Here is a 57671-nt window from a genome sequence, read left to right as displayed (position 1 = left end):
ACAACCGCAAACCCACGACCTTGTTCGCCTGCGCGAGCAGCTTCAATTGCTGCGTTTAACGCTAAAAGGTTCGTCTGTTCGGCGATGGATCTAATTACACTCAGAACTTTAGTGATATCCTGAGCCTGTTCTGCGAGCTCTTCTACCTGAGTTGAAGAAACTTCGACCATGCCTGTCAAACCCCGCATCGCAGTTAATGTCTCGTTCACTCTTTGGCTGCCGAGTCCAGCCGCTGAGCTTGACTGCATCGCTGCCTCTGATGTGGAGTTAGCATTTCTGGCGACTTCCTCTACAGCAGCACTCATCTCAGTCACCGCGGTAGCTGCTTGTTCAATTTCACTATTTTGCTGCTGCAAGGTGCGGTCTGCACTTTCTGTAATGGAGGTCATTTCAACTGCTGCAGTACTCAGTTGAGCAGATGCTCCAGAAATTTCTAAAATTGTACTTCGTAGATTTTTTTGCATAAGATTCAGTGCTCTCATCAAGCGTGAAGCCTCATCTGATCCTGTTACTTCTAGATCTTGAGTTAGGTCGCCCAACGAGATATCCTCGGCTAACTTAAGCGAGGAGCTTATGGGGTCGACAATGCTTTTCGTGAACATGACTGCCAAAGCGATGGTTAAGATGAATGCCATCACCAGCACTGCGATTAGCACATTAACACTATGGGAGTAAATATTTGTCGCCTCTTTGCCCGAGACTACAGCCTGAGCTGCATTCTGGTCTCGTAGAATCGTGAGCTGCTCTTGATAATCAGTTGCAAGTCTCGCCTGTTCAGTATTCGCGAAAACAATAGCTTGGTCATGATCGGTTATATCTAAGGAAAGTACTTTTTTGAGCCCGTTAATGTAGGCGGTCATGGCCTGAGTGGTTTTCGAAAGCTGAAGTTCATCCTGTTCGCCAGACATCAAATGGTCATGGTAATATGCTGTTTTAGATTGTAGTATTTGTATTGATTCTTCCACGACGGAAAACGACTTATCGTGTACATCTTTAGTTGTACTTGAGAGCATTCGAATGCTCTCAAGGCGAGCGTGAAGAAGGGCGATTTGAATGTCATCGACGATCTGTACGCTTGGTAATGAATTTTTCTCTATGTCCTGCTCTGCGTTGTGTAAGTGATTTATCTGTAGATATGAGAACCCTGCCGAGATGATTAGCAGAATTGTTATTAGTCCGAAGCAGACGAAAGCTCTGCGCGCGATATTCAAGGAGCGTAATTTCATAGAGGCCTCCAGGGGCCGAGGTTTGATAACGGTGCATCTCCGCGTGCGAACGGAGGCGGCCTGTTATGCCCCATTCCTCCGCTTTGCGCCTTCATTGCCAGCTTAGGGAGGAATTGAGTATTGATGAATACAAAATAATGAATCGAGATAATAGGCGCGCTAAATAATTGCGCATCAACTAGTTTAACTTGTTGTTTTCAAAGGGTATCTTAGATTTTTTAGATTGAGAAATCGTCGGATACCTCCTGCTACCGTATCCGTCCTGCTGCTTTCACTTCGGCAGGGGTCATTTATACGCGACCTACGGCCTCCCATTCTGCCGGCCCTTGGATGGGGGGCTGGATGTGATTTTCGTATGTGGTGCGTCTCCAATAGATAGGCTGCCCAGGTTTCTCCTACGTCGCGCGCGTGCGCTTGATAATTTTCAAATAGAAAATTCAGGAAATCTCCTACATACCAGCTTATTAATTGGTGATACAAATCATGGTCAATACAACTGGATTTGGATTTTTTGATGGGACTGCGATGGATTGCGGGTACGGTATTGCTGGTGATTTTCTGGATGCTTTTTATTGTAATGATTATGGAGAGAGTTTGGTCGATAAGGTGATCCTGATGCGGTCAGCTAAATCGGCTTGATTAGCTGGGCATCCTTTTTCCGAACGTTGCCCACGTCTTGACCGACTTTGAGCCATTCGAACACCTCAGACGGTTCCCCCTGATGCAACACTATCTGCTCGGCGCGCTCCTTGGGTGTGGCCGGGTCCAACCATTCCCGGGCCAGGTCCGGTGTCAGCACTACGGGGCGCCGGTCGTGAATGTCCACCATGCCTCCGGCGCTGTCGGCGGTGATGATGACGAAGCCATCGTGCTCGCCCGGGTCTTCGTCTGCGTTGGGCAGTTGGCCAATGGCTGCACACAGCACCGGGGCGCGGTCCCGCCGTCGGATCAGGTAGGGCTGTTTCTTAGGGCCTCCTTCATCGACCCACTCAAACCAGATGTCTATGGGCGTGATTGCCCGGTGCGGCCAGATCGCACGGAAGAAGGGGCCGTGGGCCACCTTCTCGACGCGGGCGTTGATCGGCGCGGCCCGGTCTTTTGCCCAATGGGGCCGCCATCCCCAAGGCACTGAGTCGGCGTGTAGCAGGTCACCCTGAACGTGCAACAGCGCAACCTGGTCTGTCCGGGCGATGTTATAGCTCTCAAGCGGGAGATCCCCCACAGAATTGGCCAGTGCGTTGGGCATGCTCAGAGCCGCGACGAAGTCATGAATGCCGCTGTACTGCGAAAGGCGTCCGCACATTGTCTTCTCCACTCGTCGGTACCGATGAACAGCCGGAGCCCGGCCAATCTCTACACTGTAGACATCGGCCCTGGATATTCGTCATGACGATCAACATTGAGCGGGCTAACGCAGTGCAAGCATGGTTCGCGCTGCGCGGCGACCCCGCCTTCATATCAACGACGCCGGAGGATCGCTATGAAATCCGCCTCGCCCTGGCCGATGATCTGAAAGTACGTGGCGCAATTGACAGCGAGCAGTGGCGCGAACTGGTCGAAGAGGCGGCCGCTGGCTATACAGATGAGGTGGGATGACTCGCCCGCTTGTCAGATATCTCTTACATCAAATTGACCCAAAGTCGCCTGCGATATTAACTGTACATTCGTACAGTATTTGTAAAAGGCTGCGCCGTGAGCTTTTCAATTTTAGGTCCTATCGCCGAGGGCGGCACGAAGCTGCCTTTCTGCTCGTTTCGAGTACCTGCGGGATTTCCGTCGCCCGCAGCTGATCATATCGAGCAGCACATCTCATTGGATGAGGTCTTAAATATCAGGGCGCCGCACGTCTATCTGATCGCCATTACCGGTGAAAGCATGCAGGGGGCGGGTATTTTCGAGGGAGACCTGGCCGTTGTGGATCGGTCTATTGAGCCGGCCCACGGGCATGTGGTGGTGGCTCTGCTGAACAATGACCCCATCTGCAAACGCCTGTGCAAGCGCGGTAAAGAGGTCATCTTGTTGTCGGAAAACCCGAAATACCCGGCACGCTACATCCTGGAGGGCGACGAGCTGTCGATCTGGGGCGTTATCACCAGTACCGTGCGCAGCCATGTCTAAGCCGGCACCAGTATTTGCCCTGATCGACTGCAACAGTTTCTATGCCAGCTGCGAACGTGTGTTCCGTCCGGACCTGGCCAAGACGCCTATCGTAGTTCTCAGCAACAACGACGGTTGTGTTATCGCCCGCAGCTACGATGCCAAGCCCTTTGTCAAAATGGGTGAGCCGTACTTCCAGATCAAGCACAAGCTCAAGCAGCACGGCATTGTTCCGTTCTCGTCCAACTACGCGCTCTATGGCGACATGAGCGAGCGAGTCATGACGCTGATTGAGTCAATGGTGCCGGCCGTTGAGATTTACAGCATTGATGAGGCCTTCGCCGAACTGACTGGTATCGATGGCCTGGATGCCCTTGGGCGCCAAATACGCGCCCGGGTATTCCAGTGCACCGGAATCCCGGTGGGCGTCGGAATTGCCAACACCAAGACCCTGGCCAAGTTGGCCAACCACACGGCGAAACGCCTACAAGCCCAGACCGGCGGCGTGGTGAACATCACCGACCCGGTCAAACGTGACTGGGTATTGCGCAACACTGACGTTTCAGAGGTGTGGGGCGTTGGCCGGAAGATGAAACTGCACTTGGACGCGATGGGGATCAAGAGCGCGATGGACTTGGCCAGGGCCGATCCGTGGACGTTGCGCAAGAAATTCAGCGTGGTGATCGAGAAGACGGCGCGGGAACTGGCCGGCACATCCTGCCTGGAGTTGGATGAGCCAGATCCTCCAAAGCAGGAAATCTGCTGCAGCCGGATGTTCGGCATGCGGCTGACGGAACTGGCACCGATCAAGGAGGCCGTGGCCACCTACATGATGCGGGCTTCGGAAAAGCTGCGCGCGCAGAGCTCGCTGTGCAAAAAGGTTCGTGTCTGCATCCGCACCGGGATGTTCAACCCGGAGGAGGCGAAGTATGCCAATGGCGTGGTGGTGGATATGCCGTATCCCACGGACGACGTGCGATTACTGACCAAGGCAGCGGTGGACGCCCTGGATCGAATCTTTCGGCCAGGCTTCAAGTACAGCAAGGCTGAGGTCATGTTGCTCAACCTGTGCCAGCCAGGCGAATACACGGATGATCTGTTCGCCGTATCACAGCCGGCCGAGGCGACCAGAGTGATGTCAGTACTCGACCAGATCAACGAACGGTGGGGAAGGGGAACGTTGCGCGCGGCCAGTGTGCCAACAAACCCTGACTGGGGAATGCGGCGTGACATGATGAGCCAGAGCTACACCACGAAGCTCGATCAGCTCTGGTCAGTGGCCTGCAAGTAGTTGAGCCCTCAGCGTCTGGACAATTTCATTCGGGCGACATCAGCATTGCGAGAGTCATTTTTATAAATTCTTCGTTGTGGTCAATGGTGCTAAGTGCGCCGCGAATGTTTTCAGCGACGTCGGTGGAGCCACGCTGCTCGACCCAATTCGACAGTTCCATGATGGAGGCCTCTAAGGCGAGCTGGTTTTCGTAGAGCTTGGACAGTAGGGAGGGGAGTAGGTCTGAGTTGGGCATCGGCTTTCCTCTGGTTGAGCGAAAAGCTTAGCAGTCGGTGTGTTGTTGGGATTTGATTTAGGTCGGCAGGACGCCGCGAGAGGTGTTATGCAGTTTCGGCATGAGCTGAAATTTGCCCGTTGGGACCAGTCTTGGAACCAACGGGTGCATTTTGGTGCGTTATTGGTGATTACTCATGATGACTTGGCCCAGCAAACACTGATCAGCAGTAATCATCGAAATGCATTTGATACTGCATGGTGATGTTAGCTGTGGAGATCAATTACTTTACCTATCAATGAGTTGCAAGCATTGCGGCAGGAGCCTTCAGGCATGCATCAACAGCGACATCAAGGCGCGAAACCCGGTCGCTGAGCAGAAAATGGGGGATGTGTGTTGGAATTTGGCGCGCATTGTCGCATATGTCAGGCGACAGTTGTATGGCACTCGAAAGATGGTTTTGCCAGGGTCTCCGGCATCGCGAGCCAGAGCAGCACCAGTGCAGCTGCGGCGACAAACGCCAGGGTCAGGAACGCAGCATTGTAGCCGGCCTGCTGGACCACGAAGCCGGCAAGGCTGCTGCTTAACGCCGCGCCCAGGCCGAATACTGTGGACAGTGCGCCCAGGCTGACGTTGAAGCGCCCGGTGCCTTGGGTCAGGTCTTTGACGATCACCGGGAACAGCGCACCGAAAATACCTGCGCCGATGCCGTCGAGCATTTGTACCGCCACCAGCCAATAGGGATCGTTGGACAGTGTGTACAGCACACCGCGCAACGGCAGGATCAGGAACCCCGCCAGCAGTAACGGCTTGCGGCCCCACACATCGGCTTTCAGGCCCACCAGCCAGGCCATTGGCACCATCACCAACTGTGCGGCGACGATACAGGCCGAGGTCAGGGGCGTCGCCATTTGCAGGTTGATCTGGGCCAGCTTCTGGCTGACGAGTGGCAGCATGGCGGCATTGGCCAAGTGAAACAGCGCGCAGCAAACGGCGAACAGCAACAGCGGACGGTTGGCCAGTAATACTTTCCAGCCGGATGGCGCTTCGTGGTCCTGCGCGTGGGCTGGGTCGAAACCCCGGGCCACTTCGTGATCGATCGCCGTGGGTGATACGCAACTCACGGCTACCAGGCTGGCTATCGCCATAAAAGCCATCAGGTAGAACACCACGACAGGGCCGAACAGGTAGGCCAGGCCGCCCGCCAGCATGGCCGCCACGGCATTGCCGGCATGGTTGAACGTTTCGTTGCGCCCGGTGCGACGGGTAAAGGCGCGTGGCCCGGTGATCCCCAGGGAAATCGCGGAAATCGCCGGGGCGAATACGGAGGCCGCCACCGCGCTGGCCGCCTGGGTCAGCGCCACCCAGCCGAACGAGCTGACAAAAGGCAATATCAGGCAACTCGCGGTCACGAGGATGGCGGCGATCGCAATCACCGCGCGTTTGCTATGCGTGCGGTCAACCAGCGCACCCGCCGGGCCTTGGGTGATCAGAGCGGCGATACCCGCCAGGGTCATGACGATACCGATACTGGCCGGGTCCCATTTATGCACCGCTAACAGATAGATCGCCAGATACGGCCCAAGCCCATCACGCACGTCTGCCAGGAAGAAGTTCAGGCTGTCCAGAGAGAGGGTGGTACGCAGGTCGGTGTGATGAGCCACGATGAATTCTTCAGCGGCAGTGCGCAGGGGTTGAGCACTCATTGGGCTAATGACCTGTAGCCATCGAGATTAGTTCGGCATGTCCAGGGGTTTTATCTGACATGAAACTGGCTTACTTTCCGAACCTCGCCGCACTGACTTCTGGAGACGCAATGGATATGCCATCGGCCGAGCAGGCTATCAAGAGCAATAGGCAAGCCTGGGATGAATCCGCCCGGCTGCATAAAGACACCGCCACCTGGAAGGCGACGCTGGCAGCGGTTGCTCGCGCCGACTTTTCCTGCCTTGACCCAACGATTACCCAGCTGCTGCAAGAGGTCGGCGTTGCCGGCAAGGACGTGGTGCAGCTTTGCTGTAATAATGGCCGCGAGTGCCTGTCGTTATTTGGCCTGGGGGCTCGTTCGGTGGTGGGGGTCGATCAATCCCGCGAGTTTCTCCAGCAGGCCCGGGAACTGGCCGATGTTTCGCCCCACTGTCCGCAGTTCATTGAGAGCGACATCCACCATTTGCCTGAAGCGCTGATGGGGCAGTTCGATGTAGCGCTGGTGACCATCGGTGTATTGGGCTGGATGCCGGATGTGGCGCTGTTCATGCGCCATGCTGCGAGTGTACTCAAGCCAGGCGGTGTTCTGGTGATGTATGAAACCCATCCGTTCCTTGAAGTATTCGATCCCGCGGCCGCCAACCCAATGTTGCCGGCCAGTTCGTATTTCCAGCGCGATCCCTTTGTATTGCAGGAATCCATCGTTTATGAGGGGCGAGGCGCCCTTGAGGGTCCGACGTCGTACTGGTTTGTGCACACATTGGGAAGCGTGGTGAGCGGCGCGATTGCTGCGCGCCTGCAGATAGGCCATTTGCAGGAGTACCCGCACTCCAATCGTGAAGAGCTGTACGATCAATACGAGAATCAACGTGCGCAATTGCCGCTGTGCTTCACCCTGACCGCGACCCGGCGTCCCGCCTGAGCCGGCTTGCCGAAGGCAAAAAAAAGCCCGCGCGAGGCGGGCCAAGGGATTCACTGGAGTAGGTAAGCGTCAACGTATCGCTTGGGAAGTGAAGGCTATGTGAAAAAGCTGTCGAGCATTCGGATGTACGCTCATTCAACCGCGCCGCACAAACGTTCGCATGGTTTGCCCCGGGCCGGTGCTGAACACCGTCGGCCTGGGCATGCCTTCATCAGCCGCGATAAAGACGAAATGATCGCCGTCGAGCCGGTAGCTGGCGGGTAGCTGCTTGCCCGCATCCTCGCCGATGGAGTCCACCCAGGTAATGCTTTTGGGGTGGGTGCTGGCGTCCAGGGAAAACCGGCCGGCCAGTAGGACATCGCCATCGACCGTCGTCACTTGGAAGCTGTCCCCTGTAATAGTGGTAATGGCACCTGGCGCACTGTGGGCGTCGGCGGGGTTGAGCACGCCGCTGTCTTCAAGGGCGGTCTGTTCCCAGGCACCTTGGAGGGCCTGATAGTCGGAGTGGGGATGGGAGGGCATGCAAATTCCTTTTCTGCGCGTGGAAGAGCCAGTTATATCGGATAAAAAACGATAATCCAGACGACGTGTGGGAATTTTTCTTTAGAAGACAGCGATTTGACAGCTTTTTCATGTTGTATTGGCTACGCTTCCAAGTGCATTGACCCTACATGAATGTTGTAGTTGATGTTTGCTTATATAAGACAGAAATAAACGCCAGCTTCGTAGGATCTTTCATCAGACTCAGTGGTCACATTGCCATCAGTCTGTAGTGCCAGGGCGTTGTCCCTGATTTTTAAAGTCATAGGGCTTTGAAGAGTGATGGCATTTTAGTGTCAATTTTGAGGTGTTCTTATTTTGAATCGTACTTCCCAGCTTCCGCCCGCTGTCGCTTCCGATGAAATCGATCTATTTGAATTGTTCCAGGGTATTTGGCGGCAAAAAAAGCTGATCGTGGGTTGTACGCTTCTGGTGGGTGTCTTGGGAGCGGGTTATGCCTTCCTGGCGCCGAAGACTTATGAAGTCAGCAGTGTGCTCAGGCCTGCGGCCATCAACGAATTGGACGCCTTGAACCGCTCTGAGGTCTACAAACTCCCGCCCGCCGATGCTCTATTGAAAGTCGGGTCTCAGTTGGATTCGTACGAAGCCCGCCTGGGTTTTTTCAAGGAGCATGAAGAGCTGTTCAAGGCTTTCAAGAAGCCTGGGCAAACCCTGGAACAGAGCTTTGAGGATTTCAACCGCAACTCTGTCAACCTGATCCTGCCGGACCCAAAGAAAGCAGACTCGCTGAGCAACTATATTCGCCTGGAGTTGCAGTACCCGACGGATGTTGACGGTGTGAGCATTCTCAACGGCTTCGTCGATTACGCCATCGCAGCCGAACGTGAGCAAGTCGGCGCAGACCTCAAGGTCATTGTTAATAACCGTTTGACTGAACTCAAGGGCAAGATCGACGCAGCCCGCGCCAACTACGATACCGAAAAGGAATCCAAGATCGCCAAGCTGCTTGAGGCTGATCGACTCAAGCGTGCGCAATTGCAGGATGAGCTAGGTGCCTTGCGTCTGCAGTTGAAGATGGAGCGCACCAATCGCCTGGCCGAACTGGCCGAGGCCATCTCCATTGCCAAGTCCATGGGGATCAAGACACCGACCACGCCATCCTCCATGGCCGATGACTCGCGTGGCGGTTCGAGTCAGGTCATGCGTACAGAGGTCAACAATCAGAAGATCCCGCTGTATTTCATGGGTACCGAAGCCCTGGAAGCAGAGCGCTCCGCATTGCAGCAGCGAACCAGTGATGATTTCACCAACCCTCGTATTGCGGAAATCGGCAAGGAACTTCAGATGCTCGAGTCCAACCGGGAAGTCGAGATCCTGAAAAAGCGTGGGAATGAAGATATTTTCCTGAAGGACGTCGAGCCGCTACGCGCTGAAGTTGCGCGTTTGCGAGGTCTTAACATCGATATGAGCAACCTCAAGTTGGTCACGGTCGACCGCCGCGCCCAGGAGCCATTGGCACCGGTCAAGCCCAAAAAAGCCTTGGTCATTGCGTTTAGCCTGGTGGGTGGCCTGTTGCTAGGGTTGGTGATTGCGCTGATCCGCTACCTCATGCTCAGCCGTCAAGGCGCCATAGCCTACGCAGCATTGGAAGACAGCAGTTTTTCCCGCCGCGAACGCAAAGACGATCAACCCTTGACGTAAAAGACCTGCGCCCGTGGGCGGGCGCGAGCGCCTGCCCACAAATTCTCCAGCACATTCAGTCGACAGCTTTTCACAATTCTTAGTTAACCTTTGGTTACAAACTGTGGCTAAATACCGGCCAATGGTCACACGTCGCAGGAGCTTGCGTGCCGTGTGCCACTTGTACGTGAATTGTGATTTCAGGTGCTGCCTTTTCATCCTTGGCTGATATGGGCCACAGGAGCAGCCTGTTCTCTCCCTGACTTGTGACGAATCCCTTGAAACTCATCATTGTTCTTCTCTACGTTGCCTCTATTGCGTATGTCCACCTGCGTGGCCGGGTGCGGCACAAGCTGGGCCGCCAACTCAGCGATCACTCGACGTTCCTGGCGCCGATCAACTGCTTTCTTTATCTGTTCTCCAAGCAGCCAAGCCGTCCTTTTCTGTCAGCCAGTGACTTTCCGGACCTGAGCCCTTTGCAGGAGCATTGGGAGGAGATCCGCAAGGAAGGTCAGAACCTGATGCAGGCAGGGGCGATCAAACGCTCGGATCAATACAACGACGTGGGTTTCAATTCGTTCTTCAAGTCGGGTTGGAAGCGCTTCTACCTCAAGTGGTACGGCGACAGCCATCCATCGGCGATGAAGCTGTGCCCGCGTACCACGGAGTTGGTGCAGAGCATCGGCTCGATCAAGGCCGCCATGTTCGCCGAGCTGCCACCGGGGTCCAAGCTGGTGCGTCACCGCGACCCCTACGCGGGTTCCTACCGCTACCACTTGGGCCTGGATACACCCAACGATCCGGCGTGCTACATCAATGTGGACGGTGAAAGCTATTACTGGCGCGATGGCGAGCCAGTCATGTTTGACGAGACTTACATTCACTACGCGGAAAACGCTACGCAGCAGAACCGCATCATTCTGTTCTGTGATATCGAGCGCCCGATGAAGTATCGCTGGGCGGCCGCGTTCAACCGTTGGTTCAGCCGCAATGTGATGGCCGCTGCAGGTTCGCCCAATGACGACGGCGACAAGACCGGTGGCTTGAACCGTGCCTTTACCCGCCTGTACAAGATTCGCCTGCGCGGCAAAGAGCTTAAAAAGCGCAATCGTGCGCGTTACTACCTGGAAAAGTGGGCAATTTTTGCAGGTTTGGCGCTGATCTTCATTCTCATCTGAAACCTGGCGGCGGCGCGAATCACTGCGGTGGTTGCGCGCCCAGCCTGTCCCACATCTTTTTGCTGATCCGCTGCCGGTTGGCATAACCGGCCCATGGGTCGTTCTTCAAACCTTGCAGGCGTTCCTGCAGGTTCGCCACCGTCCACTGCTGGGCGCCTTCCAATCCCTTCAATTCATCCCGACTGATCGGCACCGACACGGGCAGGCCAGGTCGTGCGCGGGCTGAATAGGCGGCAACGGTACTGGCGCCACGCGCGTTGCGCAGGTAATCGACAAAGATCTTGCCGACCCGGTTTTTCGGGCCGCTGGTGGCCGTGAAGCGTTCAGGCAGTGACCGGGTCATGAACTGTGCGATGGCCTTGGCGAACGCTTTGACGGTGTCCCAGCCGTCCCTACGTGCCAATGGCACGATCAGGTGCAAACCTTTGCCGCCGCTGGTCTTGACGAATGCGTCGAGCCCCAGCTCATCGAGTACCGACAGCGTCAGTTGCGCCGCCTCCAGCATGTTTTTCCAAGGCAGCGCCGGGTCCGGGTCAAGGTCGAGTACGAATTGGTCCGGTGTTTCGATCTTGTCCGTGGTGGCGCCCCAGCTGTGCAGTTCGATCGTGCCCATCTGCACGGCGCCGATCAGCGCGTCGGTGGTGCGGATCTCCATCAGGCGCGCATGGCCTGGGTCCAGCGCAGGTTCCAGGTGCTTGATATGTGGAATGGCCAGGCGCTCTGAGTGCTTCTGGAAGAACTGTTCGCCCTCAATGCCTTCTGGCGCCCTGAGCAGCGACACCGGCCGGTGCCACAGGAACGGCAGAATCCAATCACTGATCTGTGCATAGAACTGCGCCAATTGCTGCTTTTGCGTGCCGCTCTGCGGGTCTATGACGCGGTCGGCATGGGTGATGTTCAGCTGACTACGCGGGGCGCGCTTTTGCGCGGAGCGTTGTGCCGGGACGGCGACAGGCGCGTGAGAAGGCTGGGTTCGCGCTGTGTGTTTACCCACCGAAGCGTTGCTGATAACGCTGTTCGGTTCGGCCTCGACGATATCGTAGTCGGTGGCCGGGCGTGCCTGCGGGTCCTTTTCCTTGATCAGCAGCCATTGTTCCTTGGTGGCACTGCCCTGGAGGCGGGTACGCACCAAGGCCCAGTCGCCGGAGAGCTTTTCACCGATCAGGGTGAATTTCAGCCTGCCGGCGCGATAGGCTTTGTGCGGGTCATCGTGGGGCTGCCAGATGCCCCGGTCCCAGACGATCACATCGCCGGCACCGTATTGACCGGCCGGGATACTGCCTTCGAAGGTCCCGTAGCTCAGCGGATGGTCTTCGACATGCACCGCCAGGCGTTTCTGGCTCGGGTCCAGGCTGGGGCCTTTGGGCACAGCCCAGCTTATGAGTACGCCGTCCAACTCCAGGCGAAAGTCATAGTGCAGGTTGCGTGCGGCGTGCTTCTGGATGACAAACGACAGGGCGCCTGCCTCTCGCGTGTTGCCTGGCGCACTGCCGGAGGGTTCTGCGGTGATCTCGAAGTCGCGTTTACGGTTGTATTCGCTCAGGGGCTTGGGCATGGCAAGGGCTCCTTTGGTCGGTTCAGGAAGCTTTGCGCGGTTTTTTGGGGGCGGCTTTTTTCGCCGGTTTACCGGCCAGGCTGCGTTTGAGCAATTCCGTGAGGTCAATCACGTCGGCGGTCTTACGTTCCTCGCTGCCTTCGCTGGATTCCACGTCTTCGATCTTGCCGGCCTTGGCCTTCTTCGCGACCAGCGCCATGATCTTGTCCTGGAAGCTGTCGCGATAATCATCCGGTTGCCAGTCGGCGGTCATGTCCTCCACCAAGCGCTTGGCCATCTCCAGCTCGCCCTTGGCCAGGCTGGGCTTGGTGACGTCGCTGGGCAATTCCAGTTCGTCCAGGCTGCGCACTTCGGCGGGCCAACGCAGCATGACCAGCACCAGGGCCGATTCCAGTGGCATCAGCGCCGCCAGGTGCTGCTTGGTGTGCAGCACGACATTGGCCAGGGCGACCTTGCCGGTTTTCTTCAGGGTTTCGCGCAGCAGCGCATAGACTTTGCCGCCGCGTTTGTCGGGGGCCAGGAAGTAGGGCGTGTCAATGTTTTGCAGGGGGATCTGGTCGCTGGCGACAAAGGCGATGATTTCGATGGTCTGGGTCGACTTGGGGTGAGCTGAGCGGATTTCTTCTTCGCTGAGCACCACGTAGCGACCCTTTTCATAGGCCACTCCCTTGACGATGTTCTCTTTGGTGACCTCCTTGCCGGTGGTCTTGTTGATGCGTTTGTAACCCACCGGATCCATGCTGCGTTTGTCCAGCCAATCAAAATCGACGCCTTGTGAAGACGTCGCCGAGACCAGGGAGACAGGGATGTGGACCAGTCCGAAACTGATGGCGCCTTTCCAGATTGCTCGTGGCATAAGTGCGATTCCTTGAGAAGTGCCGGTCTTCTGGTGACTGGCCGGCTCGGGAAAAAGTTTCGACGGAGGGATGCACGGACAGATCGTGTTACACCTGATCAGAAAGTATTTAGTTACGAATGCCGAACCCTAGGCGTAGCGTGTTATCGAAAGCACGTGTTGTCCGCTTCAGAGAGGCATAGTCATGAACCGTTGTGTACGTCATTTCGCTGCATTGGCGTTGGGCCTGGCGCTGGTGCCCTTGGCCCAGGCGCAAAATCTGCCCGGCCACTTTGATACCAACAACAGCCCTATTCATCGGGCCAACCCCAACAGCATGCAGGGTACGGTGCCCAATGCGCCGCCCACTCGGGGTATCCCGGCCGTTCCCAGCGGCCCCGCGCCGACCCTGGAAAACGGCGGTATCGGCAATCGCTATCCCCAGCGCGACAGCGCCCCCAGCCGGCCCGCGACCGAAACCAAAGCACCCACCTATGATGCCAACGGCAATCGCCGGTAAGGACGACGTCTTATGTTTCTACGCAAAACCCTGCTAGCCGCGATGTGTGCAACCACGCTACTTCCATTGACGGCCGTGTTTGCGGCGCAGGCTCGACAGTTTCCCAGCGAGCAGGGCAGCATCAGCGTCACGCCCGTCGCCAAGGGGCTGGAGCATCCATGGGCCGTGGCATTCCTGCCGGATAAACAAGGTTTCCTGGTGACTGAGCGTCCTGGCCACCTGCGGTTCGTCAGCCCGGACGGCAAACTGTCGGCACCGCTGACCGGCGTACCTCAGGTGTGGGCCAAAGGGCAGGGCGGCTTGCTTGACGTCGTGCTGTCACCGGACTTCAAGCAGGACCGCCTGGTGTATCTGTCCTACGCCGAAGGCGGTGGCGAGGGGGGCAAGGCCGGTACCGCCGTCGGGCGTGGGCGCCTGGCCGATGACTTGAGCGGCTTGAAGGACTTCAAGGTCATCCTGCGCCAGGAACCCAAGTTGTCGACCGGTAACCACTTCGGCTCGCGCCTGGCTTTCGACCGTGATGGCTACCTGTTTGTGACCTTGGGTGAAAACAACGATCGCCCGACGGCCCAGGACCTGGACAAGCTGCAAGGCAAGGTGGTGCGCATCTTCCCGGATGGCCGGGTGCCGGAAGACAACCCCTTTGTCGGCCAGCAGGGCGTACGCCCCGAAATCTGGTCGTATGGCCAGCGTAACCCGCAGGGTCTGGCAATGAACCCGTGGAGCGGCACGATCTGGGAAAACGAACATGGGCCTCGCGGTGGTGATGAAATCAACATCATCGAGCGTGGCAAGAATTACGGTTGGCCGCTGGCGACTCACGGCATCGACTATTCGTTGACGCCGATCCCGGAGGCCAAGGGCAAGGAAGTGGAAGGCACCGTGGCGCCCCATCACGTCTGGGAGAAATCACCGGGCATCAGTGGCATGGCGTTTTACGATGCTGATCGTTTCAAACCCTGGCAGCACAACGTGTTCATCGGTGCCTTGGCCAGCCAGGAACTGATACGCCTGCAGTTCGATGGCGACAAGGTGATCCATGAGGAGCGTTTGCTCGGCGGCTTGAAAGCCCGCATCCGCGATGTACGGCAGGGCCCGGATGGCTATCTGTATGTGCTCACGGATGAGGATGACGGCGTGTTGTATCGGGTTGGCCTGAACTCGGACTGAGTGGGTTGCGGTGCAATGCCAGTCAGTCAGGGCTTGCTGCTGTCACTGTGGCGAGGGAGCTTGCTCCCGTTGGGCCGCGAAGCGGTCCCAGCTTTTGGTTTGAAAAGACTGGGCCTGCTACGCAGTCCAACGGGAGCAAGCTCCCTCGCCACAGGTTAACCGTCGTCCGCTCTAAATGTTTAGAGCCCCAGTTCGGACAGCCCCGGATGATCATCCGGGCGTCGGCCCAGCGGCCAGTGGAATTTGCGCTCGCTTTCCTGGATCGGCAGGTCATTGATGCAGGCAAAGCGGTTCGCCATCAGGCCGTTTTCGTCGAACTCCCAGTTCTCGTTACCGTAGGAACGGAACCAGTTGCCGGAGTCATCGTGCCATTCATAGGCATACCGCACCGCAATCCGGTTATCGGTAAACGCCCATAATTCCTTGATCAGCCGATAGTCCAGCTCCTTGGCCCATTTACGGGTGAGGAAGCCCTTGGCTTCTTCGCGGTTGTGGGCAAATTCGGCGCGGTTACGCCATTGCGTATCCAGGGTGTAGGCCAGCGACACTCGCTGTGGGTCGCGGGAGTTCCAGCCGTCTTCGGCCAGGCGAACTTTTTCGATCGCCGACTCGCGGGTAAAGGGCGGCAAAGGCGGGCGTGTTTCCGGGAGAGATGACATTGGGCAGTTCCTTGACACAATAAGGGTTATCGAGAGTTGCCGGATTTACGCGTTCTCAAGTCCTAATAACGTTCGCGCCATGCATTGCGCATTATCAGCGGCTGTTGAATCGCCCATCACCAAGGCAACGGTTATCGCACCATCGATCAATATCAGCAGTTGCGCGGCCTGCTGTTGCGGGTCGGGGGTGCCATGTGCTTCACACAGTTCAAGTGCGTACTCGAACAGTTTCTGTTTATGGGCTTTGGCCAACAGCCGCACCGGGTCTTGCGCGTCACCGGTTTCGCCGCTGGTGTTGATGAAGGCGCAGCCACGAAAGTCCGCCGACGCAAACCAGGTTTTCAGCGCACTGAACAGCGCCAGCAGGCGCTCGCCGCTGCTTTCGCTGCGTTCCACTTCTGCGCGCAGCCACTGCATCCAGCGCTCATCGCGGCGTTGCAGGGCGGCGATCACCAACTCGTCCTTGTTGGCGAAGTAGCGATAAATACTTTTTCTCGACACACCGGCGGTTTTCACCAAGAAATCCATGCCGGTGGCGGCGATGCCGTGGCGATAGATCAACTTCTCGGTGACGTCGAGGATAATGTCGCGGGTTTCACTGGGAGTCATGTCGTTCATGTGGCTAACAGTAGAACGATCGTTCTTCTTGGTCAATCAACTTTTTCAATGCGTGACTGCGAGACCTGAGCGCACCCATGGTGTAAGCTCGTGGCCTCTTCGGATTCGACCCATTGCGAGCCTTATGCCGTCGTTCTTCAAACGCTCCCTGTTGCCCAAACTTCGCGGTTTTCCAATCACCCCCGAGGCCATTGACGTGCTGTCCGACGCCGAGGCGTTCCGGCGTTGCCTGCTGGAAAAGATTCCCCAGGCCACTCGGCGCATCTACATCGTTGCGCTGTATTTGCAGCACGACGAAGCGGGGCAGGAGATTTACGACGCGTTACATGCCGCCAAGGCCGCACGGCCGGAGCTGGACATTGTGGTCGTGGTCGACTCGCTGCGTGCACAACGGGGCCTGATCGGCGCCGGCAAGCAACCCGGCAACAGCGCCTGGTACCAGGCCATGACCCAAAGCCATGCCAGCGAAGTGCCGGTGTACGGCGTGCCGGTGCAAACCCGCGAACTGTTCGGCGTGCTGCATCTCAAGGGCTTCGTGATCGACGACAGCGTGTTGTATAGCGGCGCGAGCCTGAACAACGTGTACCTGCACAAGTTCGACAAGTACCGTTATGACCGCTACCACTTGATCCACAGCCAGCCGCTGGCCGACTCCATGCAGCATCTGGTGGAGCATGGCCTGGTCGCTTCCAAGGCGGTGCATCGCCTGGACCTGCCTAACCCGCCCACCACCCGCAGCCTGCGCAACGACATCGGCGACCTGCGCAGCCGCCTGAAACATGCGGCCTACGACACCACCGCCGGGCAGTTGCCCAACAACCACCTGGCCGTCAGCCCGTTGCTGGGTGTGGGCAAGAACAACCCGCTGAACCGGGTCGTCCTAGAACTGATCGCCAGCGCCCAGCATCAGCTGACCATCTGCACCCCCTATTTCAACCTGCCACTGCCTGTGACTCGGGAGCTCAACCGTGCCCTGGCGCGAGGCGTGAAGGTCGACATCATCGTCGGTGACAAAACCGCCAATGATTTCTATATCCCGCCCAGCGAGCCGTTCAAGGTGATCGCAGCGTTGCCGTACCTCTACGAAATCAGCCTGCGCCGCTTCGCCAAGCGGCATCAGCCGGTGATCGACAGTGGCCAGTTGAACCTGCACCTGTGGCGCGACGGCGACAACACCTACCACCTCAAGGGCATGTGGGTCGACCAACGCTACACCTTGCTCACGGGCAATAACCTCAACCCGCGAGCGTTCCGCCTCGACCTGGAAAACGGCTTGCTGATCGATGACCCCCAAGGCCAATGGTTGGCGCCGCGACGTGCGGAGCTGGCGCAAATTTTCCAGCACACCACGCGTATTGCCGGCTATCAACAGTTGCAGTCGCTGGTGGACTACCCCCCGGCCGTAGGCAAGTTTTTACGGCGGGTCAGTCGGGTGCGGATTGAGCGGTTGTTGTACCGGATTCTGTAAGCGCTGAGCGTCACAAGATAATTCCCGGTTTCTGCCTGCATCTCTTTGGGACTTGGCTTACGAAAGAGCCCAATTGCGACTTGTAGATTTCCTCTCGACAGTTCTTACGGACGAGAACTCTCACCATTCTGACTGGTAGAGAGGAAATAGAAATGTCGCTTATCCAGGTAAACCCTTACAACCGGTTCTCCCACCTGCCTCCTGTATCGGATGGGGCGGTGTCGAACCCGTCAACGCGAGACAAGCGTGGCGCCACGGCTGCCGTAGCTGAAGCGCCACGTCGATTCCCCTCCGAAGAAAACGCGCCCAAAGGCGATGCAACCCTGCAGACCAAGGTGGGGCGCTGGCTGAGTTCAGGGGTTGCCCCTGAGCCGCTTATCCCGCGAAATGCCTCGATTGGGCCGTTTATCAGTCAATACCAACAGGCACTCAGCGAGCCGCCAGTGCAGGACTGGTTTCGCGCCAAGGGCTTGAAGATCTCTACGGTGCGCGTGTTCAGCGACAGTGTGGTGGGCGTGGTCAGTCGCGATGGAAAAGACACCTTCGTACGGTTTACCACCACCGATGGTTCCGGCTGGTGGGAGGCCAGCGGCAAGCTTCGCAAGGTGCAAAAAATACTCTCGCCGAGTGACTTGGGGATTCCCGCCAACATGCCCTCCGAGCCGATCCCGCGGGATATCATCCTGGATTTTTATGGGGTGCAACCTGCGAAGAACGAGCAGGCGGCACCCGCGCTGGGGGCACAGCTCAAGCGTAATGGCTGGCCGCCCATCAGCGTTGAGAAGCGCCAGCAGTGGCGCGACGCTTTTACCCGCACAGTGACGGCGAACAGCGATGCAACCGCTCGCAGCGGTTTGGCCGAACAACTTCGCCAGCGCTTGCGAGGCCTGAAGGAGGGCGAGGCTCTGCGGTTGGATGAGCAAGCCTATGTGGCGCCACCGGGCTCTTCTCTGGAGCGCAACAGCCAATTGCCACGCCAAGCCTTTGTCGAGCTGCTCGCCTCACCGGCGTTTCGGGACTTTCTTGAGAAAATCGGCCTGGACAGCGTCGGTGACCGTTTCAGAATCAGTCAGGGCGAGCTTCAACAGTGTGATGCCAAGGGCACGTGGCGGTCCCTGCAAGCCTACTTCGATGACGAAGTTGGCAAGAATCCCGACCCTGGCGTGCAGGCAATGAAGAGCCGGTTACAAGCCTTGGTCGAGCAAAGTCAGAAAACCGGCAACGCCCTGTATTCCACCGATACTTGGGATATGCGCCAGGCACTGGATTTCTTTGGCCTGAGTTCGCCCACGACGCTCGAGCAAGGCCGCGACGTGCAGGCTTGGCTCGACACGCGATGGCCTGAGCCGCCGCTGACCGCTGACTACGCAGCTTTGACCCCCTACACCTGGACACCGGGCGCATTGACGGCGGCTGACTGTGAAGTGCTAAAGACTGGCGCGGCGAGCGTCGCCGGTTTGTTCGATAGCTTCCTGACCACCCCGGACCCCTGGCAGGCGTTGTCTGCAGACCCTGACCGGCGGTTGACCGCCTTTTTCGATTCGCCCGCTGCCGTGACCCAGGCCGAAGCCTTGGCCAAGGAACTCAAGCTTTTCGACGTGGCTGATGGTCAGCCGTTACCCAGGGCGCAGCGTCATGCGTTGCTCGCTACGGCGCTCAAGCTCAACCTTCAGGGCAGCCTGCCGGGCAAACCAGGAGAAGTAGCCGGCTACGCGATTTATCAGCCTGCCAATTTCGGACGCACGCAAAAAGAAGTGCGTGCCGACATCGAGCGGCACCTGCGGGAAAAAGGCGTCAGCGCTGAAAGTGCGCCATTTCTGGCGCATATGTTCCTGGCACAGGCTGCGCCGGAAATGTTGCTCAAGCCCGACCCACAACTGCCTGCCTCAATACCCCAAGTACTCAAGCAAAGCCCCGATGACGTGCGGATGGGTTCCCCGGCATGGCTCGCCATGCGTCTGGGCTGTGGGATCGCCGAAGCGCTCGCCGGGCCAGGCAGTTCGCGGGCGATGAACGCAACGCAAGTCAATGCCCTGGCACGCTTGCAACCGCAAAACCCGGAGCAGGAGGCGTTGATCAAAGGTGTGGGCACCCTGCCTTTGTTGGAGTGGGCCGTGATGGCCGGCGTGTTTCCCAAGCCGTTGGACGGCAAATACACCGCGCAAAACTACCAGGCGGCTGCACAAGCCTTCACCGAGCAGCAAAACAGCCTCCGCGACGCCTTCCAGACGCTGACGGCCGAGCCGCCCTCGATGACCCGCCTGCTTGTCGAGCAATTGACGCTGCTGTTTCCCGAGATGAGCGAAGATGAAATCCGTGGCTTCACTTTGCGCCGGGTGGCGGATCCCAGGCAGCACGGCCAACCCCATGAGGTTTTGTTGACTGAGTTTCTTCTGGCGGAACAAGACTCGCCGGGTGCGCTGGTCGCGTTCAACACGTGGCTGAACGAATACCGCGCCGGTAAAGCGAAGTACAAGTTCGAACATCCACGCATTTCCCAGGCGGATTTTGATGAGCGGATCAAAAAACTGCCGAAAATCGCACCGCTGGTAGCGCCCGCCATCGAGCGCTACGTGGCTGATTGTCGTGCGGCGCAGGCCACGGTACTCAAACTCATGTTTGCGCAGTTGCCGCTGGAAGACCGTAAGGCCCTTGAAGTGGGGCAAATCGAATTCTTCAGTTTGCGCGAGGCGACCGGCGACGCCATTGAGGACGACGAAGGCGCCGATTCCAAGGTGGCCGAACACAAGGGCACGCATGGCACGTTGATCCGTTACGAGACCGGCGCCGTCGAGCCTCGCTTCGGGTATTTCGAGGTGTTCCCCGGCGCCATGCGTATCGTCAAGCGCGACGACTTGAGCTACACGCTGCCGCTGGGCGGGCAGGTCGAAGTGGGGCAGAAACCCCATGGCCCCTTTGCGTATGTGCGGCGCGAGTTCCGGCACACAAAACCTGCCAGCTTTGATTTCGCGGCGTATAAAACTGGCAGCGAGCCGAAAGCCGGCGTGCAGTCATCGGTCATCATCGAAAAGGCCGCGACCGACCTGCCTGCCACGTTGATGCCCGGCCATCCAAAGCACGCACAGCTGCCGGTGCCCACGACGTTCAGCAGCGAAAAAACCGGCCGCATTGTCGAGGGCGTACTGAGTAACAGCTTTACCATGCCACGTGAGCCTTTGCTCCGCTATGCCAACCAGCCCACCGACTATCAACGTCGCCGGGCATTCCCGTTTGGCTCCGAGGACGTTTTCGGCCCTGAAAACCTGCGGATGGTCTTGGGCCTGCTGCCCTTTGTCGGCGCCTTCGCCGATGTCGCGGAGGGCAAGACGGCGCAAGGGGTACGCGGCATATTGATCGATTTCGCCTCGTTCGCAGTGACCGGTGGGTTAGCGGGTGTGAAGAGCTTTTACAGAGGGCTGAAAGTGGTATTGCCATTTAATGGCAGGGCATTTTCCATGCAGGGGTTCGCGGGGGTATCACCGTTTTTTCGCAGCGTGCTCAATCCGTTGGATGGCGCCATTGGGGTATTGAAAACGGGGCAGAAGGTGGCGGCTTTCGGTAAAAACTTCATGCGCGGAGAGTTGCGCGCCCTGGGGGCGGATATCTACCTGCCTGCAACTGTGTTTGAAAAGTGTCGCTGGGGGGCCGGCGTGTATTCCAGCGTCAACGCAGAATCCGGCCAGCCTGCCGGCAGTCGCGCCGGCACCTGTGCCGGACGCCCGTTGTACGCCGTGCAGAAAAACAACCTGTGGTATGCGATCAACCCGCACACCTTCAAGCCTGAAGGGGCGCCCCTGCAGGGCTTTCAGCCGTCGGCCGCCTGACCTCACAGACGCCTTCGCCGCGACGGTGGCGAAGGCGCGCGCAAAGATCAGTTCAAGCCCAATTTGCCGCGCAGGGTCGACAGGTCTTCGGCCAAGGTATTGACCGGGCCGACCAGGGCCTTGCGGTCGTTTTCCTTGACCTTGTCGTAGGTCTCAAAACCGCCATCCTTGGTTTTGTACTTGGCCAGGATCTTGTCCACGGTGGCGAAGTTCTTGTCGACTTTGGCCAGGAACGCCTTGTCCTGCTTCTCGATCTGGCCACGGAACAGATCGACGATTTTCTTCGCGCCGTCGACGTTGCCCTGGAAGTCATACAGGTCCGTGTGGCTGTAGCGGTCCTCTTCACCGGAGATCTTGGTGGCCGCGACCTCTTCGAGCAGCGCAGCGGCACCGCCGACGACTTTCTCGGGCGGGAAGGTCAGGCCTTCGACGCGGGTCTGCAGGTCCTTGACATCGCCGTTCAGCTTATCGGCCAGGGCGCCCAGGCCCTCGGTGGTGTTCTTGGAGAACAGCGCGTATTCGATCCGGTGGAAGCCGGTGAAGTCGTCGGCTTCAACGCCTTTCTCGTGATCGTCGACACGCGAGTCGATAGACGCGTCGAGGTCGCTGAACAATTCGGCGATCGGCTCAATCGACTCGTAGTGCACGCGGGTCGGCGCATAGAGCTTCTTGGCGGTGGCCAGGTCGCCTTTCTTCACGGCGTCGGTGAACGCCTGGGTCTGGGTGACCAGTTCACCGATTTCTTCGGTGACGTAGATCTTGTAGTCCGACACCGGGCCTACCAGGTCCAGCGGCGCAGTGGCGGCGAAAGCGGCCAACGGCGAAAGACTCATTAACAACGACAACGCGATAGACGACTTCTTCATGGGACGTATCCGCTCTGGGTTTGTTTTAGGTATTGGCAGTGGTTTGAGGGTGCGAGGCCGCGAGCAGCGTACGCCCGAGGAAGTCCTTGGGCCCCGTGACGCCCGGCAAGGTGAAGAAGTACCCGCCGCCGACCGGCTTGAGGTATTCCTCCAGGGGCTCGCCGTTGAGCCGGGTTTGCACGCTGATAAAGCCTTTCTCCAGGTCAGCCTGGTAGCAGATGAACAACAGCCCCATGTCCAGCTGACCGTTTTTATTGACGCCGTTGGAGTAGTTGAACGGCCGACGCAGGATCAGGTTGGCCTGGGTCTGCGGCGTACGCGGGTTGGCCAGGCGGATGTGGGCATCGAGCTTGGTCAACTTGCCTTCCGGGTCTTTGCTGTAGTCCGGCACCTGGCTTTCGTGCTGGCCATCCATGGGCGCGCCCGTGGGTTTGACCCGACCGATGATGCTTTCCTGTTCCTGCAGTGGGGTACGGTCCCAGCGCTCGACGAAATTGCGGATGATCCGCACCGCCTGATAGCTGCCGTTGGCGGCCCAGGCCGGTTCATCGCTGCTCGGTTGCACCCAGACGATCTGGTCCATGGCTTTGTCGTCGTTGGAATTCGGGTTGGCCGAACCATCGCGAAAACCGAGGAAGTTGCGCGCGCTCTGGGCCGGTTCGCCGGGCTTGGCCGGGGCCTGGGGCGGAACGCTGCCTTCCTGTTTCCAGCGTACCAGCAGCAGGTCCGGCAGGTTTTTCACGATGTCGCGCAGGGCGTGGATATTGGTGTCGGTGGTGTTGGAGGAAAATTGCAGGCTCAAGTCGCCATGGCACTGCGCCGGTTCCAATGCATCATTGGGGAAGCCGACCATGCGGATCAGGCGCTTGGGCTTGACCGCCGACAGGCCGAAGCGCTCATCGAACAGCGATTCACCCACTGATACGGTGATGGTCAGGTTGTCCGGCGTCACCACCGGGCCGAGAATGCCGGAGTCGGTCGGCGGCAGTTTCGGGTCGACTTGCGGCACGGGGCCGCCGGTCATCAGGAAGTGGATGCGTTCGTTCAGCGTACGGAACAGACGCTCCAGGTCTTCGCGGTCGCTGGCCAGTACGTCGAACGCCACCACCATGCCGCAGGCCGGGCGCGGGGTGACGATGCCGGTCTGGTGTTTGCCGAAGAAATCCTGGTGGTCCTGGGTCTTGTCGCTGCGCGGTGCGGTGGTGACTTGCTCGGCTGCGGCGGCCATGGCCGGGCAGGTCAGGGCACTGCCGGCAATCGCCGCGCCGGTGGCCGCCATGCCCAACAGGACACGGCGACGTTGGAGGTTGGTGTGTTCAGAATCACTCATGTGTGCGGTCGTCTTCACTGCAGGCCGGAAAGGCCAAGGGCGGGGTCGATTCCATCGAGTGCAACGGCCAGAGCCTTGGCCTTGTCGGCGATCTGCTTGCGCTGATCGGCCGTAACGCTGTCGTAGCGGCTGAATTGACCGTCGACTTTGAAACCATTGAGTTCGGCATCGAACGCGTCGAGCGCGCTGTCGACCTTGGGCACCAGGTCGGCGGCGGATTGGGTCAACAGTGGGCGCATCAGGTCGACCACCTTGCGCGCCACCGCAAGGTTGGCGGCAAAGCCATTCAAGTCGACGTGGCTGTAGCGTTCTTCTTCACCGCTGATCGCACGCGTGTCCGCCAGGCTGTTGAGGTTGCGTACCACGATGCCGACCAGTTGTTCCGGTGGCAGCGACTGCGTCAGCAATTGTTGCTTGAGCTGGGTGACATCGCTGACCAGGCGTCGGGCAACCGGTGCCAGGCCGTCCAGGTTGTGCTGCTGGAACAGGCTGTATTCCAGGCGGTGGAAGCCACTGAACGCGGGGTCTTGCTCACGCTTTTCAAAGTAGTCGGCACGCGCGTTGATGGCGTTGTCCAGTTCGGCCAGGCGCTGGGAAGCGGGCGCCAGCCGTTGGTAGGCTTCGCGGGCCGGCACATACAGCGCCTGCGCCTGGGCCAGGTCACCGGCATCAATGGCTTGCTGCAGGGCCGTCACGGCCTTGACCAGCGCGCTGCCCTGGCTGCTCAGGTACACCCGGAACTCCGACAGTGGGCCGATAAACGCCACCATCGACGGCTTGGCCTTGGCCTGTGCGTCGGACTCGGCAGTCGGCGTCACATGCAGGGTGCCGCGTGGGTTGCTCAACAGGCCGCAGGTGATGGCGTAGTCGCCGGGCAACAGGTTGGCGTTGATCACCTGGCTCAAGCCGGGCGCGATGTTTTCGCGCTCTTCGACCACCAGCACACCGTCGAGGATTTCCCATTCCACCGCACGGTCGGAGCGGTTGATGATACGGAAACTGGCACGCCCGGCGGGCACGGTCAGCGCGTTGGGTTCGCAGGCGTGGCTGTGGATGGTCACGGCGATTTCATTGTGGTTGCTCTGGCGTTTGGCGGCGGCCAACTGCGAGGCGTAGTAGAACAGGCCACCGGCGGCGATCATCACGACCACCGAGCCGGCCACGGCCCAGCGCAGGGCGCGGGACGGTGGGGCCGGTTGAGGGGTTGGGTTGGACAAGAGGCGGTCCTTACTGGCTGGAAACGGAAGAAGATTTGGCAATCGGCTTGGCGGGCGCCGAAGGCAGGAAGAACATCACCAGGGCCACCACCAGATAAATCAGATAAGCGCCCAGGGTGCTGACGGTGGGCGCTTCCTGGTAACCGAACATACCGGCCAGCACCGAGCCCAGCGGGCTGTCCATGGGCAGCCCGGCGCTGAAGTCAAACAGCACGGTTTGCAGGTGATTCCACACGCCGGCTTCATGCAAGGCCTGCACTGAGTTGGCGAGGATGCCGGCGGCGACCACCAGAATGAACAGGCCGGTCCAGCGGAAGAACGCGCCGAGGTTCAAGCGCATGCTGCCGGAATAGATCAGCAAGCCGACCACAATAGCCAGGATCAGGCCGAGCAGGGCACCGATCGGCGCGCCGGGGCCTTCGCTTTGTTGGAACACGGCCAGCAGGAAGAACACCGTCTCCAACCCCTCACGGGCCACGGCGAAAAACACCATGGCGATCAGCGCGAACACTTGGTGTTTTGAACCAGCCAGGGCGTGGTCGAGGGATTCATGCAGGCTGTGCTTGATGGAGCGTGCGACCTTGCGCATCCAGAACACCATGGAACTGAGGATGCCCACGGCGATCAACCCTACGACACCTTCGAAGAGCTCCTGTTGTTTCTGCGGGAACTCAGCGCTGACCAGCTCCAGGCCACCGCCTACCAGCAGGGCCAGGGCGGCGGCGAGAAATACGCCGATCCACACGGCGGGCATCCATTGGCCACGGCCGGTCTGTTGCAGGTAACTGGCGATGATGCCAACGATCAATGCGGCTTCAATGCCTTCGCGCAGCATGATTAAAAAAGGAACAAGCATTCGGCACCGCAATCATGACTGGATGGGATGGCAATTTGTAACATAATGATACTCATTGCTAAACAAGAAATATTGACTTTCGCTGAACCGAGGCTGAACGGTGGTGGCGAATCGCAAGCGCCTTTATGATGCAGGCCTTGCTTATGCGCCGTTGAAAAGCCCATTCCCCATGGCGGAAAAAGACACCATCTCCATCCATCTTGTGCGTGAGGCGCTGCTGCAGAGCTGTGCGTGCGACATGGCGATTGCCGAAGTACTGAGTAAGGCCGGTATCGACCCGGCGGCGTTGGAGCAGGGCGACGCCCGTGTGCCGGCGACGGCGTATGCGCGGTTGTGGCGTTTGTTGGCGCGGCGCATGGACGATGAATTTTTCGGAATGGACCCGCGCAAGCTCAAATCCGGCAGCCTGGCGTTTCTCTGCCGCGCCGCCATCGCGCAACCGACCCTGGCCGACGGCCTGGAAACCGCGCTGGGGTTTCTGTCGCTGATGCTCGAGCGGTTGCCCGCGCAACTGGTCCGCCAGCAGAGTCTGGCGGAAATCGTGTTGGTGGAACCCGAGGCGCAACCCAATCGGGCATTCACCTATTTTACGTATTGGATGATTGTCCACGGCGTGACGTGTTGGCTGGCGGGGCGACGAATTCCGATCCTGGCCATCGAGCTGCGTTGCGCGCAGCCGGACTTTTGCGACGATTACCAAGTGATGTTTTCCGACAACCTGCGTTTTGATCGGCCACGCACGCGCATGATCTTTTCCGCAGACTGCCTCGACCTGCCGATCAAACGCAGTAACGAGGAACTCAAGCGCTTCCTGGCCCACGCACCGGCCAACATCCTGGTCAAATACCGCGACCCTGATAGCCTCGCCAATCGCCTCAAACACGACCTGCGCCAAATGCCCCCCGAGACCTGGCCGGAAACCGAGGGTCTGGCGACCCGCCTATGCATTTCCGCCTCCACCCTGCGCCGCCGTCTGGCGGAAGAAGGGCAGACCTACCAGGGCCTCAAGGACAGCGTGCGCAAGGAACTGGCAATCGTCTGGCTGGCCGAACCGCAGATCAGCTTCGCTGAAATTGCGGCGCGGCTGGGGTTTGCCGATGCAAGTTCATTTTATAAGGCATTTCGTAAGTGGTCGGGGTCCAATCCTGGGCATTATCGAAGTCTGATTCTGAATGAACACAGCCGGTTTTAGTTGCCGCCCTGCGGGACTAGGAAATAGCTGACCAAGACTTTCTCCTGGGTATGACAGAGTTGGCTTATTTGATGATAGGACGCGTCTGGCATATTCAGGGTTATAAAACGTGCATTGTAGGTGGGTGATTCCTACCTGTAGTTCTGTCTGAGGGGTTGGGGGATAGGTAGGTCACTTGATCAACCTGTCGTTCAACTGTGAGGATGGAAATCATGAAAAGGTTTATCACCTTTGTCGTTTTGATGTCGGCTTTTGTGTCCTTTCAAGCGTTTGCTGGGTGTTGGTCTATTACGGACACCTATACGGGAATACTGGAAGGAGAAAGCGAAAAAGTGGCCTACGGACCCTTTACCATAACCTCCGCGAATGGGTGCCTGAATGCGAACATTGATGCAACCATTACTGCGGTAGACCGCGGAAGGCCACCTCAGCTATCGATACATAAGGAAATAGGTTCGTCGTGGGCTCAGGTGGCAGGAAATACGGGTAGTAATGTTTTGTATAGCAGTTCATTTGGTACTTATCGGGTGATGATAAAAAATCCTGATGCTGCACCTAAAGTCTACTTGGGAACTGTCAAGTACGGTCGCTGAAGAGAGTGTCAACAGTGAGCCCAAGCTGTTGATGGGCTCACTGCTGGCTAAGCGTCGCAATCATGCCTGATCATCCACAGAAAGCTTAGGGTTGGATGAGTTGGCGAAGTGCATGAGGGCACCGATAGCATGATTGGCTGCGACCATCGCCTGTTTCCATCTCAGATTATCCTGTGTAGCGTGAACGGGGTATTCCTCGAGAAATTTAGCATACTCTTCTAACTTCTCATTGAATAACGCGATAGCGTTAAATTTAACGTGCGTATTTGCCTGATTGCCCTTGGCATCGAACTCTCCATTTCCGCTTATGAACATTCCAAATGTCATTACGTCAATCGCTCCGCTATCGTAAAGTTCTCTGCCTACTTTCTTTAGTTCGCGTGTACTGATCGATGCCATATCGTAAGTTTTCAAAAAATCCTTTAACTCGGCAACCTTCTTGTTGTCGCTGGTTTTCAGTATCTCGGCTGCCTTGGCATCGTCCGTTATAGAAAATGCGTTTTTGACTTCTTTAGGGTTTTTGATGAGATAAGCGCTGGTGGCCTTTGACCGTTGTGCGAGTTCAATCGTGGGTACAATTGCCATGGTGATGACCTCCGCTGTTGCTCAGAAATATTTGCGGTGCAGCGTAATGCTAGAACCAATCACTTTAATATTTACAGGTTTACCAGGCTGTGAAGAATATTTGGAAGTTGCTTACAAAATCCTACAATCGGTTCTGACGGCTTGATCCGTCACCGGCTTTCTGGGGTCGGACGCAGCCAGTTGAGTGGAGCTTCAGAGAGTTTGAATAATCAATTTTTGTAGTTCTATGTGTCGTCGCACTCGAGCCATAAAAATAATGCTTGCAATAAATACCCTTTAATCCTAAATGCCAAACACAGCACGGCATTAGGTCCTTACTTACAAAAGACTTCTTATCCGACCTACAGAACTAACCTTCAACATTTTAGGACCCCCAAAACAAAAAAAGCCCCACGACCGAATGGACCGCAGGGCTAAAAATTGGCTGGATGCGACCAACCAAAGGAGCGCTTTACATCATTTGGCGCTGGCGACCACCGTGTCCGGCTGCCAGCCGCCACCCAGGGCCTTGTAGATCGCGACAATCCCGCGATACAAGTCGACTTCCGCCTGGGCCTGGGCGTCTTCGGCGGCCAGGCGTTCGCGTTGGGCGTCGAGCAGGACCAGGAAGTCCACAGTGCCTTCGCGGTAGCGGATCGCTGCGAGGTCGGCCGCGGCGCGGCTGGATTCGCTTTGACGGATCAGCGAAACCAGGCGCTGTTGGCGTTTGCCGTAGTCACTGAAGGCATTTTCCGACTCTTCCAGCGCCAGCAGCACTTGCTGCTCATACGTTGCCAGGGCGCCATCGGCTTCGGCGTTGGCGCCGCGCAAGCGGGCACGCACGCTGCCGAGGTCAAAGGCGGCCCAGGTAATGCTCGGGCCGAGGGACCAGGCGTTGGCGGCCGCTGAACCGATCTGCGAACCGCGTCCGGCGGTAAAGCCGAGGAAGCCGCTGAGGCTGACCCGTGGGAACAGGTCGGCCTTGGCCACGCCGATACGCGCGGTGGCGGCGGCCAGTTTGCGTTCGGCACTGAGGATGTCCGGGCGACGTTGCAGCAACTGCCCTGGATCGCCGATCGGCAATGCCTTGGCGATCGCCGGCAGGTCTTTCGGGCTCAGGTCCACGCTCAGCTTGTCGGGGCGCTGGCCGAGGAGGGTGGCGATGCGGTTGCGCTCGCGCACTTGCTCTGCCTGCAATTGCGGCACGCTCGCTTCAACCGCCGCCAGGCGTGCGTCGGCGCGCTCCACATCGAGCTGATCGCCTACACCGGCATCACGCAGGCTGACGGTGATGGCGCGCGATTCCTGCTGGTTCTTCAGGTTGTCCAGGGCAATGCGTTCACGCAATTGAGCGCCGCGCAGTTGGCCGTAGGCGTCCACCAGTTCGGCAATCATGGTGACTTGCAGTTGGTACAGGTCGGCTTCGGCCACTTGCTGGTCGGCGTCGCTGGCCTCCAGGTTGCGGCGGATGCGGCCGAACAAGTCGACTTCCCAGGCCATGTCCAGCCCCAGGTCGTAGCGCTCGCTGTTGACACGCTTGGTGGTCTGGCCCGGGATCTGGCCTTTGCCCACGTCACTGCTGGCCCGCGAGGTCACCACCGGCATGATGTCGGTGGCCACGTCATCGCGAATGGCCCGCGCCGCCCGCAAGCGGGCGAAGGCGACGCGCAAGTCACGGTTACCGCTCAGTGACTGGGTCACCAGTTGGTTGAGGGTCGGGTCGTCGAACTGTTGCCACCAGATGCCTTCGTATTTGGCATGGTCATAGCTTTTGGTGTCGGCGGCGGCCGTGATATTGGCCGCCTCCAGCTTCTCGGTTTTGTAGTCCGGGCCTACCGCACACGCGCTCAGTGCGAGTACCAGCAGGCTCGGCAAAAATACTTTCACACTCATTGCTGTGTCTCCAGCTTCAAGGCCTTGGCCGCTTTGCGCGTTTCGCTGCGCTCCACATAGCGACGGATCAGTACGTAGAACACTGGCGTCAGCAACAGCCCGAAGAAGGTCACCCCGATCATCCCGGAGAACACCGCCACGCCCATGGCATGGCGCATCTCGGCACCGGCACCGCTGGACAACACCAGGGGCACCACACCCATGATGAAGGCGAACGAGGTCATCAGGATCGGCCGCAGACGCAGACGGCAGGCTTCCAGTACCGCAGCGAGCGGGTCGAGGCCTTCCTGCTGTTTATCCTTGGCGAACTCGACGATCAGAATCGCGTTCTTACAGGCCAGGCCCACCAGTACGATCAAGCCGATCTGAGTGAAGATGTTGTTGTCGCCGCCCGAGATGATTACCCCGGTAATGGCCGACAGCAGCGTCATCGGTACGATCAGGATCACCGCCAGCGGCAGGCTCCAGCTTTCGTATTGGGCGGCCAGAACCAGGAACGCCAACAGTACGCAGAGCGGGAATACGAACAGCGCGGTATTGCCCGAGAGGATTTGCTGATAAGTCAGGTCGGTCCACTCGTAGGTCATGCCGTTGGGCAGTTCTTCTTTCAGCAGTTTTTCAATTGCAGCCTGGGCCTGGCCGGAGCTGTAGCCCGGTGCGGCGTTGCCATTGATTTCAGCGGTGATAAAGCCGTTGTAGTGCATTACACGGTCCGGGCCCGAGGTGTCGCTGACCTTGATGAAGGTCGCCAGCGGGATCATCTCGCCTTTGTTGTTACGCACTTTCAACTGGCCGATCTGGTCTTCAGCCAGGCGGAACTGCTGGTCAGCCTGCACGTTGACCTGGTAGGTACGGCCAAAGCGGTTGAAGTCGTTGGCATACAACGAACCCAGGTAGATCTGCAGGGTGTCGAAGATGTCGCTGATCGCCACGCCGTGGGTCTTGGCTTTTTCGCGATCGATGGCGGCATCGACCTGCGGTACGTTGACGGTGTAGCTGGTGAACAGGCCAAACAACTCCGGCACGTTATGGCTCTTGGCAATGATGTTCTGGGTTTCTTTGTACAGCTCGTCATAACCCAGGTTGCCACGGTCTTCGATCTGCAGGCGGAAGCCGCCAATCGTCCCCAGGCCCTGTACCGGCGGCGGTGGGAAGATCGCCATGTAGGCTTCCTGGATGCTGCTGTACTTGCCGTTCAGCGCGCCGGCAATCGCACCGGCCGACATGCTCGGGTCTTTACGCTCGTCGAACGGCTTCAAGGTCACGAACACGATGCCGCTGTTCGGGCTGTTGGTGAAACCGTTGATCGACAGGCCCGGGAACGCCACCGCCGCTTCCACGCCCGGTTGTTTCAGGGCGATATCGGACATGCGCTTGATCACGTCTTCGGTGCGGTCCAGGCTCGCGGCGTCCGGCAATTGCGCGAAGGCCACCAGGTATTGCTTGTCCTGGGCCGGTACGAAACCGGTCGGGGTGTGGGCGAAGCCCAGCCAGGTCAGGACGATCAAACCGGCGTACAGGAACAGCGCGATACCACTGCCACGGATCACGCGGCGCACGGTGCCGACATAACCATGGCTGGCCTTGTCGAAGAAACGGTTGAACGGTTTGAACAACCAGCCGCCGAGCAATTTGTCGAGGAACCGGGAGAAGCCGTCTTTCGGAGCGTCATGCCCTTTGAGCAGTACCGCAGCCAGCGCCGGCGACAAGGTCAGCGAGTTGAACGCCGAGATCACCGTGGAGATCGCAATGGTCAGCGCGAACTGCTTGTAGAACTGCCCGGTCAAGCCGCTGATAAAGGCCGCCGGCACGAATACCGCGCACAGTACCAACGCGGTCGCGATGATCGGGCCGGTCACTTCGCTCATGGCTTTTTCGGTCGCCGGGAACGGGTCCAGGCCGAGCTCGATGTTCCGTTCGACGTTTTCCACCACCACGATGGCGTCGTCCACCACGATACCGATGGCCAATACCAGGCCGAACAGCGACAACGCGTTAAGCGAGAAGCCGAACAGGTGCATCACCGCAAAGGTACCGATCAAGGAGACCGGCACGGCCACCAACGGGATGATCGAGGCGCGCCAGGTCTGCAGGAACAGGATCACCACCAGCACCACCAGAATCAGTGCTTCGAACAGCGTGTGTACCACCGCTTCAATCGAGCCGCGCACGAAGATGGTCGGGTCATAGACGATGCTGAAGTCCATGCCTTGCGGGAAGTTCTGCTTGAGTTCCGCCATCTTGGCGCGGACTTCGTTGGAGATTTCGATCGCGTTCGAACCCGGACGCTGGAAGATCGGGATCGCCACCGCCGGCTGGTTGTCGAGCAACGAGCGCAGAGCATATTGGCTGGAACCCAGTTCCACCCGTGCGATGTCTTTCAGGCGCGTGATTTCACCGTTTTCGCCCGAGCGAATGACGATGTTCTCGAACTCTTCCTCGGTTACCAGGCGGCCCTGAGTGTTCACCGACAACTGGAAGCTGGTGGCATTCGGAGCCGGTTGCGCACCCAGTGCACCCGCGGCCACTTGGCGGTTCTGTTCGCGAATCGCGGTGACCACATCGGTCGCGGTCAGGTTGCGCGAAGCGGTCTTGTTCGGGTCCAGCCAGACGCGCAGGGAATAGTCGCCCATGCCGAACAACTGCACGTCACCCACGCCGCCCAGGCGTGCCAGCTCATCCTTCACATTGAGCAAGGCGTAGTTGGACAGGTAGAGCATGTCGTAACGCTTGTCCGGGGAGGTCAAGTGCACAACCATGGTCAGGTCGGGAGAGGCCTTGTCCACGGTGATACCGATGCGCGTCACTTCCTCAGGCAGCTTCGGCTGAGTCCGGGTCACACGGTTCTGTACCTGTACCTGCGCGTTGTCCAGGTCGGTGCCCAGGGCAAAGGTGATGGTCAGGGTCAGCTTGCCGTCGGCGGTCGACTGCGAGGACATGTACAGCATGTTCTCGACGCCGGTGATGGCTTGCTCCAACGGAGCGGCCACGGTTTCACCGATGACTTTGGGGTTGGCGCCGGGGAAGTTGGCGCGTACCACGACGGTCGGCGGCACCACTTCCGGGTATTCGCTGATCGGCAGTTGGAACAGCGAGATCGCACCGGCGATCAGGATCAACAGCGAGAGCACCGCTGCGAAGATCGGCCGCGAAATGAAGAACTTGGAAAAATTCATCTTGAGTCGTATCCCTTAACCGCGTGGAGTCGCGACGGCTGCGAGCTTGGGCGCGGCTTTATCCGGTGCCACTTGCTCCAGGTTGCTGGCTTCAAGCGCTTGTCGTTGTTGTGCCAAGGCGGCGAGGGTTTCCTTGCTGGCCATCGGGATGGTTTCCGGCGCTACCGGCGACCCCGGGCGAATGCGCTGCAAGCCCTTCACGACGATGGTGTCGTCCTTGTTCAGGCCGCTGCGCACGATGCGCAAGCCTTCGATCTTCGGCCCCAGTTCCACCGCACGATAGGCCGGCTTGTCGCCGTCCATCACCAGCACGAACTTCTTGCCCAGGTCGGTGCCGACCGCCTCGTCGTTGATCAACACGGCGGAGTAGGTGCCGCTGCCGACCAGCTTCAGGCGGGCATACAGGCCAGGGGTGTATTCGCCCTTGCTGTTATCGAACACGGCGCGACCGCGGATGGTGCCGGTGGCCGGGTTGACCTGGTTGTCGACAAAGTTCATCTGGCCCAGGTGCGGGTTGCCGGCTTCGTTGGACAGGCCCAGGTACACCGGGGTGGTTGCGCCACGACGGCCTTCGCGTGCCAACTCGGTGTACTTGAGGTACACGCGTTCATCGGCGTCGAAGTAGGCATAGACCTTGTCGGTGGAGACCACGCTGGTCAGTGCGGTGACATCGGCGGTCACCAGGTTGCCGGCAGTGATTTCGGCACGGCTGACGCGGCCGCTGATCGGTGCGGTCACGCGGGTGAAGCTCAGGTTCAACTTGGCCAGGTCCAACTGCGCCTGGATGCCGGCCACGGCAGCGCGAGCTTCCTGGGCGGCGGTGGTGCGCGAGTCGGCCAGTTCGGCGGAAATCGCATTGCTCTGACGCAGGCGTTCGCCACGTTGCGCTTCATTATCGCTGCGGGTGGCGGCGGCTTTGGTTTGGGCCAACTGGGCTTCAAGGCGGCGTACTTCGGCCTGGAACGGACGCGGGTCGATCTGGAACAGCAGGTCGCCTTTCTTCACCAAGGCGCCTTCGGTGAACGCCACCTGATCGATCTGGCCCGAGACTCGCGGACGGATCTGCACGGTTTCCGGGGCTTCCAGGCGGCCGGTGAACTCGTCCCACTCGTTGACCGGTTGTTCCAGCACCTTGGCCACGCTGATTTTGGCAGGGGGCATGGCGGCCGCTTGTTCCGGGGTTTTGCCGCATGCGCTCATCACCACCACGGCCAGGATCGCCAAGGGGAAGCGCAAATGTTTGAGTGACTGTTCCATGAGGTGCATCCGCCAATGTATTTGAGATGGGCGGATCATGCGCGGCGATGTGCTATGTCACGAATCGAATGAAGCAAAGGTAACTATCATTCGGAATGATATAAGCGCGAGATTAGCCCTCTAGCATGGGGGTTTCGTTAGGGTGCTATCAATAGGCGTGATGACAAAAGACTTTTGCACGCTGCGCAATCAGTCTACGCAGCGCACATGTCTGGCGGTGTGGCAGGGTGTGTTTTGGCTAAAGTGCGCCCAACTGCTTCATCAGTGTGAGGTTGTCTTCGATGTGCCAGTTGGCGGTGATCTTGCCGTCTTCGATCTGGTAGATATCGGTGGCGATGAAATCCACCGACTGGCCCTTGCCCTTGATCTCGCCAAAGGTGCCGGTGAAGTGCCCGCGAAAATGCAGGTGCACCACGACCCGGTCACCGGCGATGATCATTTGTTCGATCTCACAGCTCAGGTCGGGCACCGCGCCACGAAAAGCCCGGGAAGCCAGCAGGGGGCCTTGGGGCCCTTGTTTGCGCCCTGGCGGTGGGGTCTTGTCGATGAAGTGATCGGCCAACGCTGCGCGGGCCAGGGCTTCATCGCCGGTATGCCAGAACGTGTCGTAGCGCCGGGCGACGTTTTCCATGGTCTCGCGTTGGCTGGTGGTGAGGCTTTTGTCGACCACAAGTGTTCCGGGTTTGACCAGCTCGGTGTTTGCGGCGACGGCCGCACCCGACAGGGCCAAACCCAAGGCCAGGGCAGCGATTCGATAGTGTTTCATTGGACTGTTTCCTTGAATGCAAAAGGGGGAGGCTTCAAATCGTCTCGGTTTCCCGCAGGCTGAGCGGACTCTTGAGGGTGTAGTCGGCGATGGCGTCCTTGCGCATGAAGGCCACGCCCGGATGACTGCCGGCGTAGCGCAGGAACTCGTCCCACACCCGCACCATCTGCGGTGTGCCGCTGATACGGTCGTGGGCACTGATGGACATCATCCGGCGTCGGCTGCCTGCTTCGGCGTACAGCTGGTCAAACTCCAGCTTCACCTGTTCCAGGAACTGGGAGGGTGAGTAGTTGCGCCCCTCGATCAGCACGATGTCGTTGTTGCGCAAGGTGTAGGGCACGACGACAAAGTCCTTGCCGTTGACCTTCTCGATAAAGGGCTCGTCCCGGCTCACATCATCGATGTGATAGACGTAACCCAACTCTTGCAGAAGCGACAGGGTATTGGGGCCTCGGCGCAGCCAATTGCAGTTGTAGCCGGTGACCGGCTGGCCGGTCACGTCTTGCAGCACGCTGGCCGCCTGGCGCAGGAACGTGCGTTCGTCATCGCGGCTCATGGCAAATTGCGAACTCCAGTGGGGCCCGTGACCCGAGGCTTCATGACCGCGTGCGACGATCTCGCGGGCCAGCGCGGGGTTGCGCTTTACCGCGTCGCCGATCATGTGGCACGTGACTTTCACCGCGTGTCGGTCCCACAGGTCAAGCATCCGCGTAATGCCCTCGCGGTAGCCGTAGGCAAACCAGGTCGTGGTGGCCAGGTCCGCTGGAACACTGTCGGGGAAGTCCACTTTCGGAAAGGGGCTGTCAGTGCCTTTGAGCGGTTGGCCACCGGCTTCGAACTGCATCGAGATCGACACCACCAGCCGCGTGTCGCCGGGCCAGAACCGGCCGTTTGGCGGGCTTTGGGCCGGGGCAGGCGAGGAGGCTGGCGCCGTATGGGCGCGGGCCGGATTGAGTAATGCGCCTGCGGCAAGTACGGCTGCGCTTGCACCGGCCTGGGCCAGGAAGGTGCGCCGCTGAGGGTCAGGTGGCGCAAGCGGGTTGCGGGGGGCATTCATCGGGGCCATCCCGGGTTGAATGATTGGCACTGTCGGGTCAATGGAAGGCATCGCTTCACTCCATGCTGTAAACGGATGGATGCAACCCTATGCCTTTAGGTTATTTTGATAATCGGGCAAAAATCAAAAACCATCTTCGGAAATACCGAACAATGCTGCTAAAGAACCTTGAACTGTTTTTGCTGATCGTCGAGAAAGGCGGGTTATCGGCAGCCGGCAGGGAGCTGGGGCTTTCGCCCGCGTCCGTCTCCGAGCGGCTGGCGCAGCTGGAAGGTTTCTACGCTGCCAGCCTGCTGAACCGCACTACGCGTGCGATCAACCTGACCGACGAGGGCCGGCTGCTGGTCGAGGGTGCCCGCCAGTTGCTGGCGCAAGCCGATGAACTGCACAGCAGTATTCGCCTGGGGGTGCACCAGGTCTGCGGGCCGATCCGCCTCAGCGCTCCCGTAGACCTCGGGCGCCAACTCATTGAGCCGATCCTGGTGCAGTTCATGGAGGAGCATCCGCAAGTCAGCATCGACCTCAACTTGAGCGACGGCTACGTCGACCTCGTCAGCCAGGGCATCGACTTTGCCGTGCGTTATGGGGCGTTGGCCGACAGCACGTTGCACGCCAGGTCGATGGGTGAGAACCGCCGCGTCGTATGCGCCTCGCCACAGTACCTGGAACGCAATGGCACGCCGCTGCGCCCCGAAGACCTGACCCGCCACGAATGCCTGGTAATGCGCTTTGGTAGCAATATTTCGCGCGAGTGGACCTTCAAGCGTCACGGGCACACCCATCGGGTCCTGGTGCGCGGCCGCAGGGTGGCCAACGACGGCGCGTTGGTGCGGCAGTGGTGCCTGGCCGGTCATGGCATCTGCCTGAAATCGGTATGGGACGTCAGCGCCGACCTCGCTGCCGGACGCCTGGTTGAGCTGCTCAGGGACTACGACCTGGGCAGTACCGCGTTGAACATCGTCTATCCGCCGAGCCGGGTTCAGCCGCAGCGGGTGCGGATGTTGATCGAACGGATCATGGCGCGCTTGTCGAGCGTCGATGCGAGGGTGATCTCAGGCTGAGAGGTGCCGAAGGCCATGCGGATGTACCGCCCGTGCCTACTCGTACCGGTTGAGGGTTTCAGCCCGCACATAGGTGCGCAACACGTGATCCCACAGCGGCGACGACACCCCGAAGTTCTTTTCGACACCCTGGCGATGGTGCAGATCATGATTGGCCACCAGCCCCGGAATAAAACGGTAGGCCCAATGCTCGGGGCGGTGCATCACGTAGTGCACCGAGATGTAAATGAAGTATCCGCTCACCGCCCCCACAAAAACCGAGGTCAGGCCGGTGAACCAGGCCAGCAGCAACAGCGCGGCAAAGGTTGAGCTGGTTTTCCAGCTCGACACGCCGATGTAGGCGAGTACGTCGACATGATGGGTCCAGTGCTCGCGGCGGTACAGCGAATGGAACAGGAAGCGGTGGGCCGAGTACTCCACGAGTGTCCAGGCCAACCAGCCGGCCAGTGCCAGGCCGAGGTCAAAAGGCGCGAGGTAGAGAGCAAGGAGGATGAAGAGGGGAACGGTGAAGAAGTCGAGGTAATAAGCGACTGACGACATCAGCCATTTATTGGAAGCAGCCATGTGCAGAATATCCCTGTAGTGCCCGATGGAAGAGGCGGATTCTGAAGGGCTGCGCTATGACTGGCAACTGCGTCGTGAGTGCAGCGTCACATCTTCAGAATGTTGCAAACGACTGACGTTCACGTGTGGCAAGGAGTCCGTATTGACGTTGTTTGCAGTGAAGCGGTTTGTGAATTAAAACAGCCCCCTGGACTGTTTACTTCAAGGAGATCTGATGTCCGTAGCAACCGCTTCAACGTTCCAGGTATTTTTTCGCAGAGGGTTCAAGCACCTGCTTGAACACTGGACACCGTTTACGGTGACTGTGATTTTTCTCGGCACTGGCTTTGGCATGCTCAGCCTTTACATTTACACCAAGGCTATTGGTCGCGCGGATATTTTCATGTCCACGCTGGATGCCAAATCGGCCCTGCTGGTGTGGGTGTTAGTCGTGATGTTCATGATGACCCTGCAGCTGGCGGTGCTGATGGTCTCGGCGTGGCTGTACGGCATGTCGGTCTCACTGCTCCATAGCCGTCCTGAGAAAACCCGATTCATCGCACTGTGGCTATTGTTGCCGTTAGTGGTCGGATTCATCGCATTCATGGCATTGGCTTTCAAATGGAACGAAGACGTTAGCGCTGGGCAGGCGCTGCTGATTGTGTTGGTCGCTACACTGCTTGCGCTTTTCGGGCTGACTAGGATCAGACAGGTTCGTGAGCTGATCGAGCAAAGCGCTCCCGAGGGTCATGGAAAGTGGGTGTATGTTCCTATTGCCCTCATGCTGTTCTTCACAGTGGTATCCGGAGCATTTCCGACGCTGCTGATTCTGGGTAACTATGTTGGCCAGGACGATGCAGCGGCGGTCAAGTTTGTCGCCGTTTTCTCGATTTTTACCTTTGTATTCAGCCTGATACCGGCGCTGTTGTTTTTTGTGGTCAAGGGCAGTCTGTTTCGTCGACTGTCTACGCTGGCAGTCTCCGTGTTGATTTTTTTCGTCGTGTTCCTGCTTTCAGCGCGGGGGGCCATGTCGAGCATTACTTACATTGTTGCGGGCACACTGGAAATCCGCCAGACCCACGCAGCCCGGTTTATTCTGGAGGACCAGGTCAAATTGGGCGATCTCGATTCGCTGCAATGGCATACACGCTTGCGTGACGACGGCCGCGTGCAGGTTCAGGCGTACCAGCTGTTTGCATTCGGCGACTTACTACTGATTTGTCCGGTAGCTCTCCATGCTGCCAAACTTCATCAGCTGCCGCTCTACACCAAACTCTGCTGGTTCACCCGTGCCAGCAGCGTCCATCGCATGCCCCCGCAGATGAACCTCCATGCGCCGCCCACGGCAGAGTCGATCTGGACCAGGGCAGCAGCTCAACGCCTGAACTGGGAGAGGGTTCGGATCAACCTCACGTCCAGGATCAGTTTGCTGCGTGACAGCTCAGGTGGCTGATCACGCGGCTGTCGCCGTGACCTGTCGACCGGGTATGGCTGCAATCAATTCACGCGTGTAATCGCTGGCCGGCCGATTGAATATCCGCTCCACCGAGCCCTGTTCAACCACCCGGCCATTGCGTAAAACCAGCACCTCATGGGCAAAGTTAGCCACCACCGAAAGGTCGTGGGACACCAGCACATAGGCAATACCTGTCTCCCGTTGCAGCTCTTCCAGAAGCTCAAGAATGTGCGCCTGCACCGACACATCGAGCGCGCTGACCGGCTCGTCCAGCAGCAGCAAGTCAGGTTTGAGCGCCAGGGCACGGGCGATAGCGACGCGCTGGCATTGGCCGCCGGACAGTTCGCGAGGCAGGCGATCGAGGTAGCTGACGGGCAGGTGTACGCGTGCGATCAACTCCCGCGCCGCCTGCTCCAAGGCAGGGCCCTTGAGCAAGCCGAATGACACCAGCGGCTCGACAATGCTCTCGAACACTGTGAAGCGTGGGTCAAGGGCGGCAAACGGGTTCTGTTGCACCAACTGCAGGCGCTGGCGCAGGGGGCGAAAGTCGCGCCAGCTCAGGTCGGTGACGTCCTGTTGCTCGAACCAGACCCGGCCCTGGGTCGGTTTTTCCAGGCCCAGGGCAATGCGCAGCGCGGTGCTTTTGCCCGAGCCGGACTCGCCAACAATGGCCAGCGTCTGGCCGGGATAAACTTGCAGGTTGAGACCTTCAAGGGCCAGGAACGTCGAGTCCTCACCCTTGACCTTTGGCAGCGCAAACGTTTTGCCCACGTTTTGCAAACTCAGGATGGGAGGCTGCGCGGGATCGATGCGGGTCAAGGGCGCGCGACGTTTGGCGAGCGCGGGGGCGGCACCAATCAAAGCGCGGGTGTAGTCGTGCTGTGGCGCGCCGAGGATCTGGCGTGGTGGCCCCTGCTCGACGAGCTCGCCGTGTTGCATCACCAGGATCCGGTCGGCGCGGTCGGCGGCCACCCCCAGGTCATGGGTGATGATCAGCAGCGAAATCCCGCGCTCGCTGACCAGGCGCTGCAAGTGGTCGAGGATCTTGCGCTGTACGGTGACGTCCAGGGCGCTGGTGGGCTCGTCAGCGATGATCAAGCGCGGGTTGCCGGCCAGGGCAATGGCGATCAGCACGCGTTGGCGCATCCCACCGGAAAGTTCATGGGGATACTGACGTGCGCGCAGCACGGGTTGGTCGATGCCCACCTGTTGCAGCAGCTCGACAATGTCGGCATCCACCGCAGGGTAGCGTTTACCCTTGGCCAGGATCAGCGCCTCGGCAATTTGCTGGCCGACGCATAGGGTCGGGTTGAGGCTGACCATTGGGTCCTGAGGCACCAGGCCTACGGTGCGGCCGCGCAAGCTGCGTTTCTGGCGCTCATTGGCGTGAGTCAGGTCGTTGCCGTCCACCCATAGCTGCCCGGCGTTGATCTGTGCGTTGTCCGGTAGTAGGCCGAGAATGGCATTGGCCAGGGTCGACTTGCCCGAGCCGGACTCGCCGACAATCGCCACTGTTTCGCCCTGGCCGATGGCGAATGACAGCGTGCGCACCGCTTGATTGAGTTGCCCGCCGGAACGGTAGGTGACGCTGAGTTGGCGAACCTCCACTAGAGTGTTCATCGCTGGTTCTCCTCGAAGGTGCGGGCGATATGGTTGAGACTGAACACCACGGCGACCAGGAACAGACCTGGCAGCAGTGACACCCACGGGGCGGTGATCAGAAAGTGCCGACCGTTGGCGATCAAGGTGCCCCATTCCGCGGCCGGTGGTGCGGCGCCGAAACCGAGAAAACTCAGGCCGGCAGTGGCCAGGATCGCGGCGCCGAAATCCAGGGTCGCCAGCACTGCCACCGGGCCCCAGGCGTTGGGCAGAATGTGCCGCAGCAAGGTCCGCCTCCAACTGGCACCGCCCAGGCGTGCGGCTTCGACGTAGGGCAAGGTCTTGACCCGCAGCACCTCGGCGCGGGTGGTGCGGGCGAACCCGGGGATGATCCCGACACCTACCGCGATAGCGACCGGTACGGTGCCGAAGCCGATCGCGGTGACGATAGCCAGCGCCAGCAACAGGCCGGGCAATGCCAGCAGCACATCGACAACGCGCATGATCAGCGCATCGATGCGCCCCCCGGCAAAGCCCGAAAAAATGCCCAGCCCCAAGCCGCCCAGCAGTGCGATTCCCACCGCCAGGGAGGCAGCCAGCACTGACAAGCGGGCGCCGTATACCACGCGGGTGAACAGATCGCGGCCCAGTTCGTCGGTGCCGAACCAGTGGGTCAGGTTGGGCGCGCGGAGCTTGTCAGCCGGCGCGGTGGCGTAGGGATCGTAGCCGCTGAGCCCATGCGGCCACACCGCCGCGATCAACGCAAACACCAGTACCAGCAACGCCAGGCTGAACCCCGGACGGCGCAGCAACTGCAGCACCACTGTCGTTGTGCGTTGCAAGCGGCTGCGACGTTGCCACAGGTCAGGGCTGGCCGGGGCAGCTTTACCGCGCAGGTTCTGCTCAAGCATGGTCATGGTCTAGGACACCTTTGGCGTGTGGGAAATACGTGGGTCGAGCCAGGGATAGAGCAGGTCCACCAACAGGTTCACCAGCACAAACGCGGCCGCCGACACGGCGACAATCGCCAGCACCACGGGAATGTCTTGCCGCAGCACGGCCTCCTGGGCCAGGCGGCCGATGCCGGAGCGGGCAAAAATGGTTTCCACCAGCACCGCGCCCGACACCGTATTGCCCACCTGCAGGCCGATCAGGGTCAGGATCGGCAGCGCTGCATTCTTGAAACCATGACGTGCTTGCACCTGGCCCCGGCTCAAGCCCTTGGCATAGGCGGTGACGATGTAGCGCTCTTGCCATACGCCTTGGAAACTGCGTTGCAACACTTGGGCGTACACCGCCGCACTGGGAATCGCCAGGGTGATTGCCGGCAGTACCAGGCTTTCAAGACCGCGACTGCCGGTGGCGGGAAACCAGCCAAGGCCGAAGGCAAACACCTGGATCAGCAACAGGCCCATCCAGAACACCGGCACTGAAAACCCCAGGGATGGCAGACGGGCCAGGGCTCTTTTCAATGGCTGCCAGCGAATGTAGGCGCTCAGGTAGGCCAGGCCGATGCCGCCGAGTAACGACAGCACGATGGCTAATCCGGCCAGGGACAGTGTCTGAGGCAAGCGCTCGGCGAGCAGCTCGGCGACCGGACGATTGAGCGAGAGGGATTGCCCGAAGTCACCGTGCAGCGCGCCCATCAGCAGGTCGAAATACTGCTCGAACAAGCCTTTATCCAGGCCGTAATACGCCCGTGCCTTGGCCAGGTCGTCCACCGACAGCGAATCGGCCTCCATGCCTGCGGCGCTGAGCATGATCGACAGCGTATCGCCGGGCAGCAGATAAAGGATGAAGTAAGCGACGCTATAGGCACCCCACAGTACCAGCAGCGCCTGGCCGACACGGCCGATCAGGTAGCGGCTCATGGTGTGCCGATCTCGATATCACCCAGCAGCGCGAAACCCTCGGCGGTCCAGCGGAAGTTTTTCACTTTGGATGACGTGGCGGCCTGCCAGACTCGCTCGTATATCGGGAATGCCGAGCTTTCATCGATCAGCAGGTCCTGGAGGTCGCCATAGGCCGCCGCGCGCTGTGGGCTTTGGGTAGCGGTGATGCCGGCATCGAATAAAGCCTTGGCTTGATCCAGCACGGCGGGTGAGTAAAGGTTGGTAGCCAGGGTCGAGCTGTTGGCGGTGCGTGGATCAAGAATGGTTTGCAGGATGATCGGGTCGGCGCGGGTCATGTAGGTGCTGGTCAGGTCGTAGTTACCGGCCGAATTGTTGGCGACCCATTCGGCACGTGTCACCACGCTGAGTTTCAACTCGATACCGACCTTGCGCAGTTGGTCCTGGATCAGCACGTCGCCGGCGGTTTCAGCCGGGGTGAGGTTGTAGCTCAGGCTCAAGCGCTTGCCGTTTTTCTGGCGATAGCCGTCTGCGCCCTTGGCCCAGCCGGCTTGTTCCAGCAGTTGTTCGGCGCCGGCCGGGTCATAGGCCAGTTTGGACGCCTGGCTTTTGAAATAGGGCGTGGTCACATCGAAGAGGCCGCTCACCACCGGGAATTCGGCGTTGTACACGGTGCTGGCGTAGCTCTTGCGGTCGATGGATTTCTGCACGGCCAGGCGCACTTGTTTGTCGGCCAGCGCCCGTTCACCACGGGTGTTGGGGTACAGGTTCAAAGCAGGTCCCGGCAGCGAGCGGCTCTGGATGGTTGCGCCCTTGGATTGGAGCAGTTTGAGGTCCACTTCCGAGAACGGATTACGCGGCCACAGAATGTCAGCCTTGCCCTGCAGGAATAGACCGTTGCGCACGCTTTCTTCGGGGATGTAGCTGATGTCTACCGCGTCCAGATGTGCTTCGCCCTGGTTGTTCATATTGGCCGAGGCCCACGCATAGCCCTTGCGTTTAGTCAGGTGCGCACCGACTTCAGGGGTGTAGCTGGCCAGGACGAACGGGCCGGTGCCGATGATTTTGCCCAGGGACCGTTCCTTGACACTGAGGGCGTAGGAGGCGGGTGCAAGGATCGCCAGGTTAGTGGTGGAAGTGGCTTGCAGAAATCCGGCATTCGGCTTGGCCAGCACCAGCTTGATGGTGAAGGCGTCGACCACTTCGGCATGGTCATAGCCCGCCAGATAAGTCGCGCCGAAGGTCGCCGGCAACTCGGTGGCCAGGGCCTTGTCGCTGTCGAACGCGGTTTTCACCGCCTTGGCATCAAAGCGCTCACCGTTGCTGAAGGTGACGTTGTCGCGCAGATGGAAGGTGTAGGTCAGCGCATCGTCACTGACTTCCCAGCGTGTGGCCAGCCACGGAATGATCTTGCCGGTAGCCGGGTCTTGGTCGGTGAGGGACTCGGCGACATTGCGCAGCAGTACCCGATGCTCAAGCCAATAGACCTGGAACGGGTCGACGCTGACCAGCGTGGTGTTGTCGCCGAAGAAAGCGATGTTCAGGGTCTTGCCCGTCTGGGTGTCATTCCCCGGTGAGCAAGCGACCAGGCTCAATGCCAATGCGCCAGGGGCCAGCAGACGGCTCATCAAGTTGGAGGTATTCAATGGGTTGCCCTCGTGTGGCGTTTCGGGTGCGTGCAAGGTGCGGATCAGAAGTCGTAGGCCAGCTTGGTGTACCAGTAGCCGCCGCCCGGGTAGAACGGCGGGTTGCCGTAGGGCGCCAGGCCCAGGTTGCTGTAGACGGCATGCCGGTCGGGGCGCACGTCAAAGATGTTGGTACCGCCGAGGCTGACGGTGAGGTGGTCGACGAAGGTGTAGCTCACGTCCAGGTCCGTGATCCATTTGGCGCCAAAGCTGCGATCACCTGTGGGGTTCACTGCCAGGGTCTTGACCGCGCCGTAGCGACTGGTTTGCAGGGTGACGGCCAGGTCCTCGACTTTCCAGTTGGCCCCCAGGATCCATTTGGTCTTGGGTGTGGCATCGGTGAGGTCGCCTTCGCGATCGCGGCCCACCAGGGTCACGCCGGAGTTGGCCAGCGCGCCGGGCGTGTCGCGGGCGCCTTCGATGGTGGTCTTGTTCCAGTTGAAACCCAGGCTCCAGCGCACATCGCCCCAGGCATCCAGCGGCGTGGTGTGATCGGCGACTACATCCAGGCCACGGGTGCGGGTGTCGAAGGCGTTGGTGTAGTAGTTGACCCAGGTGCCGGTGGGAACGCCCTGGGCTTTGAGGATCGCGTTGATCGCGCCATTGCCGCGGTCGTAGATATTGCTGGTCAGGGCGATGCGGTCATCGATGTCGATCAGGTAGGCATCGGCCGTGATGCTGGTACGCGGCGCCGGTTGCCAGGTCAGGCCGAGGCCGAGGTTGCGCGACTTTTCCGGTTTGAGGTCATCGCCACCCAGGGCTTTGGCCAGGTTGCTGCCGGCCGGGGTCAGTCGGGTCACGGCGGGCACCACGTTGCCATTCGCGTCGGTGGCCACTCGGTTGTCCGCCACGGTGTAGCCGATTTGCGTCAGCGACGGCGCCCGAAAGCCGGTGCCAACGGTGCCGCGCACGGCCACGGTATCGGTCAGATCAAAGCGTGAGTTCACCTTCAGGCCGAAGGTGTTGCCCGAATCATCGTCGTAATGCTCAACCCGCCCAGCCACGTCGAGGTACCAACGCTCGGTCAGGTCAAAGCCCAAGTCCAGGTAGCCGGCATAGTTGTTACGGATCAGGCTGACTTCATCTTCCGGTCGGATCGTCACCGCCGCCTGCGCACCTGAAGCGGCCGGGTAGGTGCCTGTGATATACGCGGCAGGTTCGCCGGCGAAAGTACTGAAATGTTCCCAGCGATGCTCAAGGCCAGCTGACACCTGCACCGGCGGGGTCAGGCTGAACAGGCTGTCGTAGCGTCGGGTGACGTCCAGATTGTTGACCCATTGCTCGAAACGGAAGGTCGCCAGGTTGTCGAATCGGGTCGGTGACGCAGTACCCAGCGACGGGTTGATATTCAGGTCGCTGGCGTGGTGGACGTTGTTGCGCCCGTAGGTGGTGCTCAGGTCCCACTTCCACTCGGCCAGTTGGCCCTTGCCCCCGAACAGTAACTGGTAGTCGCGGTCCTTGATGTTGTTGAGCGGGTAGTAGCCGTTGGGGAATACTTCAGGCACGGCTGCGGCGCCGGTGGGCAGGCGAAAATAGTTGGCCGCCTCGGCATCGCGCTCGCCATAGGTGGAGAACGAATACAGCGTCAAGTCTTCCAGGGGCAGTTCGGCGTTGTAGGCCAGGTTGAACGCCTTGAGGTCGGGATCGCCGTTCTTGATTGCCACGCGATCCCAGGCCGCTTCCTTGGCCTGATCGTTGAACGCCCTGACGCTGCTGTCTGCCTTGTCGTTCCACGCGGCGCTACCGCGTTTGCGAGCATCTGCGGAGAAGTGGAAAAAGCCGCCGTCACCGAGTTTGAAACCCTGATCGCCGGCCACCTTGATAGTTTCACCCTGCCCGGAAAACAACTGGCCGTAGCTGGTTTCCAAGTGCCCGCCGTTGTCGGTGGCCTTGAGGATGATATTGATCACCCCAGCCACTGCATCCGAACCGTACTGAGCGGCCGCGCTGTCTTTGAGCACCTCGATATGGTCCACCGCGCTGACCGGGATCAGGTCGATGTCCACGGCATTCGCACCGCTGTTGTCGATAGAACCACGCTGGCCGGTGGCGCCGTTGTGCCGGCGCTTGCCGTTGACCAGCACCAGGGTGTAAGCCGGTCCCAGGCTACGGTTGCTCAGGGGGCGCGTCACCGAGTTGTAGCCGGCGATGTTGGTGCCGAAATTGAACGAGGGCAGCAGCTTGGCAATCGCCTCCGACAGTTCGGCGCGACCGGTCTTGAGCAACTGTTCGTTGTTGATCACATCAATCGGTGCCGGGCTGTCCGCCACCGTTCGCGCCTGGCCGCGCAGGCCGGTGGAAATCACGGTGACGGTATCGAGCTTGGCCTCCTCGGCGAAGGAGGGCGCCGCTGCCAGCAGGAGGGAACTGGTCAACAATGACAGGTGGAACTTGGGAATGGGAAAGACAATGTCCGGCATATCGAGCGAGGTCCCTTGAGCCTGGTTCAGGCTCCCGATGGTCGAAGGTACGTCCTCCACCAGGTATGGGGTCGGTCTGTGATATGAAGATATTCCTATAAAAAAGCTCAGTGAAAGTCTTTTTTAGAATAAGCTAATTATTAGATATTGTTATTTTGATATTTTTTAAGATTCTCTATTTTTATGATGTTGCGGCGGTCTCGGTCACGTTGTTGCTGCTGCTTGGACCGGTCGTGGGGTGGCCTCGTCTCATGAGGCGTCGGAACGAGGTGCCCGGATCGATTGTTGTCTGGGGCGCTGGGCAGATAACCGCATTGGGCGGGCGACCAGCTCCGCCCAATGCCTCACCACCCGATTGGGCCGTGCTTGAAGCGATCAAGCCAGCGTGTTCAAGCACACCACCTTGGGCTGGGTCATTTCTTCATAGGCGAAACGCACCCCCTCGCGGCCCAGGCTGCCGTATTTGGAGCCGCCAAACGGCATCGCATCGAAGCGATAGTCGGAAGAGTCATTGATCATCACGCCACCGGCTTCGATCCGACGTGCGGCGCTCATGGCCGTGGCCAGGTCGCGGGTAAAGATCCCGGCGTGGAGGCTGTACTCGGGTTCGTTGGCCAGCGCGATGGCTTCATCGAAGGATTCAAAACTCTGCAACACCACCACCGGCGCGAAGACCTCGTTGCGCCAGAGCTGGCTGGCGTGATCGACGTTTTCCAGGACGGTGGCGGCGTAGCAGGCGCCCTGGCGTCGATGCCCGCAAAGCAACGTAGCGCCTTGGGCCAATGCTTCAGCGACCACACGCTCGGCATTCTGCGCGGCTTGTTGAGTGATCATCGGGCCGATATCGGTGTTGGCGAGCATTGGGTCGCCGACCACCAAGGCTTCGGTTTGGCTGACGAAACGCGCGCGGAACGCTGCGTAAATGGACGCATGCACCAACAGCCGCTGGGTGCCGATGCAGTTCTGTCCCGCGGCCCAGAACGCGCCGGACACGCAACTCGCCACGGTGGCCTCGAGGTCGCAGTCAGCCATGACGATCACCGGTGCATTGCCGCCAAGGTCCATTGCGAGTTTCTTCAAGCCTGCAGTGCGGGCAATCTGCTCGCCGGTGACAAAGCCTCCGGTAAAGGAAATCATGCGCACCTCTCGCGCCGCCACCAGCGCCTTGCCCAGCTCCGCGCCGCCGGTGGCCAGTGTGACCACGGATTCGGGCAAGCCGGCTTCGACCAGGTACGACACCAGTTTTATCGCCGATAACGGCGCCAGCTCGGAGGGTTTGAGAATCACCGCATTGCCGCCGGCAATGGCCGGGCCGAGCTTATGCGCCACGAGATTCAATGGGTCGTTGTACGGCGTGATTGCGACGATTAAACCGAGCGGCTCACGGGAGAACCAGCCCTGGCGCGACGCCGAGCCTTCATAGGCATCAAAGGGGATCACCTCGCCGGCATTACGCTTGGCCTCTTCGGCGGACAGCTTGAGGGTGTTGACGCAGCGCTTGACCTCTTTTTCGGCCTGCTTGAGGGTCTTGCCGGCTTCCTCGACGATCAGTCGGGCAAATGCCTGGGCATCGCGCTCCACGTGCAAGGCGGCCTGTTCGAGAATCTGCGCCCGGCGATAACGCGGCAACCCCGCGCACGCCCGCACGCCGTCACGGCCCTGCGCCAGCAACTGCGGTACCTGCGAGGCACACACCTCGGCGACGCTGTCGATCAGCGTACCGTTGTAAGGGTTGAGGACTTGGATCTGCGGTGCCACGACGGCCCGGGCCAGGTTCGATACGTTCATGCGCTTACTCCCGGTTCTGTGCCGCAGCCTGATGCAGGCTGATGATGTCTGACAGCAGCGCGAAGGCGGTTTCCGTACGCCCGGCGCCAGGCCCCGACACTGTCACCGTGCCGATCAGGTCGGTGTTGAACGACACCGCGTTGGTGGCTCCGCCGATGCTGGCCAACGGATGCGCGTTGTCCAGCAGGCGCGGTTCGACGCTGGCACTGACCGACCCGTCGGCCTGGCGTGTGGCGGCGCCGATCAACTTCCAGCGTGCATTGTTCTGGCGGGCCTGGTCGATGTCGTCCAGCGTGAGGGTACTGATACCGCGGCAGCGCACATCGCTGACATTGAGCTTTGCATCCAGCAGTTCGTTGGCGAGGATCACCACTTTGAGGCGCACGTCATGGCCCTCGACATCCGCCGTCGGGTCGGCTTCGGCATACCCCAGCACCTGGGCCTGCTCGACCGCTTCGGTAAAACCCAGGCCACTCTCCATGCGGGTCAGGACGAAGTTGGACGTGCCGTTGAGAATGCCCTCGAAACCGTTGATCGTGCTGCCCGCCAGCAACTGCCTGGCCAGGCGGATCACCGGGGTGCCACTCATGACCGAGCCTTCATATTCAAAGGCCACGTGATTGCGCTCGGCCAGGGCTTTCAATTGAGCACCGTGCAGGGCAATCGGCCCTTTGTTGGTGGTCACTACGTGCTTGGCGCTTTCCAGCGCCCAGCGACAGAAGGACGTCGCCGGTTCGCCATCCACCGGGTTGGTGAATGTCGCCTCCGCGATGATGTCCGCGCCGGAGTCCTTGATCACCACCTCGTTGAGCGCCAAGGCGCTGCCACCCGGCAGTTGCGCCAGGGCGCCCTTGACCGCCGGCAGACCTGCCAGCAAGGCCGCATCCAGCCCTTGACGATTGATCAGCGAACCGAGGAACAGGTCGGTGACGCCGACGATTTTCAGGCTGAAGCCCAGTTCGGTTTTCCAGCGTTCATTGCGCTCGGCAATCAATTGCGCCAGGGCACGATTGACGCCGCCAAAGCCGACCAGCGCGAGTTTATATTCAGTCATTTTTTTATTGCCCTTGATCTGGATGAGGTGGGGTAGGGCTCTAGATTAGGGGCGCGCCCAGGGCAGTGAAATATGCCGATTTGCTCTATTTCATGGGCGTTTTGACCAAGGGAGGGCGCGCATGACCGGCATAAAAAAAGCCAACCGCAGTTGACTTTTTTCCACGCAAAAAACGGCTCAGACGACTGAGGATAAAACGAACGAAGTCACCGTGTTTTCCACGCCCGCCAGTGCCGAAATCTGATTCCACACCTGATGCACCCGCTGCGGGCTGGTTGCGCTGACGCGCAACATCAGGTCGAACTCGCCGCTCATGACATCGCACTGGGTCACTTCAGGGATCGCGCGCAGGGCCTGCAAGACGTCTTCCCCGCGCATGCGGTCATAGCGATAGACGAAAATCACTGCGTTGATCTGTGAGGCGGCGTGTCGTCCATCGCCCGTGAGGACGGTATAGCCGAGGATCGCACCGTCGCGTTCCAACCGTTCGATCCGTTGGCGCACGGCGTTGCGCGACAGGTTGACCTTGGCCGCCAGCTCGGCGTGGGCCGCCCGTGCGTTAAGCCGCAGCTCGGCGATGATGCGCTCATCGAGAGGGTCCAGGATGCGCTTCATGGGGCCTCCACTGGCCACGTGTTCAAAGCGTGTCGAGCACGTTAAGAAGGGGGGTGATGTCATCGGGGGCGACCCGATGGCACGGTGGGTGTACCGGTGGCTCGCCCTGGCTGGCCGACTGCGGGAGGCCGATCCCCAGTTCGGCGAGCAACGCCGCCGATTTGACCGGGGAAATTTCCCCCAGCGTGACCATCGGCGCCACCAGGCTGCGACGGTACAGGCGAGCGGCAATCACGCCGGTGGCCGTGTGCGGGTCGACAACGTAGCCGGTGTCGCGATGCAGTGCGGTCATCTCATTCAGGGTTTCCTCATCGCTGACGGCGTAGGAGTCAATGATCATCCGTGCACGTAACCAGCATTCGTTGGCGAGGGTGATCTCGCCGTGGGTTTCCAGCTCGAGCATCAACGCGCTGACCGCCTGGTGGTCATGCTCATACACTTCCCAGAGGAACCGCTCGAGGTTGGAGAACGTCGACAGGTCCATCGCCGGTGACCGGGTCTTGTTGGCGCGCAGCCTGGAATAATGGTTCTTCAGGAACAACTGGTGCAGGGCATCGTTGGTATTGGTGGCGACGATAATCTGAGTGATGGGCAAGCCCATTTTCTGCGCCACGTAGCCTGCATAGACTTCGGCGAAACTCGCCGCCGGCACGCTGAAACCGATCGGCCGCTGACCGCCGCCCAATTGCAGCACCGCGTGGAAATACATCACCAGTTGCGCCAGCACATTGACCCAGTTGCTGGAGTTGAAACTGATCGCCTCGTACTGGGGGCACGGCCACTGTCTGAACAGCCGGCTCACAATGCCCTGGCACTCGTCGAAGCTACCGTCGACCGCAAACAGATGCACATTGGGCCGTGCCGCCGCCCACAGTGCGTGCAACTGATGCGGCGGCACCCCGCGCTCCGGGTAAAGCACTACCAGATGGGCCTCGTCACAATCGTTGAACGCCTCGATCGCCGCCAGGCCGGTATCGCCGTTGGTGGCGCCGAGCATCACTGCACGTCGGGCGCGGCGTTGCAGAAAGTACTGCACCAATTGCGCCTGCAATTGCGCGGCAAAATCCTTCGAGGAGCGGGTCGGGCCGTGGAACAGCTCCAATACCCATTCATTGCGGTCGACCTGATGCAAAGGCGCGACGGCCCGGTGCTGGAAACGGCGGCTGGCGTCTTTGAGCAGGCGCTTGAGATCCGGCTCGGGAATGGCGTCCCCAATGAACGGACGCAAGATCCGATACGCCAATTCGTCATAGGGCAAGGTTGACCAGTTCGCGATGTCCTGGGTTTCGAATTGCGGCAGGTCCAGGGGGACGAACAGCCCGCCGTCGTCGGCAATACCGGACAATACGACCCTTTCGAAGTCGACCCGTACGGCGGCGTTTCGGGTACTCACATAGTGCATGCTTGGGCTCCGGCCACTACTTGTATCGGTGTGCCTGCTCGACCAGCCAGGTGGAAAACATCACGGCGTCGGGATGCTCGTCGGCGCCTGAACCGCGTACCAGATAAAACGATTCGCTGGCTTCGATACGCTGGTCGAAGGGTGCGACCAGGCGCCCGTCCTCAAGCATTTCGTCGACCATCGAGGAGCGTGCCAGGGCGATCCCTTGCCCCAGCTCCGCCATGCGCAAGGTCGAGATCAGCGTGTCGAACTGCAGGCCGCACGACGAATCGACGGCGTCCGCGCCGACCATCTTCAACCAGTAGCCCCAACCTTCTTCGTAGCCCAGCACATGCAGCAGTGTGTGCTGGGCCACGTCCTCGGCCGCATTCAGTGGTGAACGTGCGATCAGGGCGGGCGAGCACACTGGAAACAAGGTGTCCCAGGTCAGGCGCTGCGAAACCAGGCCGGGCCATTGACCATGGCCCCAGCGAATCTCCATATCGTCCTCGCCATCTAGCTCCTTGACCCAGATATTGCTGATGTAGCGGATATCCACCTGCGGATGGTCCTGACGAAAACCCACCAGCTTGGGCGCCAGCCAGTGCACGAAAAACGCCAGGCTGCCGCGCACTTTGATTGGCCGGCGTTTGTGCTGGCCAAAGATCTCATTGGTGCCGACGGCCAGGCGGGTGATCGCATCCTGTACCACCGGCAGGTAGGCCTGGCCTTCTTCGGTCAGGCCCAGGCCACGTGGTAACCGCTTGAACAGCGCCACCCCCAGATGGCTTTCCAACTGCCGGATCTGCTGGCTGACGGCCCCCTGGGTCAAGCACAGTTCGTCAGCGGCGTGAGTGAAGTTCAGGCATCGAGCGGACACCTCGAAGGCCCGCAGCCAATTCAACGGCGGGAGTGGCTTTTGCTTCATGATCTGTCCCTTATCGACGCTGTGCCGAGCACGCTGGACCACACCGTCGAGCTTGCCTAGAACGCATCGGACGGTCGAACCGTGGAGGCGAGCGACAGGCGTCGCTCGCGGCTATTGCGGGTAATGTAATACACGAAGTAGCACCAGGCGATGAAGGGCACGCCGAAGTACAGCGCGACCCGCTGCTCGGGGTCGAACGCGATGCCTACACACGCCAGCGCGCAGCACACCAACGCGCCCAGCGGAACCCAGGGGTAACCGCGCACCCGGAACTTGAGGTCGCGCACATCGCCGCCGTTGGCCACATACTGGCGGCGAAAGGCGATCTGGCTCGCGGCAATGCTCATCCACACCACCACAACCGCCAACCCGGAGATGGAAACCAGCGCCAGGTACACGGTGTCGGCTGCGAACACGCTGCTGAGCAGGGAGGCGCCGCCACCGACCATGCTCAACACAATCGCATTCAAGGGCGTGCCCATGCGGGTCAGCTGGGAGAACTGCTTGGGCAGATGGCCCTGGTCGCTCAAGGTCCAGAGCATCCGCGAGGCGGCGTACAGCCCGGAGTTGGCGGCCGACAACAGCGCAGTGATGATCACAAAGTTCATGATGTCGGCGGAGTAGGGGATGCCGATATAGGTGAATACGGTCACGAAGGGGCTTTCCACCAAGCCGGCCTGTTCGCGGGGCAGCAGGGTTGCCAGGACGAAAATCGTGCCGACGAAAAAGATCGCCAGGCGCAGCACGGTGGTGCGGATGGCCCGTGGCACATTGCGTTGGGGGTCTTTGGTTTCACCGGCGGCGATACCGATCAGCTCGGTGCCCGAGAAGGCGAACGACACGGCCAGCAAGGTCATGGCAATCGACATGAAACCGGTCGGGAACAGGCCCTCACGGGTGAAGTTACCCAGGCCGATGCTGTGGGCCTGATCGATATTGAGCAGGCCGAGAATGGCGCCGCCGCCGATCACAAGAAACACCACCACCGTCACGACTTTGATCAGCGACAACCAGAACTCGGTTTCGGCAAACAAACGCACCGACACCACGTTGGTGAAAAACACCGCGCCGGCGAACAGCGCACTCCAGATCCATACCGGCGTGTCGGGGAACCAGCGCGTCATCAGGATACCGGCAGCGGTGAATTCCGAACCGATGGCCACGGTCCACGTCAGCCAATACAGCCATGCCACGGTATAGCCGGTGCCCGGGCCGAGAAACCGCGTCGAGTAACTGCTGAACGAGCCGGTTTCAGGCATCTGCACCGCCAATTCGCCCAGGCACATCATCACCATGTAGACCATGAGCGCGCCAATGACGTAGGCGATGACCGCGCCGAGGGGACCTGCCTGGTTGACGGTATAGCCAGAGGTCAGGAACAGCCCGGTGCCGATCACGCCACCGAGTGCCAGCATGACGATATGGCGGGTCTGCATTTCCTGTTTGAAGCCGGCACGCGTGTTGAGTTTTTCTTCTTTTGTGGACATGGTTGTTCTCATGAAAGTTGTTAGGGCAGGTCGGAACGTTGCCGCTAAGTCTTATTATTATTCCTCTTCATGAAACGCCTCACAGACGGCCCTGTCGTGAGGTTTGAAACGTCAGTTCGCGACTTCGGCGCAGTTGCTCTGTGGGCTGTTTTTCTCGCGCAGGCCGCGCACAAAGGCGAACGCCTGCTTCAAATCATCCAGCAGATCGTCGGTGTCCTCGATACCGACCGAGACCCGCACCAACCCTTCCGAGATCCCCAGCGCCAGCCGTTCCTCCAGCGTGTTTTCCACATGACTGGTGGTGCGGGCCGGGCCGTAAATGGTTTCCACCGCACCGAGGTTGCCGGCGCAATGCGCAAAGCGCAGGCGTGGCAATAGCAGCTTGACCGTGTCCATGCCGCCGACCAGTACAAAACTGACGATGGCGCCGAAGCCAGCCATTTGCGCGCAGGCCACTGCGTGGTTCGGATGCCCGGGCAGGCCGGGATAATTGACGGATGACACCAAGGGTTCGGTGCACAAGAATTCCGCCAGGGCACGAGCGCTGCGCTGCTGTTGACGCATGCGCAGTACCAGGGTTTTCATGCCGCGAATGATCAGGTAGGCCGAGAACGGGTCGAGTGACGCACCGTTGATTTCGCGGTAATGCCGAACCTTGGCCATCAACGATTCCTGGCCGCAGACCAGGCCGCCCAGCACATCACCGTGACCGCTTAGGAACTTGGTGGCGCTGTGAATGACCACGTCCACCCCCAGCGCCAGCGGGCTCTGATTCAGTGGCGTGGCGAAGGTGTTGTCGGCCACGACCAAGGCGCCGACGCGTTTGGCCGCCGCGACCAGCCGTTGGATATCGAGGATTTTCAGGGTCGGGTTGGTGGGCGTTTCCAGGTACACCACCTGACAGCCTTTGGCGATTTCGCGCTCGATCTGCTCATGATCGAACGTCTCGCACAGCGTGACCGCCACGCCCATGCGCGGCAGGAACTCTTCGAAAATCTTGTTGGTGCCGCCATAGCTGTCCTTGGTGGAGACCACGCGGTCGCCATGAGCCAGGAAGGTGTAAAGCACGCTGCTGATCGCCGCCATGCCGCTGCTGAAGGCAACGGCGGATTCGGCCATTTCCAACTCGCCGATCTTGGCTTCGAGGGTCTCGACCGTCGGGTTGCTCATGCGGCTGTAGATGAAGCCCTGGGCTTTGCCCAATGCTACGTCGTACCACACATCGATGTCGTCGTAGCCATACGCGGCGCTGGCCACGATCGGGGTTTGGGTAGCGTTGTAGGGGTGCCTGACTTGCTCCCCGCCCCAGACCGCCCGGGTCCCGGCGCCCGCATTATCAAGTCCTGTGCTGTCAGGTTTTTTGTTCATTGAGATACTCGCACTGAGGGGTGAACGTTGAGTCATTCACACAGATAGTGCGGGCCAATATAGGGATTGGCGGCGTCCCCGAGAAACGATGTTATCGGTGCCAAAGGGCTGCTTTTTTTAATGGGTGAAGCTGGAACAGTTCGATAATTCTGAGGTTGGCCTGCGGGCTCACGGGGTTTGCCGCTGATGTTTCTTCAACCGGTAGGCAAATTGGGCACGGCTGAGCCCAACGCGTCTGGCCGCCGCGGCCAGGTTGCCGGCGTTCTGCTGCAGCGCCTCCTGGATCAGGCGTGCTTCGAGCCCTTCGATGGAAAACCCCTGGTCGAGTTGGCCCAGGGTGTCCAGCAGCACAGGGGGGCTGGCCGGCGCAGTGTTTGACAGGCTGCCGTGGTGGTCCAGGCCATAGGCATCCGCCGGCAGCGGTTCGTTGCGAAACAGATGCACCAGATCAATCGCTTGGCACTCGTCACTGGCGATCAGGCCGCGCTCGATCAGGTTTTGCAGCTCACGCACATTGCCCGCGAAATCGTAGCGCAGCAGCACCTTCAGCGCGCGCATGGTCAGGCCGGCGGGTGTACGCGCGTATTCCTGGCAGAAGCGCGTCAGGAACGCATTGATCAACAGCGGGATGTCATCCCGGCGCTCACGCAGCGGCGGCAGGGCGATGGGGTAGACATTCAGGCGGTAGAACAGGTCTTCACGAAACGAGCCGTCGGCGACCGCCTTGCGCAAGTCGATATTGGTCGCGGCCACCACCCGCACGTCCACCGTGATGCCGCGCACGCCGCCGACCCGTTCGATCTCGCGCTCCTGCAACGCCCGTAGCAGTTTGCTTTGCCCCGCCAGGCTGAGGCTGGTGATTTCATCCAAAAACAGGGTGCCGCCTTGGGCCCGTTCGAAACGCCCGGGACGCGAGTGGGTGGCGCCGGTGTAGGCGCCACGCTCGACCCCGAAGAGTTCGGCTTCGATCAGGTTATCCGGGATGGCCGCGCAATTGAGCGCGACGAATGGGCTGTCACGGCGGCCGCTGAGTTGGTGCAGCTTGCGTGCGAACATCTCCTTGCCGACGCCGGACTCACCGCTGATCAGCACCGTGGCGGGGGTCAGCGCGACGCGTTGCAAGGCTTGCATCGCGGCGTTGAACGCTGCACTGGCACCCACCAGCGGTTGTGCCTGGCTGACCCCGGCAGGGCTGCCTGCCGGGCTATGGCGCAGCGGGGCGGCGGCGGGGCCGGTGACGGCCTGGGACACATTCAGGTAGCGCAGGTCCTGCTCGGCGTCGCCCCATTGCTCGACCGTCTTGCCGAGCACCCTGCAACTGCGGTGGCCCATGCCACGGCACTCGACTTCACGGAAAATCACCAGTTGCCCGAACAGGCCACTGACGAAGCCCGTGGCATACCCGGTCTCCGTCCAGCACACCGGATCCTGGCCGACACCGTAGGCGCGCACATGCTCGTCGGCCTCGCAGGAGTGGTGCCAGAGAAACTCGCCTTCATAGAACCCCGAGTCGGCGTCGAACTTGAAGTACAGGGGTTCGACCTTGGTCATGCCCTCCAGGGTGTGCAAGTGCGTCCCGGCCCGGAACACGGCGGCGGCATCGGCCTGTGGCCAGCGCTCGCGTATCAGGCGCGCATCGCGCGCGCCGCAGGCATAACCGGTGCGGGTAAACAGGCCGCGCGCCTGCTCCAGCCCCAGGCGCTCGATGACTTCCCCACGCAGGGCGCCGAAGGCGGAGCTGTGCAGCAGCAACATGCGTTGGTCGTTGAGCCAGATCCGCCCGTCTTCGGGAGAGAAAAACAGGCAGTCGGTCAGTTCCGCAGGCGTGGGTGAACTGCTGTCGCTGAGTTGGCGGCTGTCGCCGCGCGGATGATAGTGCGCGGCGCTCGCTCGGTCGTCGGGCTGCGCGCTTTGGGGATTAGTCATTGTTATGCCCCTGCAAGGCGAGTGATCGATATGAGTCACTGCTCAGATAGTTATTAAACATAACCTTATCAATTGAACAAGTGGCGCGGTGGTGGTTTTTGCAGTTGAGCGGTGGAGCACCGCAACGCGGCGCGTGAAAGGCCCCGATCCAGAGCCTTCGACGGTTTATGTCAGCGGGGTCTCGTGCAAGCGGCACAGCCTTTGCTCAAGGCTTGATGCGGCGTCTGCACCCGTGCAGGCGATGACAATTACAAGAACCGGGAGTTGCCATGTCAGTG

The 57671-nt window shown here is 59.8% G+C and carries 49 protein-coding genes (2 of these 49 cut by a window edge); 16 read left to right on the top strand and 33 right to left on the bottom strand.

The window, feature by feature from the left end; all coding sequences use genetic code 11:
• Positions 1–1226 carry the 5' portion of a methyl-accepting chemotaxis protein gene (locus MJP36_RS17415; protein WP_244383589.1) on the bottom strand. 403 nt of this gene lie to the left of the window's left edge, so the window shows 1226 of its 1629 coding nt (coding positions 1–1226); it begins with the start codon at positions 1224–1226; its stop codon lies off the left edge, out of view.
• 483 nt (positions 1227–1709) lie between these two features.
• On the opposite strand from MJP36_RS17415, the gene MJP36_RS17410 reads away from it, so the two are divergent.
• Complete coding sequence (locus MJP36_RS17410; protein WP_244383588.1) at positions 1710–1865, top strand: hypothetical protein; 156 nt, start codon at positions 1710–1712, stop codon at positions 1863–1865.
• On the opposite strand, the gene MJP36_RS17405 is transcribed toward MJP36_RS17410, so the two are convergent.
• Positions 1852–2529 carry an SOS response-associated peptidase family protein gene (locus MJP36_RS17405; RefSeq protein WP_244383587.1) on the bottom strand — a complete coding sequence of 226 codons (678 nt, stop codon included), beginning with the start codon at positions 2527–2529 and terminating at the stop codon, positions 1852–1854. The genes MJP36_RS17410 and MJP36_RS17405 overlap by 14 nt on opposite strands.
• Positions 2530–2612: 83 nt before the next feature.
• Here MJP36_RS17405 and MJP36_RS17400 point away from each other — a divergent pair, with 83 nt between their 5' ends.
• The 3 genes from MJP36_RS17400 (at position 2613) to umuC (ending at position 4614) form a co-directional block, all read left to right on the top strand.
• On the top strand, positions 2613–2822 hold the full coding sequence (locus tag MJP36_RS17400; RefSeq protein ID WP_244383586.1) for a hypothetical protein: 210 nt from the start codon (positions 2613–2615) through the stop codon (positions 2820–2822).
• 96 nt (positions 2823–2918) lie between these two features.
• Entirely contained in the window at positions 2919–3344 is a 426-nt protein-coding gene (locus MJP36_RS17395) for a LexA family protein (protein ID WP_102368983.1), read from the top strand.
• Entirely contained in the window at positions 3337–4614 is a 1278-nt protein-coding gene (umuC, locus tag MJP36_RS17390; RefSeq protein ID WP_244383585.1) for a translesion error-prone DNA polymerase V subunit UmuC, read from the top strand. Before MJP36_RS17395 ends, umuC begins: the two co-directional genes overlap by 8 nt.
• Positions 4615–4639: 25 nt before the next feature.
• On the opposite strand, the gene MJP36_RS17385 is transcribed toward umuC, so the two are convergent.
• Together MJP36_RS17385 and MJP36_RS17380 are read right to left on the bottom strand one after the other, a co-directional pair.
• Complete coding sequence (locus MJP36_RS17385; RefSeq protein ID WP_244383584.1) at positions 4640–4849, bottom strand: hypothetical protein; 210 nt, start codon at positions 4847–4849, stop codon at positions 4640–4642.
• A 404-nt stretch (positions 4850–5253) separates the two neighbouring features.
• Complete coding sequence (locus MJP36_RS17380; protein WP_104996121.1) at positions 5254–6492, bottom strand: MFS transporter; 1239 nt, start codon at positions 6490–6492, stop codon at positions 5254–5256.
• A 152-nt stretch (positions 6493–6644) separates the two neighbouring features.
• Between MJP36_RS17380 and MJP36_RS17375 the strand changes: the two genes are divergently transcribed.
• Positions 6645–7457: a class I SAM-dependent methyltransferase gene (locus tag MJP36_RS17375; RefSeq protein WP_104993542.1), complete on the top strand. Its 813-nt coding sequence runs from the start codon at positions 6645–6647 to the stop codon at positions 7455–7457.
• Between the two features lie 135 nt (positions 7458–7592).
• Here the strand turns inward: MJP36_RS17375 and MJP36_RS17370 are convergent, their stop codons facing one another.
• Positions 7593–7979 carry a TIGR03067 domain-containing protein gene (locus tag MJP36_RS17370; protein ID WP_104993543.1) on the bottom strand — a complete coding sequence of 129 codons (387 nt, stop codon included), beginning with the start codon at positions 7977–7979 and terminating at the stop codon, positions 7593–7595.
• A 336-nt stretch (positions 7980–8315) separates the two neighbouring features.
• On the opposite strand from MJP36_RS17370, the gene MJP36_RS17365 reads away from it, so the two are divergent.
• Both MJP36_RS17365 and lpxO read left to right on the top strand, forming a co-directional pair.
• Entirely contained in the window at positions 8316–9659 is a 1344-nt protein-coding gene (locus MJP36_RS17365; protein ID WP_244383583.1) for a Wzz/FepE/Etk N-terminal domain-containing protein, read from the top strand.
• Positions 9660–9916: 257 nt separating this feature from the next.
• Positions 9917–10816, top strand: a complete 900-nt coding sequence (gene lpxO / locus MJP36_RS17360) for a lipid A hydroxylase LpxO (protein ID WP_060752807.1) — start codon at positions 9917–9919, stop codon at positions 10814–10816.
• A gap of 19 nt (positions 10817–10835) precedes the next feature.
• On the opposite strand, the gene ligD is transcribed toward lpxO, so the two are convergent.
• On the bottom strand, positions 10836–12371 hold the full coding sequence (gene ligD / locus MJP36_RS17355) for a DNA ligase D (RefSeq protein WP_244383582.1): 1536 nt from the start codon (positions 12369–12371) through the stop codon (positions 10836–10838).
• Positions 12372–12393: 22 nt separating this feature from the next.
• Positions 12394–13227, bottom strand: coding sequence for a non-homologous end joining protein Ku (ku, locus tag MJP36_RS17350; RefSeq protein ID WP_244383581.1), 834 nt, complete (start codon positions 13225–13227; stop codon positions 12394–12396).
• Positions 13228–13411: 184 nt separating this feature from the next.
• On the opposite strand from ku, the gene MJP36_RS17345 reads away from it, so the two are divergent.
• Both MJP36_RS17345 and MJP36_RS17340 read left to right on the top strand, forming a co-directional pair.
• Positions 13412–13726, top strand: coding sequence for a hypothetical protein (locus tag MJP36_RS17345; protein WP_060752810.1), 315 nt, complete (start codon positions 13412–13414; stop codon positions 13724–13726).
• Positions 13727–13738: 12 nt separating this feature from the next.
• Positions 13739–14896: a PQQ-dependent sugar dehydrogenase gene (locus tag MJP36_RS17340; RefSeq protein WP_104993546.1), complete on the top strand. Its 1158-nt coding sequence runs from the start codon at positions 13739–13741 to the stop codon at positions 14894–14896.
• 179 nt (positions 14897–15075) lie between these two features.
• Here MJP36_RS17340 and MJP36_RS17335 read toward each other — a convergent pair whose 3' ends face one another.
• Both MJP36_RS17335 and MJP36_RS17330 read right to left on the bottom strand, forming a co-directional pair.
• On the bottom strand, positions 15076–15555 hold the full coding sequence (locus tag MJP36_RS17335) for a nuclear transport factor 2 family protein (RefSeq protein ID WP_060752812.1): 480 nt from the start codon (positions 15553–15555) through the stop codon (positions 15076–15078).
• 45 nt (positions 15556–15600) lie between these two features.
• Positions 15601–16173, bottom strand: coding sequence for a TetR/AcrR family transcriptional regulator (locus MJP36_RS17330; RefSeq protein WP_060752813.1), 573 nt, complete (start codon positions 16171–16173; stop codon positions 15601–15603).
• Positions 16174–16297: 124 nt separating this feature from the next.
• Here MJP36_RS17330 and pssA point away from each other — a divergent pair, with 124 nt between their 5' ends.
• Positions 16298–17641 (top strand): CDP-diacylglycerol--serine O-phosphatidyltransferase, encoded by a 1344-nt coding sequence (pssA, locus tag MJP36_RS17325; protein ID WP_244383580.1) that lies wholly within the window; start codon positions 16298–16300, stop codon positions 17639–17641.
• A 152-nt stretch (positions 17642–17793) separates the two neighbouring features.
• The gene (locus MJP36_RS17320) at positions 17794–21465 is read left to right on the top strand and encodes a hypothetical protein (protein ID WP_244383579.1); all 3672 of its coding nucleotides are present in this window, start codon (positions 17794–17796) and stop codon (positions 21463–21465) included.
• Positions 21466–21512: 47 nt separating this feature from the next.
• Here MJP36_RS17320 and efeO (MJP36_RS17315) read toward each other — a convergent pair whose 3' ends face one another.
• The 4 genes from efeO (MJP36_RS17315) to efeU are packed head-to-tail and all read right to left on the bottom strand — an operon-like array spanning position 21513 to position 25734.
• Positions 21513–22331 (bottom strand): iron uptake system protein EfeO, encoded by an 819-nt coding sequence (efeO, locus tag MJP36_RS17315; RefSeq protein WP_198763112.1) that lies wholly within the window; start codon positions 22329–22331, stop codon positions 21513–21515.
• Between the two features lie 25 nt (positions 22332–22356).
• Positions 22357–23661, bottom strand: a complete 1305-nt coding sequence (gene efeB, locus MJP36_RS17310; RefSeq protein WP_244383578.1) for an iron uptake transporter deferrochelatase/peroxidase subunit — start codon at positions 23659–23661, stop codon at positions 22357–22359.
• 14 nt (positions 23662–23675) lie between these two features.
• Complete coding sequence (efeO, locus tag MJP36_RS17305) at positions 23676–24878, bottom strand: iron uptake system protein EfeO (RefSeq protein WP_244383577.1); 1203 nt, start codon at positions 24876–24878, stop codon at positions 23676–23678.
• Between the two features lie 10 nt (positions 24879–24888).
• Positions 24889–25734, bottom strand: coding sequence for an iron uptake transporter permease EfeU (gene efeU / locus MJP36_RS17300; RefSeq protein ID WP_244383576.1), 846 nt, complete (start codon positions 25732–25734; stop codon positions 24889–24891).
• 169 nt (positions 25735–25903) lie between these two features.
• Here efeU and MJP36_RS17295 point away from each other — a divergent pair, with 169 nt between their 5' ends.
• Both MJP36_RS17295 and MJP36_RS17290 read left to right on the top strand, forming a co-directional pair.
• On the top strand, positions 25904–26926 hold the full coding sequence (locus MJP36_RS17295) for an AraC family transcriptional regulator (RefSeq protein ID WP_161548911.1): 1023 nt from the start codon (positions 25904–25906) through the stop codon (positions 26924–26926).
• A gap of 212 nt (positions 26927–27138) precedes the next feature.
• A complete protein-coding gene (locus MJP36_RS17290; protein WP_244383575.1) occupies positions 27139–27519 on the top strand; it encodes a hypothetical protein in 381 nt (126 codons plus the stop codon).
• 60 nt (positions 27520–27579) lie between these two features.
• On the opposite strand, the gene MJP36_RS17285 is transcribed toward MJP36_RS17290, so the two are convergent.
• From MJP36_RS17285 to MJP36_RS17260, 6 genes are all read right to left on the bottom strand, one after another.
• Positions 27580–28104 (bottom strand): hypothetical protein, encoded by a 525-nt coding sequence (locus MJP36_RS17285; RefSeq protein ID WP_161548913.1) that lies wholly within the window; start codon positions 28102–28104, stop codon positions 27580–27582.
• Between the two features lie 456 nt (positions 28105–28560).
• Entirely contained in the window at positions 28561–29976 is a 1416-nt protein-coding gene (locus tag MJP36_RS17280; protein WP_060752820.1) for an efflux transporter outer membrane subunit, read from the bottom strand.
• Positions 29973–33152: an efflux RND transporter permease subunit gene (locus tag MJP36_RS17275; protein WP_244383574.1), complete on the bottom strand. Its 3180-nt coding sequence runs from the start codon at positions 33150–33152 to the stop codon at positions 29973–29975. The genes MJP36_RS17280 and MJP36_RS17275 overlap by 4 nt, the downstream gene beginning before the upstream one ends.
• A gap of 15 nt (positions 33153–33167) precedes the next feature.
• Positions 33168–34409, bottom strand: coding sequence for a multidrug efflux RND transporter periplasmic adaptor subunit MexE (gene mexE, locus MJP36_RS17270; RefSeq protein WP_060752822.1), 1242 nt, complete (start codon positions 34407–34409; stop codon positions 33168–33170).
• A 238-nt stretch (positions 34410–34647) separates the two neighbouring features.
• Positions 34648–35175 carry an ester cyclase gene (locus MJP36_RS17265; protein ID WP_244383573.1) on the bottom strand — a complete coding sequence of 176 codons (528 nt, stop codon included), beginning with the start codon at positions 35173–35175 and terminating at the stop codon, positions 34648–34650.
• A gap of 34 nt (positions 35176–35209) precedes the next feature.
• The gene (locus tag MJP36_RS17260) at positions 35210–36232 is read right to left on the bottom strand and encodes a polysaccharide deacetylase family protein (RefSeq protein ID WP_244383572.1); all 1023 of its coding nucleotides are present in this window, start codon (positions 36230–36232) and stop codon (positions 35210–35212) included.
• A 152-nt stretch (positions 36233–36384) separates the two neighbouring features.
• Between MJP36_RS17260 and MJP36_RS17255 the strand changes: the two genes are divergently transcribed.
• Positions 36385–37293, top strand: a complete 909-nt coding sequence (locus tag MJP36_RS17255; RefSeq protein ID WP_244383571.1) for a LysR family transcriptional regulator — start codon at positions 36385–36387, stop codon at positions 37291–37293.
• A gap of 36 nt (positions 37294–37329) precedes the next feature.
• On the opposite strand, the gene MJP36_RS17250 is transcribed toward MJP36_RS17255, so the two are convergent.
• Positions 37330–37857, bottom strand: coding sequence for a sterol desaturase family protein (locus tag MJP36_RS17250; RefSeq protein ID WP_060752826.1), 528 nt, complete (start codon positions 37855–37857; stop codon positions 37330–37332).
• 214 nt (positions 37858–38071) lie between these two features.
• Here MJP36_RS17250 and MJP36_RS17245 point away from each other — a divergent pair, with 214 nt between their 5' ends.
• A complete protein-coding gene (locus MJP36_RS17245) occupies positions 38072–39289 on the top strand; it encodes a hypothetical protein (RefSeq protein WP_244383570.1) in 1218 nt (405 codons plus the stop codon).
• On the opposite strand, the gene MJP36_RS17240 is transcribed toward MJP36_RS17245, so the two are convergent.
• The 13 genes from MJP36_RS17240 to MJP36_RS17180 form a co-directional block, all read right to left on the bottom strand.
• Positions 39290–40912 carry a dipeptide ABC transporter ATP-binding protein gene (locus tag MJP36_RS17240; RefSeq protein ID WP_244383569.1) on the bottom strand — a complete coding sequence of 541 codons (1623 nt, stop codon included), beginning with the start codon at positions 40910–40912 and terminating at the stop codon, positions 39290–39292.
• On the bottom strand, positions 40909–41808 hold the full coding sequence (locus MJP36_RS17235; RefSeq protein WP_244383568.1) for an ABC transporter permease: 900 nt from the start codon (positions 41806–41808) through the stop codon (positions 40909–40911). Before MJP36_RS17235 ends, MJP36_RS17240 begins: the two co-directional genes overlap by 4 nt.
• A 3-nt stretch (positions 41809–41811) precedes the next feature.
• The gene (locus MJP36_RS17230; RefSeq protein ID WP_244383567.1) at positions 41812–42762 is read right to left on the bottom strand and encodes an ABC transporter permease; all 951 of its coding nucleotides are present in this window, start codon (positions 42760–42762) and stop codon (positions 41812–41814) included.
• Positions 42759–44369 (bottom strand): ABC transporter substrate-binding protein, encoded by a 1611-nt coding sequence (locus MJP36_RS17225; protein WP_104993560.1) that lies wholly within the window; start codon positions 44367–44369, stop codon positions 42759–42761. The genes MJP36_RS17230 and MJP36_RS17225 overlap by 4 nt, the downstream gene beginning before the upstream one ends.
• A gap of 62 nt (positions 44370–44431) precedes the next feature.
• Positions 44432–46846 carry a TonB-dependent receptor plug domain-containing protein gene (locus tag MJP36_RS17220; RefSeq protein WP_244383566.1) on the bottom strand — a complete coding sequence of 805 codons (2415 nt, stop codon included), beginning with the start codon at positions 46844–46846 and terminating at the stop codon, positions 44432–44434.
• A gap of 375 nt (positions 46847–47221) precedes the next feature.
• Positions 47222–48634, bottom strand: a complete 1413-nt coding sequence (locus MJP36_RS17215; protein WP_104993561.1) for an aldehyde dehydrogenase family protein — start codon at positions 48632–48634, stop codon at positions 47222–47224.
• A 4-nt stretch (positions 48635–48638) separates the two neighbouring features.
• Entirely contained in the window at positions 48639–49688 is a 1050-nt protein-coding gene (locus tag MJP36_RS17210; protein ID WP_244383565.1) for a homoserine dehydrogenase, read from the bottom strand.
• Between the two features lie 177 nt (positions 49689–49865).
• On the bottom strand, positions 49866–50303 hold the full coding sequence (locus tag MJP36_RS17205; RefSeq protein ID WP_060752834.1) for an Lrp/AsnC family transcriptional regulator: 438 nt from the start codon (positions 50301–50303) through the stop codon (positions 49866–49868).
• Positions 50304–50325: 22 nt separating this feature from the next.
• Positions 50326–51705 (bottom strand): threonine synthase, encoded by a 1380-nt coding sequence (thrC, locus tag MJP36_RS17200; RefSeq protein ID WP_244383564.1) that lies wholly within the window; start codon positions 51703–51705, stop codon positions 50326–50328.
• Between the two features lie 16 nt (positions 51706–51721).
• Positions 51722–52612, bottom strand: coding sequence for a LysR substrate-binding domain-containing protein (locus MJP36_RS17195; RefSeq protein WP_060752836.1), 891 nt, complete (start codon positions 52610–52612; stop codon positions 51722–51724).
• Between the two features lie 56 nt (positions 52613–52668).
• Complete coding sequence (locus tag MJP36_RS17190; protein WP_060752837.1) at positions 52669–54099, bottom strand: amino acid permease; 1431 nt, start codon at positions 54097–54099, stop codon at positions 52669–52671.
• 111 nt (positions 54100–54210) lie between these two features.
• The gene (locus MJP36_RS17185) at positions 54211–55467 is read right to left on the bottom strand and encodes a cystathionine gamma-synthase family protein (RefSeq protein WP_244383563.1); all 1257 of its coding nucleotides are present in this window, start codon (positions 55465–55467) and stop codon (positions 54211–54213) included.
• A gap of 168 nt (positions 55468–55635) precedes the next feature.
• On the bottom strand, positions 55636–57393 hold the full coding sequence (locus tag MJP36_RS17180; RefSeq protein WP_244383562.1) for a sigma-54-dependent Fis family transcriptional regulator: 1758 nt from the start codon (positions 57391–57393) through the stop codon (positions 55636–55638).
• 269 nt (positions 57394–57662) lie between these two features.
• On the opposite strand from MJP36_RS17180, the gene MJP36_RS17175 reads away from it, so the two are divergent.
• Positions 57663–57671 carry the beginning of a benzaldehyde dehydrogenase gene (locus MJP36_RS17175; RefSeq protein ID WP_244383561.1) on the top strand. Its footprint extends 1467 nt past the window's final position, so only the first 9 of its 1476 coding nucleotides appear in the window; its start codon is at positions 57663–57665; its stop codon lies beyond the right edge, outside the window.

The sequence above is a fragment of the Pseudomonas palleroniana genome, from assembly GCF_022836895.1.
Taxonomy (GTDB): Bacteria; Pseudomonadota; Gammaproteobacteria; order Pseudomonadales; family Pseudomonadaceae; genus Aquipseudomonas; species Aquipseudomonas palleroniana.
The sequence above is the reverse complement of the archived record's forward strand: the minus strand, read 5'-3'. Positions and strand labels throughout refer to the sequence as shown.

Bases quoted from the DNA above. Each gene is read 5' to 3' on its own strand.
- MJP36_RS17265 (WP_244383573.1), bottom strand. From the start codon at position 35,175: ATGAAACACTATCGAATCGCTGCCCTGGCCTTGGGTTTGGCCCTGTCG.
- MJP36_RS17410 (WP_244383588.1), top strand. From the start codon at position 1,710: ATGGTCAATACAACTGGATTTGGATTTTTTGATGGGACTGCGATGGAT.
- MJP36_RS17255 (WP_244383571.1), top strand. From the start codon at position 36,385: ATGCTGCTAAAGAACCTTGAACTGTTTTTGCTGATCGTCGAGAAAGGC.
- MJP36_RS17215 (WP_104993561.1), bottom strand. From the start codon at position 48,634: ATGAACGTATCGAACCTGGCCCGGGCCGTCGTGGCACCGCAGATCCAA.
- MJP36_RS17260 (WP_244383572.1), bottom strand. From the start codon at position 36,232: ATGAATGCCCCCCGCAACCCGCTTGCGCCACCTGACCCTCAGCGGCGC.
- MJP36_RS17335 (WP_060752812.1), bottom strand. From the start codon at position 15,555: ATGTCATCTCTCCCGGAAACACGCCCGCCTTTGCCGCCCTTTACCCGC.
- efeO (WP_198763112.1), bottom strand. From the start codon at position 22,331: ATGAAGAAGTCGTCTATCGCGTTGTCGTTGTTAATGAGTCTTTCGCCG.
- MJP36_RS17295 (WP_161548911.1), top strand. From the start codon at position 25,904: ATGGCGGAAAAAGACACCATCTCCATCCATCTTGTGCGTGAGGCGCTG.
- MJP36_RS17340 (WP_104993546.1), top strand. From the start codon at position 13,739: ATGTTTCTACGCAAAACCCTGCTAGCCGCGATGTGTGCAACCACGCTA.
- MJP36_RS17280 (WP_060752820.1), bottom strand. From the start codon at position 29,976: ATGAGTGTGAAAGTATTTTTGCCGAGCCTGCTGGTACTCGCACTGAGC.
- MJP36_RS17375 (WP_104993542.1), top strand. From the start codon at position 6,645: ATGGATATGCCATCGGCCGAGCAGGCTATCAAGAGCAATAGGCAAGCC.
- MJP36_RS17205 (WP_060752834.1), bottom strand. From the start codon at position 50,303: ATGAAGCGCATCCTGGACCCTCTCGATGAGCGCATCATCGCCGAGCTG.
- ku (WP_244383581.1), bottom strand. From the start codon at position 13,227: ATGCCACGAGCAATCTGGAAAGGCGCCATCAGTTTCGGACTGGTCCAC.
- efeU (WP_244383576.1), bottom strand. From the start codon at position 25,734: ATGCTTGTTCCTTTTTTAATCATGCTGCGCGAAGGCATTGAAGCCGCA.
- efeB (WP_244383578.1), bottom strand. From the start codon at position 23,661: ATGAGTGATTCTGAACACACCAACCTCCAACGTCGCCGTGTCCTGTTG.
- MJP36_RS17400 (WP_244383586.1), top strand. From the start codon at position 2,613: ATGACGATCAACATTGAGCGGGCTAACGCAGTGCAAGCATGGTTCGCG.
- MJP36_RS17385 (WP_244383584.1), bottom strand. From the start codon at position 4,849: ATGCCCAACTCAGACCTACTCCCCTCCCTACTGTCCAAGCTCTACGAA.
- ligD (WP_244383582.1), bottom strand. From the start codon at position 12,371: ATGCCCAAGCCCCTGAGCGAATACAACCGTAAACGCGACTTCGAGATC.
- umuC (WP_244383585.1), top strand. From the start codon at position 3,337: ATGTCTAAGCCGGCACCAGTATTTGCCCTGATCGACTGCAACAGTTTC.
- MJP36_RS17190 (WP_060752837.1), bottom strand. From the start codon at position 54,099: ATGTCCACAAAAGAAGAAAAACTCAACACGCGTGCCGGCTTCAAACAG.
- MJP36_RS17330 (WP_060752813.1), bottom strand. From the start codon at position 16,173: ATGAACGACATGACTCCCAGTGAAACCCGCGACATTATCCTCGACGTC.
- MJP36_RS17195 (WP_060752836.1), bottom strand. From the start codon at position 52,612: ATGAAGCAAAAGCCACTCCCGCCGTTGAATTGGCTGCGGGCCTTCGAG.
- MJP36_RS17235 (WP_244383568.1), bottom strand. From the start codon at position 41,808: ATGACCATGCTTGAGCAGAACCTGCGCGGTAAAGCTGCCCCGGCCAGC.
- MJP36_RS17405 (WP_244383587.1), bottom strand. From the start codon at position 2,529: ATGTGCGGACGCCTTTCGCAGTACAGCGGCATTCATGACTTCGTCGCG.
- MJP36_RS17185 (WP_244383563.1), bottom strand. From the start codon at position 55,467: ATGAACAAAAAACCTGACAGCACAGGACTTGATAATGCGGGCGCCGGG.
- MJP36_RS17220 (WP_244383566.1), bottom strand. From the start codon at position 46,846: ATGCCGGACATTGTCTTTCCCATTCCCAAGTTCCACCTGTCATTGTTG.
- thrC (WP_244383564.1), bottom strand. From the start codon at position 51,705: ATGCACTATGTGAGTACCCGAAACGCCGCCGTACGGGTCGACTTCGAA.
- MJP36_RS17230 (WP_244383567.1), bottom strand. From the start codon at position 42,762: ATGAGCCGCTACCTGATCGGCCGTGTCGGCCAGGCGCTGCTGGTACTG.
- MJP36_RS17320 (WP_244383579.1), top strand. From the start codon at position 17,794: ATGTCGCTTATCCAGGTAAACCCTTACAACCGGTTCTCCCACCTGCCT.
- pssA (WP_244383580.1), top strand. From the start codon at position 16,298: ATGCCGTCGTTCTTCAAACGCTCCCTGTTGCCCAAACTTCGCGGTTTT.
- MJP36_RS17290 (WP_244383575.1), top strand. From the start codon at position 27,139: ATGAAAAGGTTTATCACCTTTGTCGTTTTGATGTCGGCTTTTGTGTCC.
- MJP36_RS17345 (WP_060752810.1), top strand. From the start codon at position 13,412: ATGAACCGTTGTGTACGTCATTTCGCTGCATTGGCGTTGGGCCTGGCG.
- MJP36_RS17245 (WP_244383570.1), top strand. From the start codon at position 38,072: ATGTCCGTAGCAACCGCTTCAACGTTCCAGGTATTTTTTCGCAGAGGG.
- mexE (WP_060752822.1), bottom strand. From the start codon at position 34,409: ATGGAACAGTCACTCAAACATTTGCGCTTCCCCTTGGCGATCCTGGCC.
- MJP36_RS17285 (WP_161548913.1), bottom strand. From the start codon at position 28,104: ATGGCAATTGTACCCACGATTGAACTCGCACAACGGTCAAAGGCCACC.
- MJP36_RS17370 (WP_104993543.1), bottom strand. From the start codon at position 7,979: ATGCCCTCCCATCCCCACTCCGACTATCAGGCCCTCCAAGGTGCCTGG.
- MJP36_RS17225 (WP_104993560.1), bottom strand. From the start codon at position 44,369: ATGAGCCGTCTGCTGGCCCCTGGCGCATTGGCATTGAGCCTGGTCGCT.
- MJP36_RS17250 (WP_060752826.1), bottom strand. From the start codon at position 37,857: ATGGCTGCTTCCAATAAATGGCTGATGTCGTCAGTCGCTTATTACCTC.
- MJP36_RS17240 (WP_244383569.1), bottom strand. From the start codon at position 40,912: ATGAACACTCTAGTGGAGGTTCGCCAACTCAGCGTCACCTACCGTTCC.
- MJP36_RS17180 (WP_244383562.1), bottom strand. From the start codon at position 57,393: ATGACTAATCCCCAAAGCGCGCAGCCCGACGACCGAGCGAGCGCCGCG.
- MJP36_RS17275 (WP_244383574.1), bottom strand. From the start codon at position 33,152: ATGAATTTTTCCAAGTTCTTCATTTCGCGGCCGATCTTCGCAGCGGTG.
- MJP36_RS17210 (WP_244383565.1), bottom strand. From the start codon at position 49,688: ATGACTGAATATAAACTCGCGCTGGTCGGCTTTGGCGGCGTCAATCGT.